This is a genomic window from Cloacibacillus sp. (genome assembly GCF_020860125.1).
Classification (GTDB): Bacteria; Synergistota; Synergistia; order Synergistales; family Synergistaceae; genus Cloacibacillus.
Window position 1 is genome coordinate 1 of the sequence record NZ_JAJBUX010000052.1, and the last position, 46315, is coordinate 46315.

Genomic DNA, 46315 nt, shown 5'->3' on the forward strand with positions numbered 1-46315 from the left:
CCTGCGAAGCAAAAAGATTTGATTATTTCTACCTAGCCCTGCCAAGGTATGATCTTATCCATCATATTTAAGAATTCCTCGCGCTTTGATATACGCTTCCTGCTCTGATATTCGAAATCGCCAAAAGTCGTCTGCCTTGTCATGAGCCCACGTCTCTTACATTCATTATTTGGTGACTTGTCAATATTTTAGCCTTTCTATTGGTGTTCCACACCTTTTAATCAGCGGTTCCCTAGGATATAATTAACAAATACGGTAACCTTTTAAGGTTTAAGGAGATAGGTAATGAGCGCGGCAACGATTTCAAATATAAAATGTATGGCTAAAGTCTTCGAACTTTTTTTCCGATACAGACTGGAGCTTTCGCTTTCAGAAACTGTTGTGCAGTGCGAAGCGTCTGAGGCTCAAATCAAACCTATACTGGAAAAACTTACAAAACGAGAGTGGCTGTTATTTTCAAAAACAAAAAAAACATACCGCTATGGCATGAAATTGCTACCATTTACAAGAGAAGAAATACTAAAAGCAGAACTCGTACGACAGTTCACCCCGATTATGAAACAGCTTTCCATTGCTTGCAATCAGAGCACAATGCTTAATTTTCTTGAGGGTATAAAGTCTGTATGTATACAAAAGATAGACTCTAAAAATTCGATACACATTGCAACTAGGATAGGCGGAGAATCTCCGTTGCATGCCGGAAGCAGCTCAAGGGTCCTTCTTGCCTATGCGCCAGAAGCTGTACGTGTCAGCGTCATGTCGTCTCCTTTAAAAAGATATACTCCATTCACCATCACATCTCCGGAAGAACTTAGCAAATCTTTATTCGAGATACGCAGAACCAGGTGCTGCTCCAGCATTGAAGAAATAAATCCGGGGGCCGGTTCTGTATCATGCGCAATTTTGGATGAAGGTAACAACTTACTTGCCGCACTCTCGATCATCGGCACACGTTTTGCCTGTGAGACGGAGGGGGCTCTCTGGAAGGCGCTTCTTCTTGAGGCCGTCAAAAAAGTCAAACTAGCATAAACAAAACAGAACATTGTAACCTCAACCTGTTTGCAATATAATTGCAAACAGATTGCTGATGGGGGGATTATTTTGGATATCGAAAAAATCTTGAGCAGCGCCGGACTGCGTACCACGCGTCAGCGCAGAGTGATACTTGAGCTGCTTTTCAGACATGGCTCTCCCATGTCGCACAGCGAGATACTTTCAATGATCGACGACCACCTGGACCGCGTCACGCTCTACCGCACGCTCGATACGTTGAAAAACTCCGGCATCGTCCATCAGGTGCAAGGCATCGACGGCGTGTGGCGCTTCTGCGCCCACGAGCAGGACCTTGACGGCTGTCCCGGAGACCATCCGCACTTTCTCTGCCTCTCCTGCGGCAAGATGTTCTGCCTTCCGGACCAGAAGATGCCGCGCGTAACCGTCCCCGAGGGGATGCAGGTGGAGGGAAAACAGCTTGTCGTATACGGCACCTGTCCGGACTGCACCGTTCAAAAATCGGAAGAAAAGGAAGAAAATAAATGAAGATAACCACAATCCCGCTGGAGGAGGCCATCGGGCTGCCGCTGGCCCACGACCTGACACAGATCGACGCTAAAAACCACAAGAAGTCCGCCCGCTTCAAAAAGGGACAGGTGATAACCGAGGCCGACCTTGAAACTCTGCGCGGCATGGGACGCGAAAATCTCTCAATAATGGAGATGTCGCCAGGCGACGTACACGAGGACGACGCCGCGCGCCAGCTCGGCGAGGCCCTCTGCGGCGACAACCTGCGCCTGACGGAGCCCTCCGAGGGGCGCTGTAACCTCGTTGCGGAGAGCTCGGGCATTCTCTGGTATCTCGCGGAGACGGTGAACCGTGTCAATCAGGACCCGGACTGGGTCCTCTCGGCGCTCGCGCCGCACCGTCCGGTGCTTGCCGGGCAGGTAGTCGCCGGCTTCCGCATCCGTCCGCTCGTCATGGAAGACTACCGCGTGGAACGCGCCGTCGCGGCGGTGCGCGGCAGCAAGCCGTTTATGATCCTGCCCTTCATGCCGCTGAAGCTCGGACTGATAACGACAGGCAAAGAGATTGTCGACAAAAAAGTAGAGGACGCCTTCCGTCCTAAATTGCTGGAAAAATTATCGCGCCTCAACGGTTCTCTGATGGGCCAGCGATTCTGCACAGATTCTCTCGAGCAGATCAGCGAGGCGATCGCCGCCTTCCTAAACGAGGGAGCGGACGTCGTAATCTGTACCGGCGGTATGAGCGTCGACGCCGACGACAAGACGCCGGGCGCCATCCGCAGCCGCTGCCGCAAGATATCCTTCCAGGGAACGCCGGCGCTGCCGGGGGCGATGCTGATGCTCGGCTGGGCCGCCTCGCCGGAGGACGGCCGCGACGTGGCGGTCATCGGCGCTCCCGCCTGCGTCGCCTTTGACGAGAGGACCGCGCTCGACAAGCTGCTGCCGTTCGTCTTCGCAGGCATCGAGCCGGGAGACCTGGTGCGCCGGTGGGGCGTGGGAGGCCTCTGCGAACACTGCCAGACGTGTCATTATCCGGCTTGTTCTTTCGCCGCCGGCAGTTAAATACGCGCCGCTGAATATATGCGTCAGCCGCGTCACGGCTTGCCCCGACCGCGGCTTCGACGTATTGATATACGCCTGCGCCCCGCTCGTGGCAAGCCGTTTAGCGTCAGCCACATCTATTCAGCGGAACAGGCGCTAATTGTGATAAAAAATATGTTAAAGATAAGAGGAGATGAAGTATGAATATCGAACTTTTGAATAAGATCAACGAAGAGGTACAAGCGGGGAAGTTCGGCGTGCTCTGCACCGTAACGAGCGAGAGCGGCTCCACGCCGCGCAGCCGCGGAGCCTCGATGTGGGTGCGGCCGGACGGCAGCATCGCGGGAACGATCGGCGGCGGCCTCATTGAATATGAAGCGATACAGGAGGCGCTGCAGCTGATGAACAGCGGCGAAGCGTCGCGGATCTGGCATAAAAGCCTGACGGAGCGCGACGGCATGGCCTGCGGCGGCAGCGCGGACATCTACATGGAGACGATCGGCCGCTGCGACGAGCTCGTCATCTTCGGCGGCGGCCACGTTGGGCGCGCCGTCGCTGAGCTCGGTGCTTTCGTCGGCTTCCGCGTCACCGTCTGGGACGAACGCCCCGAATTCGCCAATGACAAACATATCCCCTGGGCGCGCAACATCGCATGCCCCATAGACAAGATATACGAAAACGGCATCACGCTCCACGAACGCAGCTACGTCGTCATCATGACCCGCGGCCACGCTCTTGACGCCGAGGCCGTCACGGTTACGGACAAAAAACCCGGGGCCTATTACGGCATGATCGGCTCGCGCAGCAAGATCGCCACGGTGCGCAAAATGCTGCTCGAACGCGGCGTCAGCGAGGAGCATCTCGACCGGATATACCAGCCGATCGGGCTGCCGATCAAGGCTGAGACGCCAAACGAGATCGCCGTATCGGTAATGGCGGAGATAATAGCCGTAAAATACGGCGCGGATATAAAAAGGCTGCGCGGATAGGCAAGAAACACACCGTCGGATTCGTTATTTACCCTTTAATATGAGACTTTTATACTTTATAAGTATGAAAGTCTCTTTTTACAATAGAAAGGATGGATAGCAACAAAATGCCTCGCTTCAAGATATATGCCATAAAGATCATCACCATTTTTTTACTGCTCTTCACGGCCCTGGCCCCCACGCGGGGAGACGCCGCGGAAAAGAGCGTGCTACTGAAAGAGGTCGTACTTTCCCGGCATGGCGTCCGCAGCCCCACACAGCCGGCGGCCAAGCTGGCGGAATGGAGCGCGAAACCCTGGCCCAGGTGGCCGGTAAGGGCCGGGCATCTCACGGCGCGCGGCTCGTCGCTGATATCCCGCCAATGGACGGCGGAACGCGCGCGGCTGGAGTCCCTCGGCGTCACGCCCGACAAGATTTTCATCTGCGCGGATGTCGACCAACGTACGAAAGCCACCGCGGACGCCATCTCCGAAGCGCTCGCCCCGCAGGGAGGGATCACGCCGGTGCTCTCTGCGAGGGCCTTTGTCTATCCCATCTTCCATCCGGTAGAGGCCGGCTTCGCGGATTTTGACACCGACGCCGTCCGCCGCGACATCATGAAAAACGCCGGCGGCAGTTTAACAGCGCTCCAGCAGGAGCTTGCGCCAAAGATCAGCATGCTGGCCGACATCACGGGGCCGCTTTCAGAAAGGGCCGCCGCTAAGACCGGACTGCTCTATGGTTCGACCTTTGCCGACCTCCCCTCCGAGATCGAATTTTACGACGGGGATCGCTCCGTCGGCATCACGGGCGCGCTGGGCGCCGCGTCGGGCATCGTGGAGATATTCCTGCTCGAATACTGCCAGTGGCCGGAGAAAAACGCCGGCTGGGGGGCGGCGGACACAATGATACTCAGAGACCTCCTGCCCGTACACAGCAGAATATTCAACACCGTTAACCGCGCCCCCTCCGTTGCGAGGAGACGCGCCAGCGAACTTACGATGCTGCTGGCATCCTCGCTGCTCTCGGAAGAATTATGCCTGGCTAAAGTTCCCGACGCCGTCAAGGAGCCCGCGGCGGCGGCAAAGGCGGCGATCTTTGTCGGACACGACACAAACATCGCCGGCGTCGGCGCGCTTATCGGCGCGGACTGGCAGCTGCCGGGATTCGCAAAAAACGAAGTGCCTCCGGGAGGTACGTTGGTCCTTTCACTCTGGCAGAGGGGAAAAGAAAGGTATGTCACCGCGGAGTTCACGGGGCTTTCGCTGGAGACTCTGCACGGCGACGCCGACCGGCCCGTTCCCGCAGACAGATATCAGATATCACTCTCGCACATGCAGCGGAAACCGGGCACACGCCCCGCGGGAGAATGTTCGCCGGAGGAGTTTGCCGACTGGGTCAACAACAGGGTTGCAAACGCCAGATAGCGGTAAAGACTAAATTTCCGGGCGGGACTGGTTACAAAAGTCCTCGTCCGAATACGCGCATAACGCATAAAAATTGCGGCGTCCGGCTCTTTAGAGCCGACGCCGCAGTTTTACCGGGTCACTTCGCCGCCGTCACGGAAAAGCCGCCTTCCGTCTCCTTCCACTCCGTCCTCCAACCCGCGTGCCGCGCGAAGCGGATGACGTTTTCACGCGAGGTCACGGTATCTACAAGTACCTCCACAAGACCGGCGCTCAGCTTGTCAAGCGCCCGTTTTGTCTCTATCACAGGCTGCGGACATGAGAGTCCGCGCGCGTCTACGATCGTCTTTTCCATTTCAAAAACCTCCTATGCCATTCTATTCCTGAAACCGAAGCCCACCAACAGACAGAAGACAAGGCCGATAACCGTCGCGGGCGCGCCGAAGGCGCCGATGCCCGCGCCGGAGCTTGCAAGCGAGAAGTTATGCGCGAAGGCCGCGCCGACGAGCATGCCTATGATAAAGCTGCCCGCGTCGGAATCCCCCTCGCCGGACATGATGAGCATCCGTCCCGGGCAGCCGCCAGCAAGGGTGAAGGCAAGTCCGGAGAGGACCATGCCGAGGAAGTTCCATAGCTGCATGGTATGCGCCACTGGCTGCCCCTCAAATCCGGGCTTGAATTGTCCGAGGATCATGTTGGTCACAAAGGCCGCGAGGATAAAGGCGGCGATCCCCTTAAATAGGTGCGAGTCCCGGACCATGATCAGGTCGCGCACCGCGCCGATCGTACAGAAGCGTGTGCGCTGCGCGAGCCAGCCGACTACAAGTCCTGCGCCGAGAGAGATGAGGATGGGGGCGTGCGCCGCGCCGGGGCCCTTGGCGGAGAAGAATATCGGGCCGCTGCCCTCGGGGCCAAATAAAGGTTTGAAGAAAAGCAGCGCGAGGATGGCCAGGGCGAGCAGCGGCATCACAAGCCCGGCCGCCTTCGGCGTAGGGCGCGCGGCTCCGAGGCTGAAGCCGCCGTAGAGGAACCAGACGCCGATACCGATACCGGCGATAAGCCCCGCGATACCGGCGATGGCGTTCCAGTCGCCGCCCGCGAGGCGCAGGTAGGCGCGCCAGGGACAGCCGAGAAAGACGAGCGCGCCGATCATGGCGAAAAAGCCGAGTGCGAAGCGCACCATCGGCGAAGAGCCGCCGCGCGGCCTGTATTCAGAAAAGGCGAGCGCCGAGGCGAAGGCTCCGAGGATGAAGCCCGCGATCTCGGGACGCAGATACTGCACGATTGCGGCGCGGTGCAGGCCGAGGGCCCCCGCGATGTCGCGCGTGAAGCAGGCGACGCAGAAGCCCATATTTCCAGGATTACCAAACTTTACCAGCAGCGCCGCAATGACGCCGAGAACAAGCCCAGCGATCGCCGGGCCATTTTTCGACATAAGGAAACGGTCCAAAATATTTACCTCCTGTTGTTAATCAAATACGTGGATAAAAAATATGACTAAACAGAGCGCCGGCAGGCGTACCGGCCGCCCATCACATATCGATACAGCGGGGATGAAGGGGGATATTATCCTTTTATATACGGATATGCGAGGGAACGGCGACAGACGGCGGACTCGGTACACGAGCCAAAATAAACAGATCACGTCATGACAGCCGTCCTCCCCTCAAAGGATATTTTTACCAATTACACCGGTTATTATAAGCACTAATCGCTTACTTTTGCAATTTGCCGCAAGACATTGTTGTGCAAGAGCCTAAACAGGGCGCCTCGCATCTCTATCGCCCTCCATCTCAGAAAAAAGAGGTCCTTAAAACCAAACCTTTAATCATTATGCTTACGCAGAGAAATATAGGCATAAAACACAATGCGCGAAAGATAAATTTTGATTATACTTGCAAACATGAGGTTATAAGAATAATGCGCAGGGGAAAAACTGATATTTGCCGCAGAAAGGAATGATTGAAATGTCTGCTAGCAGAGAACCCAAGATGATTACAAAAAGAATTCGGCGAAGCCCCGAACTGCTGATAAAAGAGCTTGATACGAAGATGAAAAAACTTGAGGAGCGCATCTATAAAAAAAACAAGGATGCCGTACACCATATCGGTGCGGCCATCTTAAAGCGCGCCAACTTCGATTTTTCCTCCTTCACCCACGAGGACCTGGAGGCCATCCAGAACATGACGCCCCACGGTGAAGAGATGGTAACGGAGATAATTAAAAAAGCCAACCAGAGCTAACACCCCTATAAACCCCAGAGACGAAGAGAGACGGCTAAAAACCGTCTCTTTTCGCCCCCTTGTCATACCGCGTAATTTCTGTGGGAACCCTATATAAGAAATTGGAACAGATCGGGCTTGTCGTTCAAATATTCGTAGACGATATTATGTTGTTTCATGCGTTCAACGAGCGGCGCGAAATCCTCTGCGCGGCGCAGCTCTATTCCTACCACCGCGGGACCGCGTTCTCGTGAGTTCTTTTTGGAATACTGGAAATGCGTGATGTCGTCGTCGGGTCCGAGCACATGCTCGAGAAATTCCCTCAGCGCGCCCGCACGCTGCGGAAAGCGCAGGATGAAATAATGCTTGAGCCCCTGGTGAAGCTGGGAGCGTTCCTTTATCTCCTCCATGCGGGTAATGTCGTTGTTGCTGCCGCTGATGACGCAGACGACGTTCTTGCCGCGGATATCGTCCTTTATATACTCAAGGGCGGAGACGGATACGGCGCCCGCCGGTTCGACGACGATGGCGCTCTCGTTGTAGAGGGAGAGGATCGTCGTGCAGATCTGTCCTTCCGGCACCTGGATCAGGCGGTCGACCACCTCGCGGCAGATGTCGAAGGTGATATCTCCCGCCTTCCGCACAGCGATGCCGTCCGCAAAGGTGTCAAGCTGCTGAAGCTCGACAGGCTTTCCCGCGTCAAAGGCGGCCTTCATCGAGGCCGTCCCCGTCGATTCCACGCCGACGACGCAGGTGTCGGGGCTCAGGCTCTTAAAGATGCTGCCCACGCCGGACATCAGACCGCCGCCGCCGATCGGCAGCAGGATATAGTGAAAACCTCCGAAGGCCTCGTTGAGTATGTCGAGGGCCAGCGTAGCCTGTCCCTCTATTATCTGCGGGTCGTTGAAGGGGTGGATAAAGGTCCCGTTCTGCGCCTCGCACCAGGCGACCGCCTCGCTGCATGAATCGTCGTAGGTGTCGCCCGTCAGTACGATGTCGATATTCTCCTTGCCGAACATCTTCACCTGGGTTATCTTCTGCTTCGGCGTCGGCTTCGGCATGAAGATGGTGCCTTTAATGCCGAGCTTGTTGCAGGCCAGCGCCACGCCCTGCGCGTGGTTGCCGGCCGAGGCGCAGACGACTCCGCGCGCGAGATCCTCCTGCGGAAGACTGGATATTTTGTTGTATGCGCCGCGTATCTTGTAAGAGCGAACGATCTGCATATCCTCGCGCTTGAGCCAAATATTCGCCCCGTAGCGTTCGGAAAGCTGGATGTTCAGCATAAGCGGCGTATTTACCACTACGCCGCTTATGCGCTGTTTTGCTTTCTGGATGTCATGAAGCTGAGGCCGGTAGTCTGACATCTTATGCGCCTAAAGTCTTACGTTGATGATTGCCGTAACGCCGACGCCCTTAACGCGGCGGAAGCGCTGGATCGGGTTGAGCGAGTCTATCGGGATCAGCGCCGTCGCGCGGATGCTGCTGAACTCTCCCTCGATCTGAGCCACCGCCTTCGTATTATCGATAGCGTCTTTCGTCGTCACTCCAACCTGGGCGGCGCCGATACGCGTGCCGTCGCCGATCGAAACTATAGGCACGACCTTCGTGTACCCCTCGTACTTGACGCCCTTATTGAAGGTGATGGTGTTGATAAAATCGTTCATCTGCGGCGAAATGGCCGTTACGAGCCAGCCTCCGGCAACGCCGAGGGCGCCCTTTTTGAGGATATCGCCGAGATCAAACGCCCGCGCCGCGGGCACCGAGACAACCATTACCGCACAGATAAGCGCCGCTGCCACGGCGTTGTTTATTTTCTTTTTCATAGCTCCTGCTTCAGACCTTTCTTTAATTATATTAATTAAAATGCTACCGAACTCGGCCGGTGCCTTTTGTCGAGAATCTCAATCATGACACGGTCGACAGTTCTCATTCCCTCGCGCGAAATGCGCCCGACATTTTCCACCGTCTCTTCGATCGTCTCGCCGAATACGCCCTGAGGAACGGCAAGCCGCTGTCCCATAAGCGCCCATTCCATCGCGTAATAGGCCTCGGTGGCCGCGGCTCCGACCTTCAGCGCGCAGCTCTCCTTCGCCCCGTCGCAGAGCATCCCCGCGATATTCGCCAGCAGAAGGCTCATCGCGGTGCATATCTGATCATAGCTGCCGCCCATCAGATAGGTCATGCCCGCGGCGGCTCCCGCTCCCGCGGCTACTGAACAGCCGCAGACGGGGGAGAGGCGTCCGAGATTGTGCTTGACGAAGCTCGTCGCGATATGACTGACGGCGACCGCCTTCGCGATCTCCTCCTCGCTCTTGCCCGTGCGCCTGCCGAGCACCGCGACGGGAAGGATCGCCGTTATCCCGTAGTTGCCGCTGCCGGCGCTGCTCATGACGGGGAGCAGAATGCCGGACATCCTCGCCTCCGCCGCCGCGGCGCAGGTGCTGCGGATCTCCATCGCCGCCGGCACCTTGTCGCAGCCGCAGTCCTGGTCGATCTCAAGCAGCGTAAGCCCGAACTTGCTGCCCTGGAGGCAGGCGCCGCAGCTGCTGCACTCCTGCGGAGACCTGAAACCGCCCTCCGCGACCTTATAGTTCATATTGATGCCGTCCCAGATGAACTTGACATCCTCGGCGTCGATCTCGTCGGCCATGGCGAGCGCCTCCTGCAGTGTCTGCGGGAAACCGTCGTCAAAGCCGCTGGCGGAAGAACCTTTACGCTCGGCCTCGTATGTAGTTTCGTTGTCGAGCACTGTTTTAACAACGTTAGAATGGCTGTTTTCGATGAGACAGACCGCCTTGTGGCCCGGCGTGAATACGGAGGCGAGCACATAAACGCCGCTCCTGTCGGGATCACAATAGATGGAGACGCGCTCGTCGCGCACCCAGGCCTCAGCCTTCGCCACATCCTCCAGCGTGCTGTTGCGAAGCACCTCCAGACCGAGCGAGGCATCCCCGCAGATCGCGCCCATCGCCGCGGCGATGGCGTTGCCGCGCGCGCCCTTAGTGCCGGGGATGCCGACCGCCATGCCGTTCTTATAGATGCTGGAGCTCACCGTCACACGCACGGCGGCGATATCATCCCGTCCCGGAAGTTCCGCGCAGGCGCGTGCCACCGCGAGCGCGACCGCTCCGGGCTCCGTACACCCCAGCGCCGGTTTTACCTCGCTGCGAAGAAATTCTTTTAACGTAACCAATCTTTTTCCCCCTTAACTATTTCCACGGATAAAGCCTATCGAGACCTTATCCCCCAGCATTATGCCACATTCCCTGGCAGAGCGTCTATCCTGACTTTGAACGATGATATTCATATGATTCGGCATATGAATATCGTCAAAGCCGACAACTCTGCCTATCAGATCGCCGGCTATATATAAACCGTCTCCTAAGATTATATGCCCTCCCTGCGAAACTTCAAAGAAGCAGATATAACCTATTTTGTTGACTTCACCGCCAAGCTCCGCATCGCTCTCGTCGGTGACGATCACCTCATGGATGTCATACTTCTTCAGCGACCGCGCGTAATGCGTTTCGATCTTGAGCTTCCTGTCGTCCCTCTTGCCGTCAAGAACGACGATCACCTCGCCCTCGGCGTCTCTTTTAGCATGAAAAATATCCCTGTTAAACTTTAGAATCATCATTCGCACATCCTTTTCCGATATCACAATAATCAAAAGATCATATAAATCGAGCCCTCCTCAACAAATAAAGGAGAGCCCGCAAGAGAGTCTTATTGACGTTGTAAAAACTAACTGCCGCTTTGTACCGCCGCTCTGCTTCTTTTCAGCTGGACGAAGATCAGCGCGAAGAGTATCGCCAGTCCCGCGATGTCCGAAATCGTCTCCGGCACGATGAGAAGAAGCGCCGTGACGATGAACAGCGTCCTCATCGGCCAGCCCATATCGCCCTTCCAGTAACCGATCACACCGATGCCCAGCCCCATTATCCCCATGACGCAGGTGAAGAAGACCCAGGCGATGGCCGGGATCGACCCAAGACCGAGAAGCGCGGGATTGTAGACGAAGATGAAGGGGATGAGGAAGAGGATTATGGCGAGCCGCACCGCTTCGATGCCGGTCTCCCACAGTCCCGTCTCCGCGATGCCGGCCGCCGTATAGGAAGCGATGGCGACCGGCGGTGTGATCATCGACATGTTCGCAAAGTAGAAGATGAACATATGGGCGACGATCGCCTCCACGCCGAGATTCTGCATCGCCGGCGCGAGCAGCACGGCGCTCATGATATAGGCGGCGCTGGTCGGCATGCCCATTCCCATGATAATTATCATCACCGTCGAAAGCAGAAGCGCCAGCAGCAGGCTATTGGCGGAGAAGGAGGCGATGACGGCGCTGAAACGCAGTCCCAGGCCGGTAAATACGACCTCGCCGATCACTATTCCCGCCAGCGCGCAGGGAAGGGCGACGATCACCGAAGCCTTAGTCCCGTCGACCCCCATATCGATTATCTCCTTCAGCGACAGCCGCGTATCCTTTTTGATCTGGCAGAGGAGTATGAGCACCACGGTGGAGGCGAGGGCGGAATACATCAGAGAACGCCCCATGGCGATGAGCACCACCAGCGCGACGATCGGCAGCATCAGATGCAGATAGCCCTTTATTACGGCGAGGTGTTCCTTCGCGTCTATCTCTTCCGGTTTGATCTCCTGTTTGCTGGCCTCGAGGTGAACCTCCCAGAGAAGCGAACCGACATACAGCAGCGCTGGCAGCGTGGCGCAGAGGATGATCTTAAAGTAGGATATCCCGATCATGTCCGCCATGATAAAGGCCGAGGCTCCCATTACCGGAGGGATCAGCTGTCCGCCAGTCCCGGCGGTGGCCAGGAGCGCCGCGCTGAATACCGGCTTGAATCCGCCCTTCTTCATCATCGGGTACGTGATGACGCCGACGGAGGCGACGTTGGCCGCGGCGCTTCCGCTGATCATGCCGAAGAGGCCGGAGGCGAGGATGGATGCCTTGCCGGGTCCGCCGATGGAATTACGGGTAGCGTATTTCGCGATCGAAACAAATAATTTCCCCGCCGGGGTCGCGGCGAGAAAGGCTCCGAAGATCATGAAATAGAAGATCGTATCGGCGGATGCCGCGATCGGGCTTGAGAAGATACCGCCGGTGGTCATCACCTGGTTCTCCACAAAGCTGATCAGGTCTACCCCCTGATGGGAGAGGATGCCGGGCAGGCTCCTGCCGAAGAAACTGTAGAGCATGAATATCACGGCGATGATCGTCATCGACCAGCCAAGATAACGCCTCCCGGCCTCCATCAGAAGAATGACGAGGGCGAAGGCGAAAAACTTGTCAAAATAAAAGAGATCGTCGACAAACGGAATTCGCTCGACTATCCGCACCGAGTTAAGCACGATGTGGGCCATAAACGCGAATGTGATCAAAAAACAGACGGCGTCGATGAAAGCTGACAGCAAGGGCTTTTCTTTGATGAAGGGCTTCAGAAGAAATACCAGCAGCAGCGCGAAACCGACGTGCAGCGGCTTTATGACCATTCCCTGGACCGGTACGAAGGCGATATATATCTGCCCCGCGAGCCAGCACAGGGACACCCAAAAGGCCAGATGTTTACGTGTTTTTTCCAACTAAGACCATCCTTTCAAAACGATCTTACCTTCGGATCTTATTTAAAGACATTTCCAAAGTTAAAAGACAGGGGGAAAAGTTTGGCTAAAAACTCAATTCCCCCTGAGAACTACGTTATTAAAATCTCTCGCTGAGAACCGGTCCTATTTTATATATCCTTTTTCCTTATAATACTTGGCCGCACCGGGGTGGAGGGGAACGCCGCCAAGGTTCTCCGGGCTGCCGCCCTTTGAAGGCTCGAATTCCGCGAAGGCTTTGTGCCCTTTAACAAGCGCGTCCTTGCCCTCTACGACCGCCTTCGTGATCTTGTAGGCCGTTTCGTCGTCCATCTTATCGGTGACGGTGAGCGTCGAACGGTAGCCGGGGAGAATAAGGTCCGCGGTCTGCCCCTTAAAGCTGTCCTTCGGGAGCAGCGACTGCGTATAGCCGTACTTCTCAAGCTTTTTCAGGGAATCTTTGGAGATGGTGATCAGATCTATCTTGCCGAGCACCGCGAGCTCCGTGAAGGTGGGGTGTCCCTTGGAGAGGGCCTGGATAAAGACGTCGCAGCGGCCGTCCTTTATCACGTTTGTGATGGCTTCGAAGTCCATGTGGTCGACGGCGCCGCCCCATTTCTTTATATCGTCGTAGTTCATCCCCACCGCCTCAAGCACATGGGCGGCGGAGGCTTCGCCGGTCGTCCCGCGCTGGACCGTCATGAGACGGATCTTCTGCTTGTTCTTGACGATATCCTCCAGCGATTTGATACCGCTGCCCCTGCGGACCGCGATGCCGACATAAAACTGGTCAAGGCCGCCAACCAGGGTACGGATATTCCTTATCGGCTTGTCAAAGAGGACCTGTCCGTTCCAGGCCCAGAGGTTGTTATTGCCCATCGTGAGGGCGATGTTCATCTGGCCCTTTCCCAGCAGCTTGAGGTTGCCGATACCGCCGGCGATGGGGGCGGCGTCTATCTCCATACCGGGATAGGCCTTCTTTACCGCGTCCGCGATACATGCCGCCTGAACATACCATGTGCTGCCAACCTTATTGGAGCCGATCTTAAGATCCTGCGGGGCCGCGAAGCCGACTGTGCAGGCGAAAAGCACCGTCATTACAGATACAAGAACTCCGAAAATTACCTGACTACTCTTTTTCATTGAAACAGCCTCCTTATCCGATTTGGTGTTGCGGGATTTTATCCTAGTATTTAATAGCAATAGGGGATATCTTTTTCGACGGCGTTGGGTATCCAGCGGGGAACCGGCGGCACCAGCTGGCTCTCGTCCGGGACTCTCAGTTCGATAAGCACGGGACCCTGATACTCTATCGCCTCTTTCAGCGTTTCCGTTATCTTCTCGGGATCGTCAAGCTTATACGCCTTTACCCCGAAGGCCCTTGCGACTCCCGCGTAATCCACCACGCCAAAATCCGTGGCGAAGAAGTCGGAGCGGTAAACGTGGGCGGTCTCTCCCTTTATCCAGCCAAAGACGTTGTTGTTGCAGACTATCATCTTGACGTTGACTCCGAGGCGTGCGTATGTCTCAAGCTCTCCGCAGTTGAAGTGAAAGCTGCCGTCTCCGCCCAGCGCGATGATCGTATGGTCCGGATGCGCCACCGCCGCGCCGATGGCCGCGGGAAGGGCGTATTCCAGCGCCCCGTTGGAATAATTTGAGAGGAAAAGACGCCCCTGCTCCTTCTGCTTTATATAGGCCGCGGAGAAGATGCTGCCGACGCTCGGCTCCACGACGATATGGCTTTTTTCAGGAAGCAGCGCCTCAAGCTCCTTCATAAAACGGACCGGATGTATCGGCGACTGCGTCGATTTTACAAATTCGCGGAGGGACTCATCGAGCGCCTTCATCGCCGGCGCGGCCTCGCAGCTGTTTTCCGCGTTGGACTTAATTCCCTCGGCCTTTATCTTCTCAACCATCATCCCCACCGTGGCCTTGGCGTCGCCGAGGAGAACGACGTCGGTGCGGTAATTATTCCCCGCGTCCACGCCGTCGATGTTCAAATATATCACCTTCAGATCGCCGCTCTGCTTCGGAAGCTTCCAGGCGTCGGTGCCGGCGGAATCGGTGTTCGAACCGATGAAAAAGACAAGATCCGCCGTCTCGAGAAATTTGTTGGAATAGCTCGTGCCGCCTCTGGCGCCGATGAGGCGTATCGAAAGAGGGTGCGTCTCGGAGATCGTCCCCTTGCCCGTCATCGTACAGCCGACGGGGATATTGAGCTCCTCCGCAAGTGCCCGGACCTCGTCGCCCGCGTCCGAGATCAGCGCCCCCTGTCCGCAGACGATGACCGGACGCTTCGCGGCGGCCAGCAACTTCACCGCCCTGTCGATCTGCGAAAAATCGGCTACGGGGCGATAGGCCGGCCATTTGGCCATGCAGGGATCGGCATAGAGGTCGTCAACTTCGGCCTCTTCCGTATATACATCCATCGGCACCCTGATATGCACAGCTCCGGGACGTCCGGAGAGGGCGACACGGAAGGCCCTGCGGATGAGGAAGGGGATATCTTTAGCCTTCGTTATCAGAATGCTCTCCTTCGTGATCGCGCTGTAAAGGCGGTTCTGGTCGAAGCCGGAAAGCATATTCCTCTTATCGTTGTTGTACGGCACATCCGAAGTAAAGCAGATCGTCGGAACTGCCCCCGTAAAAGATTCAAGAACGCCGGGTACGGGGTGTGAACCTCCGGGGCTCGGAGCCTCGCTGATACCGACCCTGCCGCTGACCTTGGCGTAAGCCTCGGCCATATATGCGGCCGCGCGCTCGTCATGGGTCAGGATATGTTCTATATCCGAACATTTAAGCCATTCCCTGTAAAAACCCAGAGTCGTCTCTCCGGGCAAGCCAAATACATGCTTTACCTCATGCAGCCGCAGCATCTCCAATATAATCTGCGCACCTGACATTTTCATACGCATACCCCCACTCAGCATTTGTTTTATTTTGAAAAAATAATTATCGCCGCCCGTCACGGATGAGCAGCTATACTATAAACATAATTATCTGCTCTGTCAACTCAATATAATTACCTTAGAATTTATTTTTAAGCTAATTATGAATAATAATGCCGCCAATTATAGCGCCGTATTACGCAAACAATAAAAGGGCCCGCACCTCAGCGCAGGCCCATAATTATTTATTTTTTGTACCGTGACGATGGAGGAGACCGTCACTCCAGATAAAGTTTTTTAGCGTTGTCAACGACGTCGGTGAGATGTTTTCCCATCAGCAGTGACGCCCTCTCGGGATCGCGGTCCTTTATCGCCTGCAGGACCTTCTCATGTGATACGTTGACGGGCTGGTTATACATTTTGAATGTCCCGATAAAAAAGTCCTGCCACTGGACCGAGAGTCCGATCAAGTCATAAAGGTTGCTGAGTATCGAGCTGCGGGCCATCTTCATGATCGTCTTGTGGAAGGCCGCGGAGTGGTCCGCGTAATTCTCATTTTTCTCCATCCCGCTATACTGGGCCTTAACGATATTTTCCAGTTCGGCGATATCCTCCGGCGTCGCCTTGAGCGCCGCCAGATAGGCCGCCTCACGTTCAAGGGCGCGTCTCGCCGTCAGGATGTCGACGACGTTATAGTTTTGCGTAAGACCCTTTTCCATCAACTTTTTCAGCGTCTCTCCGTACCTTTTGGCCGCCTCAAGATCCGCGAGCCTTTCAATGCCCGTTTCCGTTATGACATGTCCCTGAAACCCCCGGCGTTCAAGCAGCCCCCTTTGGCGGAAAGAGCGGAGCGCCCTGCCGATGCCGGCTTCGCTTATCGAAATACCCTGACGCTCCAACACCTCGCCGATCGCACCAGCTCCCAGCGGCACCCCGGCTTCACGCATCATATGCAGGATAGGGAATTCCAAAGGATTGACATTCTCTTCTACTGTCTTCATAACTTTCCTCCAAACATATTTAAGCAGGCCGCCGCCCCAGGTCGGAGCCGTGAAATAATTATAAGTCACATATAACGACGATTTTATCGCTGCCGGTAATTTTCCGTATAAACCCGTATCATAATGATAACACTGCCCATATGGTTATTCAAACCCGAACTATTTCCTGACAAAAATAAACTTCTATATTAAATTATAATTACGTGATTGACAAATACCCTAGCCTAATGTAGTTTTATTAACGCTTTGGCCAATAACGGCTACTTTATAAAACTTTCAGGAGGCATCTTTATATGGAATCATACGCAACAGATCTGCTGACGGCGCTTGCCGTCGTCATGAACGGAGTGCCGCAGGGACTGCTCTCGCTATCGCTCGGCTTCGCGGCCTTTCCTACCGCGATAGCTTTCCTCATCGGAGCCGCAGGTTCTTTCGCCTTCAATTCCGTGGCGACGATATCCTTCCAGGCGGAGACGATAGCCGTCGCCGGTAAGCTCGGCAGCACGCCGCGTGAAAGGATGAGCCTCGTATTCTGGGGCGCGCTCTTCCTCCTCATCCCCTCGTCGCTCGGCCTCAACGAAAAGATCGTCGAGGTGATCGGCCCCGTCATCGTCAACGCGATGATGGCCGGCGTTGGCGTAATGCTCGCGCTCGTCTCGATCGATATGCTTGAGGCCGAAAAATATTCCGGCATCTCCTCAATGGTGGTCGCCCTCGCCACCTGGTTCATCACCTTCGACCTCGCGAAGACGGTCATCATCTCCGTCATCGCGGCGACGATAGTCTTCAATATCATGAAAAAATATGGAAAAGTCGAGGCGCAGGACCTCTGCGTGGACGAGAGCCGCGAAAGGCTCACGCTGGGAAATATCGAATGGAAGATCTGGAAGTATCCGAAGATCCTCGTCAGCGGCCTTGCCCTCGCCTGCCTCAACATCGGAGCCAACATCAGCTTCGGGAAGATAACAGGCAGTATCGCTAACACCAGCGCGAACATCGATCACCTCGCGATATACTCCTCGCTCGCCGACATGGGCTCCACCTTCTTCGGCGGCGGTCCCGTGGAGGCAATCATCTCCGGAACGGCGACAGCGCCGCACCCTGTGGGAGCCTCCATCCTCATGATGCTGATAATGGCGGCGATACTATTTTTTAAACTGCTGCCCGTCCTTGGCCGCTACGTCCACAGCTCCGCCATCTCCGGCCTCCTCTTCGTTCTCGGCGTCTTCGTCACCTTCATCTCAAACATCCAGGCCGCCATCTCGCTCGCGCCCGCGGCGCAGGGCCCCTTCGGTTTCTCCCCCTGGGGCATGGCCATCGGGGCAACCGTCATCGTCTCCGCCCGCTGGAACCCCTTCTACGGGCTGCTCGCCGGCGTGGCGATCAAGCTGATATTCGGACTATAAGGAGATATGATTATGAATGAAACCTACACTCTGCATGTCGCGGGACTGGCACGGGAGCTGAAAAAGGTTCGCGTGGCCCCCAACCTCCGTATCGCCTCCTTTGTAATGCTCGGAGACACCCAGCTCATCGAAAAATGCGCCGACGCGCTCTATGATGAGATCAAAAAGCTGGGAGCGATAGAGATGCTCGTCTGCCCGGAGGCGAAGGGCATCCCCCTTACGCACGCCCTCGCGGTGCGTATGGGCGTCGACTATGTCGTCGCGCGCAAATCGGTCAAGGGCTATATGGAGCACCCCATCATCGCCGAGGTCAAATCGATCACAACGACGGAAAAGCAGATCATCGTCATTGACGAATTCGACGCCGCGAAACTCAGCGGCAAGAGAGTCTGCGTCGTAGACGACGTCGTATCCACGGGCGGCTCGCTGCGTTCGCTCGAAGAGGTGCTCGCGAAAACAGGCTGCACGGTCGTCAGCAAAGTCGCCGTCCTGCTTGAAGAGGGCGGCTACTCGAAGGACGACCTCATTTACCTGGAGAGGCTGCCGGTCTTTAAAGATCAGTAACGTCCCTTATAGGTTCGTAAAACCCATGTAAAAACGGAAAAGCGGCCCTTTTTTGAGGACCGCTTTTCTCTTTTTCTGCTATTATATTAAAATGAAAAATCATCCGGGGGTACCTTCATGAATAACATACAGCACCTGAGATATGCGGTCGAGGTTGAGAAGACGGGCTCCATTTCACGGGCGGCGGAAAACTTATTTATGGGACAGCCACATTTGAGCAAGGCTATCCGCGAACTTGAGGAGGATATGAATATCACGATATTCAACCGCACCTCCAAGGGCGTCGTGCCGACGCCGCAGGGGGCGCAGTTCCTCAAGTACGCGCGCAACATCCTGATGCAGATAGACGAGCTGGAATCGCTCTACAAACCCTCCGGAGCGCAGGCGTTCAGCCTCTCGCAGCCGCGCGCGAGCTACGCCGCCTACGCATTCACAAAGTTCACCCAGACCCTCGACGGCGGCGAGGCCATCGACCTCAAATACCGGGAGACCAACTCGATGCAGACAATAAAAGACGTCAGCGACGGACATTTCGGCCTCGGCATCGTGCGTTATCAGGACGTTCATGAAAAATACTTCCTCTCGGCGCTCGACAAGCGCGGCCTCAAATACAAGACCATCTGGAACTTCGAGTATCTCGCGCTGATGTCGCGGGAACACCAGCTCGCGGTGGCCCCGGAGATAAGCTACAGTGACCTGCGCCAGTTCACGGAGATCGTACACGACGACAACTCCGTTCCCGCGATGCCCGTCTCCGAGGCGCGGATGCTCGCGCAGAAGCATGAAAAAAAGAAAAAGATCGCCGTCTATGAACGCGGCATACAGTTTGAGCTGCTCCAACGGCTGCCCTGCACCTATATCTGGGTCTCGCCGATGCCGCGCGAGGTGCTCGACTGCTTCAGCCTCGTACAGCGCCCCTGCTGCGACGCCGACAACTCCTTCCGCGATATTCTTATATTCCGAAAAAATTACCGTTTTAGCCGTGAAGATAAGACTTTTATTAAAAAATTAAAAGAAACCGTCGCGGAAGTTTCCGACAACCTCAAATAAGCAGCGTATACCGATATCGTAATATCGATATACTCAAATTAGTACCTGCAATTTGTGAAAGATATAAATTAACATTTACTCCGCAGGGTAGAAAATCACGGGGCATTATGCCCCTATTCGCACTAAGGGGAGTGAATGAAGATGAAATATCCAAAACTGTTCGCACCAGGAAAAATTGGAAATCTCACCGTTAAGAACCGTATCGTCATGGCGGCGCTGGCAATGGGCGCCGCCGAAAAAGATCAGACTATTGGGGCGGCCTTCCTCGCCTATCTGATGGAGCGCGCCAAAGGCGGCGTGGGAATGATCGTGCTTGAAAATACCCGTGTGGACGACAAACACGGCGTCGCCGCCGAATGCCAGGCAAGCGTCGCGCGCGACGAACATATAGCCCCGCTCGCGGCCGCCGCCGAGGCGCTGCATAAAGAGGGCGTGGTCTTCTTCACCCAGCTCCACCACCCCGGACGCGAGACCTTCTCAAACCTCAACGGCGGCGAGCCGGTATGGTCCTCCTCCTCGTGCCCCTGCGGCGTCTGCCAGCAGGAGACGCACGAGATGACGACGGAAGAGGTCGAAGAGGTGATCGCGAAATTCGTCGCGGGCGCCGTTCGCTCGCAGAAGGCGGGCTGCGACGGCGTGGAACTTCACGGCGCGCACGGATACCTCATCAGCCAGTTCCTCAGCCCCTATACGAACCAGCGCACCGACCGCTTCGGCGGCAGCTTTGAGAAGCGCTTCAACTTCGTCAAGGAGATAACCGAGGGCATCCAGAAAGCCTGCGGCAAGGATTTCCCCATCGGCATCCGCCTGACCGTCGACGAGCTGCTCGCGCCGAACGGCGTCAAAGAATACCTCACGCTTGAGGACGGCGTCAAGGTCTGCCAGGCCTGCGAAAAACTGGGCATGGTCTACATCAACGTCTCAAACGGCATATACGAATCGTTCAATTCGCTCTCCGAACCAATGACCTATCCGCAGGGCTGCCGCAGCGAGAGGATACGCGCCGTCAAAGAAAAGGTCGGCATTCCCGTGATCGCCGTCAACATGGTCAAAGAACCCTGGTTCGCGGAAAAGATGCTCGAAGAGGGGCTCGTCGACTTCGTCGGCCTCGGACGCGCCGTCGTCGCCGACCCCCAGTGGGCGAAGAAAGCGTACGAAGGGCGCGAAGACGAGATCAACCGCTGCATCTCCTGCACCTTCTGCTTCGAGACCCTCGTCGCGGACACCATCGCCGGCAAAGGCCCCGTCAAATGCGCGGTAAACCCGCGGGCGGCGCGTGAAACGCTCTACCCCGCATTCAAAAAGGAGGGCGCGGGACGCACGGTCGCGATCGTCGGCTCCGGCCCCGCGGGACTCGAGGCGGCGCGCGTGCTCGCCGAACGAGGCTTCGCCCCCGTAATCTTTGAAAAAGGGGAAAAACCGGGCGGACAGATAAACATCGCCGACAAGCCGCCCCATAAAGAAAAGATCGACTGGATCATTGAATATGAACTGAAACAGCTCGCCATGAAGGGCGTCACGGTAAAGACCAATACGGAGGCGACGCCGGAAAATATCAGGGCGCTGGCCCCCTACGCGGTGATAATCGCGACGGGCGCGGAATCCATCCGTCCGCGGTCGATAAAGGGCGTGAACAACGCCAACGTGCTCACCGTCGACGAGGCGCTGCTCAGCAAGCCAGAGATCAGCGGCAAAAAGGTGCTGCTCATCGGCTCCGGCGCGACAGGGCTCGAGACGGCGGAGTTCCTCTGCGCCAAAGGCAACGAGGTGACAGTGGCGGAGATGCTCGACGCGATCGGCAAAGGCGTCTACGTGCAGCACTACCTTGACGCGATGGACAAGCTTTCAAAGTACGACGTCAAATACCTGCCGAGCCACAAGCTGACGGAGATCACGGCGGACGGCGCGGTGCTCGAAGATCTTAAAGAAAACAAAAACGTCACCGTGCCCGCGGATTACGTTGTGCTCTCCCTCGGCGTCAAATCCATCAACACCCTTGAGGCCGAGTGCAAAAAGTTCTGCGACAAGACCTTCGCCGTCGGCGACGCCCGCCAGCCCGGACGCGTAGAATCGGCGGTACGCGAAGGCTTCGAGGCCGCCTGGAACCTTAAATAAGCATTTCCTGTATGCACATCGATAAAACCCCTCGAAAGAGAGTCCCCGGCCAAGCGCGCCCGCGCGGCCGGGGACTCTTATTAACTCAGACTTAGACCTCTATCGCTGAGACATACACCCGCGCCTTCCTCTCGCCGCGCACCGTAAGCGTTCCGTCCTGGACCATCCGGTTCAAAATTCGTTTTGTCGTGGATTCCGCAAGGCAAAGAATCTCCCTCGCCTCTTTGTTGGAGATGCTTCCGTTCTCTCTCACATAAGCGAATATAAGTTCCTGTCGATCTTTTTTTATCGGCTTTTTATCGGCTTTTTTTATCGGCTTTTTATCGGCTTTTTTTATCGGCTTTTTATCGGCCTGGCGATAGAGGTTCACACGAAAGGTATCACCAATCTCCAGAAACTCCGGTTTTGGAAGCCCAAATTCTTCCGCGCGCTTCAGAATTCGGCGAATACCAGTTCCCCATTCTTCAATCAGCTCCATTCGGCTGAACACTTCTGCGATTGTTCGATTTCTGATTTTTGAACGTCCGCTTATGGCCTCTTCTAAAGTCAATCCACCATAAAGCATCCCAGGAGATGTTACCTCCAAACGATCATCGTAAATGGCAACCTGGACATAAGAATTATCCATATAATTTCGATGGCATACGGCATTTATAATCATCTCTCGTATCGCCCCGACTGGAAGTTCGTACCTGTCTTTTCTTACCAATCCCTCAATCTCGGCACTATGGTTGATATGTCGAAGCACAAACTGGTATGCCGCTTCAATCTGCTTGTATAAAGGACCGGAATATTCCTTTTTATCGATAAACACATCTCTGTCCGTTCCTTTAAACAGAGCGCACCGTATCTTGGCAAATCGGAAATAGTCGCTGGTCAGCAGCACAAAGGCATTGCTGGCAAGCAACTCTCCGCCAGTTTTTTTAAGCACCTTCCAACTCTGCAATTGTTCAACGGTAACTTCGGGAATGTTTCGCGCCTCTTCTTCGGTGGACACCGCGTCCAACATGTGGGATCGTATATTATCACACAGCATTTTCACAGCATCGACCGCAACGGGAAACCCAACACATGTCAGCTCATCCCATGACAGGTTCGTTCCCTCCATCTCCAGCTCCTTAATTTTTACGGCATCGGCAAGCCTGGACGTCCCCCCTATTCTGACATAAGTCCCATTTTCTTTTCCCATGGCCTTTAAATAATAGGGGCGGTCTGCTCCAGGATATATTTCCACTATAACGATACTCTTGCCATCCACCGTCTGGAAAGTAATATCCGGTATGATCTGAGGCGTACAGCAATCTGAAACAGCGTTAGCAATACTATCCATAATTTGAAAAACAGATTCCTTATCGACACCGACTACAAAGCCTGTTTCATCATCTATCCCGATGACAAGTTTTCCACCGCTCGTATTGGCAAAGGCTATGATCGTTTTAATATATCGCTCACTTTTGTGAGAAAGCGCGGACTTAAATTCGATGTTCTTTGATTCTCCGTGTAATATATCTTCAAAAGTCATTTTGCTCGCCTCTCACTCATCCATATTTTTTCTGCCAGATGCTTCAGATATTTATTTATTATAAAAGCAGAAATAAAAAAAAGACAACATGGGCATAGATGTATGCGTACTCCGAAGATGAGACAATTTGTTTGACGGCCTCTTTATCATCTGGATTTTAATCGCCCCAGCTATACCGATATTGTTATATCGATATTCAAAATATGTATCTACAAGATTTATGGGAGCGGTACTAGAATATCATTGTACACAGAGTTCCGGTCCACACACCGGATTATTAGATAGATGACCCTTCATTTTCCAACCTCTACACAAAACCCCTCAAAGCCTTCCTGACGCGGGAGGGCTTAACCCTTTCTCTATCCACGCGCGGCGCGGCGGATCTGTATCATTCTTTCGCTTAATATATTCTTATTATATTATATTTTATTTTTAATATAGCTGATAGTTGGTTAACTTATAAACAGTTATTTATTCAATTTTCGCCATAAGTATTGACACAATTGAGCTGGTAGCTAGAATGAATATAAGTGCTTGTTCCAGTATTTTTACGTTTTCACAAAACACACCTTCATTAGAAATTGCCTTATAAAAAGGGAGTTATTGTTGTTATTTTGCCATAAGAAAGTAGCGCTGCGGAAATTGCACAGCATGATGCAAAATCCCGCGCACCGTTGAAAATGGACGGTATCGTCCACAAGAGGGAGGTTGAAAATCTCATTTGCATAAGGTTTTTATATTTACGTTTGTGATCACTGTTTCTCTGTCAGCTATAGGCGCTCAGGCGGAAAGTTACAAAAGGACCTTACGCGAATATGTCGAAGGCAGTGTTCTCATGCTTGTAATTATAACGGAGGAGGAAACAAATTTAGAAAAAAAGATAGAACCTTATTTGACAGGATCATCTCTGAAAAGGCAAAACGTTTGGCGGAGACAGCCGACGCGGGAGTTGTCTCGTATATCGTATTCCCCGCTGAAGGCGGAGGAAAACTTTATATTCACATACATTCGGACACCTTGACTACGGTGCAGATCATTAAAAGGCTTAGCGCAGAACCGGACATCATAAACGTGAGACTAAACTATATAAACAGACTGGATACTATATAAACATACGGAAAGGATGAACAGGATGAATAAACAGATGAAGAGACTAGTGTTGTCTCTATTTTTGTTAGTAATACTTTGTGTATCGGCATTTGGGCAGGAACGGGCCAAATATGACTTTAAATTAAACTTGGACAATGTTTCATCCGGCGACAACACGGCTGTCAACCAGACTTTTTCTAAGAGGGAATATATTGAAGGCAGCGTATTGGTCGTAGCAAAAAAACCGCAGCAAGACCGCCTTACGTTATCAAAAATGTCTCACACGTAGGCGCTCGATAAAATCAACACCGTCAGCGCCGGCGTTGCCAGGTCTGCAAACGCCGTTCTCGCAGCCACCTACGATGCCGTGTCAATTAATTCTGATAAGGTAGTAATGATGATCTCTTCCCAAGAGAAGACGACGGAAGAGCTGATCAAAGAGCTGAAAAAAGACAGTAACGTATTGAGCGCCGTCCCTAATTATATACACTATATTTCTACGGCAAAGAAAGTGGAAAAGGGGGAGGCAAGCGGGCAAAGCATGCCTGCCGCAGCCAGCCCCAACGACCCCAAGTATAACGAATTATGGGGCCTAAGAGCAATAAACGCTCCCTCCGCGTGGGATAAAACGACGGGTAAGGAAGATGTCTACGTTGTAGTACTAGACACAGGCATCGACCATGAACACGAAGACTTAGCGGGTAATCTGGGAACTTTCAATGGCAATTACGCAGGCTGTGGGGTTCTTCAAATATACGATTTTTATGAAAAAGATATGGAGACGGGTAAGGAGAAATTGATACGTACTGAAATTATGAAAATAAGCGGACAATTCGACCCTGATGACATGAATTTAGATTCATGGGGGGATCTCCAGAGCCATGGGACCCATGTGGCAGGAACTATCGGCGCTGTGGGAAATAACAGTCTGGGCGTCATCGGCGTGAACTGGAAAGTCAGGTTACTGGGCATCGGCACGACCAAAGTGATCCTTAATGAGGACGATAAAGTAGTCGATATCGAGCCGGGGGAACTCTCTGATGGCCAAGTAATCAAAGGTTTGAACATAATCCTTCAGCAGAAAAAGGCAGGATTGAATATCCGTGCCGTCAATATGTCTTTTGGAGATTGGTACACGCCACAATATCAATTAGAAGAGAGCCCTTATTATGTGGCATTAAAGGCTGTGTCTGATGCCGGCGTGATTCTCGTCGCCGCTGTCGGCAATGAATTTCAAAATTTGGACGCACCCGGAGGCCCCGGCAGCGATCCCCGTCACCCCAAAGAAGATTATAGAGGGAAGATATGTTATCCCGCATGCTATAAACTGGCTAATTTAATCGCCGTCGGAGCAGTCAGCACCGATAAATCATGGTGTGATTTTTCCAATTACAGTCCAAATTACGTTGATATCGCAGCGCCAGGCGCGGAGATTATAAGTACTCTCCCAAGGTATGTTTGGAGTGACGACGACGACAAGGTAATATCACAGGATCTTTATGGAGAGGAAAATGGTACCTCCATGGCCGCTCCGCACGTAACCGGTGCGGTGGCGCTGCTCTGCGCCGCCTATCCAGATAAGACGGCGGGAGAGATAAAGGAGCTTCTGCTCAACAACGCCGATAAGAACTTCGCCAAGGAAGGCAAATCCGCTTACGGAATGCTTGACCTCGGCGCGGCGATGAAGGCCGGGGCTCCTGCTCCGACTCCCACGCCTAAGCCGTCGGGCGGCAGCAGCGGATGCAACGGCGGAATCCCATTTGTGGCGCTGTTGTCAGTCATGGCTGTGGCATTTTTCAAAAAGAAAAGATAGCTCCAGCGATAATCCTCACTGGAAAAAGACGGGGCGCGCCTTCACGGTACACCCCGTCTTTTATGTTTCTTGAAATCCCCCGAGATTATCCCCGATTCTGTGTAAACCTCGAACAAGTCGTAGAGTATATCTAAGACAATTTTCCATATGGGCCTTTTCTGTGATTATTACAAAGGGATGTGTTACAAAAGAATTTTTCAGCTGCACCGCCAACTGCGCGGGGGAATAGACCGACAGGTCGTTGTTTTGCACAGAGGGAAACAACAGCTCCTTGCTGCCAGAAACCTTTTCCTCTCCCTGCACCTGCGGCTGCGTACGATACATCGGCACAAGCGACTCGGGGGATTCTATTTCTCCGAGAAGATAGGCGACAGAGGTGCCATAAGCCTTAGCAATCGCGACCAAGACCTGATTTGAGGGGATTTTCTTTCCTCTCTCTATCTAGCTGAGGTATGCCTGCGTTATGCCAAGGCGTTTTGCCATCTCGCCCTGCGAGCGTTTGCCGCGCGTCTGTATCATTCTTTCACTTAAAATATTCCTGCCGTATTTCATTTTTTTAATATAATCGCCGCCGAAAAAAGCTATTTTTTCTTAAAATTTCAAGCACCAACTCAAAAATCTGACGTTACCAGACGGAGTCAAAGTGCCGATTACCATAACTTTATAAAAAGAACTTTGGATTAGGTTATTCTAGCGGCTTTCTTAATACCGTTTTTCCTGTCTTTGCCTTAAGTAAATCACCGTCTCTCCATATTAGATCCCCGCGTAAGAAAGTCGCTTCAACATAAGCCTTTGTTTTGAAACCTTCATAGGGAGTAAATGTACTTGAGGAATGAAGGTTCTCAGCTTTAATTGTAACTTCTTTGTTTAAGTCTAAAATTGCAATATCTGCATCGGCTCCAATTCGAAGAGTCCCTTTTCTGGGCAACATTCCAAAAATTTTCGCCGCATTGTAAGAAAGAATTTGAGAAACTCTTTGTAAAGAAATACCTCTTTTTCTTGCTTCGGTAATAATTAAAGGAGCTATAGTTTCGATTCCAGGAAAACCGCCAGGGCTGTACCATACACTTTTCTTTTTGTCGAGGCCCAGAGAACAATGGTCTGTTCCAATGGTATTTATAGTTCCATCTTTAATGCATTCCCACAAATAATCCAATGTTTCCCGGTTCCGCATTGTTGGGGTAACCTTAGCAATTGCTCCGGGCATTTTATTTGCCTCTTCGTGAGTCAGCACAAGGTATTGGGGACAGGTTTCTACGAATACCTTCACGCCGCTGTTTTTACGCGCTTCTTTCACGACGTTTATGGCTTTTATGGAAGATACGTGCGGCACATAGACTGTTGCTCCCGTTTCAGCGGCGTAATAGAGCAGTCTGTGTATATTTTCCGCTTCCGCTATAGAGGGGCGGCTCTTGGCAAAATCTGAAAAGGATATATTTTCTTTATCTTTTTCCGTCATAGATCTCTGGAAAAATTCAATAAGGTCGTCATTTTCACAGTGTACAATCGCCAATGTGCCGGGCACTTCGGAAACTTTGTTTAAGGCGGCATATATAATGCCGTCTCTTACTCCGATAGCCCCCATTTTAATAGCCCCCTCCATACCTACGTAGCTCATGAAGAATTTGAATGAGGTATGACCGAGCTCCGCATAGGAGGCTATTTCATCTATCTGTTCATAAGAGCTTAAGTTAAGATGCAAGGCAATGTCAACTGAGGAATTATTGTCAATTATGTCTGTTATTTCATCCAGAACTTCATGGTAGCTGGTCTGAGGCGGCCTAAATTTCGGAAGTTTTGAAGCTTTTGCCATCTGGCATACAGTCGTAACTCCGCCTGCCGCGGCTGATATCGTTTCAGAGCGGCAATCGTCTTCAAAGGAATTAAAATTCCCCAGATGAACATGAGTATCTATAAACCCCGGAAACAAATATTTATCAACTGCGTCATACACCTTACAGCCTTCCTCGCAAAGGCCTCTTCCGATTGCGGTAACAATCCCGTTTTCAATTTTAATGTCAGCTTTAATTTCACCATATTCAGGATTGACGATGGTGCCGTTCTTGATGACCCATTTTTCAGATTCCATAATATCTCTCCTTTACGCACATTAAAGCTAACTGCAATTCCTTGTTAATTTATCAAATCTAAACTATTGTGGCATATACTCCTTCCGGTAAAAAATATAGTCTGCACTAAATTTTACCGAAAAAAGTACATGCCGCAGCTTTAAACATAAACGTCAGCTTTAACTGACAGATGCTTGTATGAGGGTAAATGTCTCAGCTAAGGTATTCGATTTAGGTTTAATTTACGAGCTAAAATAGAAACAACAGACCTTAATGTTCTTTAGAGTGGTCTTCTATTTCCACGTGTACCTGAACCTCTTCCTCTGCCTCTTCTTCTATATTGTTCTTAAACATTTCCTCAAGGTAGTCGGCAGGAAGGATGCACTCGCGGCAGCCGCCGGGGAAAACTACAATTTTAATATTAACTGTGTTGCCTTCAATTGAGCTAATCTCAATTTTGGAACCGTCTGATGCGAAACTCTCTTCGAGCGGCTCTAATGCGCTCTTTACTACTTCCTTATCTACCACAATTATTCCTCCTTTAGAGAAGTCAAAAGCAATTAGAAATTTAAATGATTCTCGATACAGCAAAAATAACATGGTCAACTTGCCTTTTGCAGGCCGCAGTTCAATGACAGGCACACGGCAAGTGACCATGTTATTATTCTGGTATACTACTTCTTTATCTCCACTGTTGTCGGGCATCCGATGTTCATGGAGAGAGCTGACTTTCCGGCAGCTCCGCCGATAACCGCGATATCGAAGTAGCTTGGATCTCTTACCATCGGAACTTCTGTGTCATCCGATGCTGTGGCAAGCCATCTGTAGCCGGGGTGTACGGTACCGTCTTTAATACGTGGGATAACCAGATGTTTGAACTGCCCCCAGGCACGGCGGCACTTTGCATAGAGGTACTGTCTAACGTCGAATTTAGTCCAGCCACTGTTGGTAATCAGCCTGGCATGGTCAGGCGCAAAGATGACAGTTACATGCATGACGTTGGGATCGATGAACCCCATCCAGCTGCACGCGCCGGGCCATCCCATAGTGTCTATTGTGCAGGCAATAGTCATAAGGAGGTCTTCAGGTCTGCCGCTTTCGAGGTCCTCAACGTCCATAAATGACTGACAGGGCATTGTCGTGACACAGTTCGTTCCGGGCTTGAATCCCTTTTCAACATTGTACGGCTCGTTGAAGGGGTTGTCATCCTTGTTTTCGCAGGCACAGAGCGCGTATTTGTTAGGCGAACCGAGTGTGTCAATGTCGCGGATACTGGGATAGCAATGCCCGATATTCATCATCGTAAGACGTACCGCTCTTCCGATTGCGGTATTGACAGCTGAATATTTGCCAGGGCCAAGGCAGGCGCCTTCAGCCGTCATTCCTATCTCTTTGGCGATAGGTCCGTTTACCATCACCATCGGTGTATCTGCGCCGGATGACTGTGTCAGACTGGTAATGTTGAATCCATCTTTGTGCATTGCTTCGATTGCGGCTGCAACAACAGGAAGATGCGAAGGCTCGCATCCCGCCATGACGCAGTTGACCGCAATCTTTTCAATGGTCGCGACTCCATTGCCGGGCTGATATTTAAGAAGCACTTCATCGCGTCCGCGTTTCGTGCCGGAGAGCATACGGTTAACTGCCGCCTCTGTCGGAGGAACTAAGGGGAGACCATCGCTCCAACCGTGGTTAATGAAATAACGATTGAGGTTTGTGCTGAAATCAAAGTAATTTTCTCCCTCAATTGTTATACGCTCAGGCTCTGCTTTTTCCTCGATGGGCCTTGCAGCTTCCGCCTCAGGCGTATCCAAGGCTTCGCCGTCCTGAGTAAGCCCCTTAACCACTGCGTCATAGAGAGCATCTGCAACCTGAGCAGCCTCTTCTTCAGGCAGTGAGTTGAGAGGATGCTCCATTACTGCTCTGCTGACTTTAAAGAGCCCTTTGAGGCGCAGTTCGGCATTGCTTATCAGCAAGAAGGGTTTAGCTATAAGCATTACAGTGGGGACGCCCATTTTTTCAAGGGCGCACAGGTCGCGCGTAAGCGTAACTGCGCTTGAGCCACAATCTGCCGTAGCGGCAACTACCGCTGCACAGCCGGCGTCTGTCACGGCAGCGAAAGCCTCTTCGCTGTGGAACAAATCCTGTTTAAAAAACACTGTCTCAGCATTATAGTCCTTTTTCAGGCGTTCAGCTATTGTGTTTAATGCAACGTTGCCTTTTGACTTGCCATTCCACCATAAGGCTATTTTCTTACCTTCCAGGCAAGTCAGTCTGGCCGCAGGCGTTATAGCAGCCTCTGTCTCGACCTTAGCAACAGGATTCATTACTGTCGCTGAGAATTTTTCCGTTGACATACATATACCTCCTCAAAATACATACACTTATTTCATGATCATGATAACTTTGCGTACCTATGAAGCTGCATATAGTTCAGAGAACAGCTTTTTATTTAACCATGTTCGGCAGGAAAAGCACGATCTGGGGAACATAGGTAAATACAAGGAGCGCGCCGACATATATCGCAATCGGGACCCAGACATACTTCATTACCTGCTTAATCGTACGACCGGCTATTGCCGCGGCAACGTAGAGGCAGATGCCGTATGGAGGCGTAAACGTTCCTATTGCAAGGTTAATAACAACGATTACGGCAAAATGCACAGGGTCGATTCCATAGCTGTTGACAGCTATCGGCATTATTACCGGAATCAGGATCAGAAGAGCCGAGACGGTCTCCATGAAACAACCGACAATCAACAGGAAGATATTGACTACAAGCAGGAAGACAATTTTTGAACTGGAGAAATTGGTCATAAAATTGCCCACGAGCTCCGGCATATTGTTGATCGAGATCAGCCATGAAAATACGCTTGCCATTCCGCAAATAACCATGATACCTGCTGTAATAGCTCCGGTATCTACAAGGATATTAGGAATATCCGACCATTTTAGTTCTCTGTAGATGAAGAGTCCTACTACAAGGCCGACGAAAACTGCCATGGCGGCTGATTCCGTTGCCGTAAAGGCTCCTGTAACGATGCCGCCGACGACTATGACCGGCATTAAGAACCCGGGCAGAGCATTAATGGTAGATTTAATTACATCTTTCCATGAGAATGGCTTATCCTCGCGGTAGGCTGAGCCGTGCGTCTTGGCAAAACGGTATGCATAAATCATCATGGCAATGCACATCAGAATGCCAGGTATGACTCCTCCCATAAAGAGATCCTTCACAGAGACCGTGATCGGTGAACAGGTCGCCAAAACCACCATGAAAAGGCTCGGAGGAATGATCGGTCCCAGAAGGCCGCCGGCTGCGAGCATAACGGCAGTGAAATCAACGTCATATCCGCGTTTGCGAATTTCCGGCAGTATTATTGAAGAAAGAGCCGCGGTGGATGCTGACCCCGAACCGGTTATTGCCGCAAATCCGGCTCCGGCCAGAACAGTCATCAGGAGAAGACTGCCAGTTACCCATCCGACAACCGCGCTTGTCCAGTCAATAATGCGCCGTGCAATTCCTCCCCTGTCCATAAGCTGTCCAGCAAGGACAAAAAATGGAATAGCCATCAGGGGGAAGCTGTCGAGGCCCGCCATCATGCGTATCGCAATCGTATTCATCGGAATATCCATGAGATACAAGAATGCGGCCGAAACAGTTCCGATTGCAAAAACGATCGGCGTACCGCTGAAAATAGCCACTACGAAAAGAATAAATATTAGAGCTAACATTATTCTTTTGCCTCCGAATCTGTCGTTGATTTTAGCTGTTTCGCGTTAAAAACAACATATTCAATCAGCCAATAGAACAGCCCGATGGGTATTATGAAATATACATAGCTCATCGGCATGTTCAGCGCCGCGGATATCTGTAAGCCGCCGACGGCGATCAGGTCAAAACTGCCGTATATGGCGACAACGAGGAATACAACGGCAAATATTCCGCAAAGCACAACGAGAATTTTTTTACTTGTGCCCTTAAGCACGCCTGTAAGGACGTCAACGCCGACATGCAGGTTGCGCTGCATCGCGACTCCGGCTCCAAAGAAAACCATCCATAACTGAGCGAACCTGGCGCTTTCTTCGGTCCATGAAATATCCATATCGTTCGGCAGGTAACGGCCTAAGATCTGAAGAAGTATCGCTATTACCATGTAAGATAATGTGATTACTATTCCAGTCTTGGCAATCAGCCTACAGACTTTAAGAATTTTCTCAAGTGTATTTATCATCTTAGATGATTATTTGCCCATATCTTGGATCTGCTTCAGAACCTCTTTAAGCTCGGGCTTCTTTATATACTTATCCGCAACTTTCTGGGCAACCTCTTTGAAGGGCGCCACATCAGGCTTCGTGATGTTGACTCCGGCCTTTTTCATAGCATCCAGGCTGGCGCTTTCGCTCTTTGCATAGGCCTCGCGCTCAACCTTCGCTGAGTAAGCGGCAGCTTCCAGAATAGCCTTCTGGACATCCTTCGGATAGGACTGGAACTTCTTCTCAGACATCATCATAGCTGTGACGCAGCGGTACCAGCTAACGAGAGCCCAGTTGGGAGCGGGACGGTAGAACTGCTGGTTGTAGCAGCTGGTGTTTGAAGCTTCGACTCCGTCAATGACTCCCTGCTCAAGCGCGCTGAACTGTTCGCTGAAGGCCATAGGAGTCGCTTTCGCACCGAATCCGTTAAAGGCGTCGATATGAATCTGGGACTGCATAGTTCTGATCTTCATCCCTTTCAGATCCTTCATGCTGTTGACGGGCTTTTTGGACGCGATGTGACGAACTCCGGCATCGTAGATAGCCAAAAGGCGAATGCCCTTCTTTGCACAGGCGTCTACAAAGAATTTTCCGGGCGCGCCGTCAGAAGCTTTGTAGAAATGCTCATCGCTGTTGAAGAGAAAGGGAAGGTCGTAGACGATGAACTCTGGGATAAAATTCGTTACCACCGTGGTAGCTGAGGTCGCAACGTCAACATTGCCGAGGAAGAGGCCTTCGGTCATTTCCTTTTCGCTTCCAAGCTGGCAGCTCGGGAAGACCTTAACCTCAAACTTGCCGTTTGTCGTTTCTTTCAGTTTTTTACCGAAAGCTTCGAGACCAAGCTGGTATGGTTCCTTGTTCGTTGCGCTGTGTCCGGCCTTTAAAACGGTGGCGCCCGCGGCGAAAGCGGAAGCCGTAAAGACAAATGACAGCACGAACGTCAAAAAGAGCACGAAAGATTTTTTCATAAGAATATCCCCCTTAGTCCAGTGTTTATTCAGTCAATTCATTATGACTATCATATTGTTAAAGCTAACGAGCAAGATACCCTCCGTCTACAGCCATAGCTGTGCCTGTGACATAAGAAGACTCATCTGAAGATAGGAAGAGGACAGCATTAGCCACTTCCTCAGGAGAGCCCATACGTCCAAGAGCAACACCGCTGACATTGCAGAGACGAGCGGCATCCGGATCCGGTGCGCGATCCCATGCCTGACGAACAAATTTCGTATCAATAGGACCGGGGCAGACGCAATTAACTCTGATATTGTCCGGCGCCAGCAAGAGAGCCAGAGATTTTGTCAGGGTAACTATGCCGCCCTTCGTTGCAGAATATACTGGGCTCATGGGAGAACCGACTTTTCCGGCAATTGAGGAATCGAAAACAATCGCGCCGCCGCCTGTCTTTCTCATTTCCTCGACAGCGTACTTCGCGCTGAAGAAACAACTTCTCAGGTTCACGGCAACTGTCTGATCCCATCCCTCTTCAGTAACTTCATCCAGACCTCCGGGGCCCGGCACGCCGGCATTGCTGAAGAGTATATCCAGCCTCCCGTAGCTTTCCACCGCTGTCTTTATCATCTTCTGCAAATCCGCGAGCTTAGACACATCTGTATGGACAAGAATGGCCTCCCCACCCGCTTCTTTAATCAGCTTTACCGTCTCTTCGCCTTTGCTGAGTGTCCTTACTGCCACTACAACCTTTGCGCCGTTCTTGGCATAAAGGCAGGCGGCTGCTTTTCCTATGCCCGCTCCTGCGCCTGAAACCACAGCGACTTTACCAGCTAATTTCAAGTTCATCTTTCCCCTTTGTCAATCTTTTACAGAAGTATCGAGCGATACTTCTTTAAGATTTGCTGAATTTACAATTGTCGAACGGCAGAGAATAACATGACCACACAACGACCTCATAGAAGACAGTAAACTTTGGTACCTATCGCCGTAGATCCAGCAAATAACCATGTTATTTCCAGAGTGCCTGTTAATCCTTAATTTCCTTCGTTATGGGCCAACCGAGGCCAAGGCTCACAGCTGACTTTCCGGCAGCTCCGCCGACTACCGCGATATCAAAATAGCCGAAGTCTCTTACCATCGGAACCATCGTGTCATCCGACGCATTGATTAGCCATCTGTATCCGGGAAGTACAATCTTGCTTTCGATGCGCGGGATAACCTGATGTTTGAACTGCCCCCACTTACGGCGGCACTTGGCGTAAAGATACTGCTTGACGTCAAACTTTGACCAACCTGCGTTGGCAATCATTCTGGCGTGGTCAGGAGCAAGAAGCAACGCCACCTTCATGCGCGGAGGCGTTACGTAGCCCAGCCATGAACGCGCACCGAGCCAGCCCATTGAGTCTATTGAGGAAGCGAAGGTACGAAGAAGAGTTTCCGGCGTGTCGCTCTCCATATCCTCTATTTCCATGAGCGACTGGCACGGAATTGCCGTAACGCAATTCGAGCCCGGCTTGAATCCCTTTTCGACGCTGAAAGGTTCCCATGGGTTTTCAGCTTCATTTTCAGCTGCGCAGAAGCTGTATTTGATTGGGGAGCCGATCGTATCCATATCGCGTATACGGGCATATGTAAAACCGATATTCATCATGCAGAGGCGCACTGCTCTTCCGATGGCCGTATTTGCCGCCGAATCTTTGCCAGGGCCAAAACAGCATGACTCGCTGTTCATCCCTATTTGTTTGGCAATAGGTCCGTTTACAAGAAGTATGGGGGCGTGAGCGCCGGTGGACTGAGCCAGGATGGTCAAAACAAACTCTTCTACATCCATAGCTTCAATTATAGCTATCAATATAGGCAGGTGTGCGGGCTCGCAGCCGGCCATAACGCAGTTGGCTGCAATTTTTTCTACTGTGGCCAGCCCCATGCCGGGCTGCATTTTAAGGATAACTTCATGACGGCCGCGTTTCGTGCCAGTCAGCATGCGGTTAACAGCTTCCTCGGTGGGCGGAACGATCGGGAATCCGTCTCCCCAGCCGTGGTTAATGAAATAACGGTTGAGGTTGTAGCCCCAATCAAAATAATCTTCTCCCTCAATGGTTATACGCTCCGGTTCGACTTGATGTTCCAGAGGAACTTCTTTTACCGGCTTGTCTGATGCAGCAGCCTCGCCAGCTTTTTTCTTCGGAGGGAAGAGAAGCTCGCCTTCATGAGTCAAACCGTAAACTACGGCGTCATAGAGCGCCTCGCCGGTCTGAGCAACTTCTTCCTCTGGCATCTCGGTGAAGGGATGAGGCATTACTGCTCTGCGTGCTCTCAGCAATCCTCTGGTTTTGAATTCCGATGCATTAATCGGCAAAAATCCTTTGGCTACAATTCCTACGGTTGGAAGACCTCTTTTTTCTAGGGAGCTTACGTCACGCGTAAGCCATGCTGTGCACGATCCTCAGTCTCCTGTGGTAGCGATGGCCGCTTGGCACTCCGCCGCAATTACTCTATCGTATACCTCATCACCATGAGGCCAGCCCTGAGTAAATAATTCTGTCTCAACGTTATACTCTTTTTTCAAGCGAGCCGCTATTGTTTTTAATGCTATGTCGCCTTTCGCCTTGCCATTCCACCATAACGCTATCTTCTTTCCTTCAAGGCTAGTCAAGCTAGCCGCTGGCGTTATAGTCTTTGATTCGACTTTAGCCACAGGATTCACTATTGTCATTGAGACATTCTGAGCTTTTTCCACTGACATTCCTTATACCTCCTTGAAGTATCAATAACACATTTAGTAACAAGATTCATTATTTCTGTTACTAAATTTTAAGCTTTCCCCTTCGACACCCACTACCTCCCTTCGAAGTCCTGCAGGAGTTCAGCTTTTTGTTCACTACCATGTATCCTTGAGATGGTGTCATTTTAAAACAGAATTAAGGAACTGTCAATTTATGTGGACTAATGTCCCATAGGACTAATGTCCCAATAATAGTATTTGCTTTTTATGTAGTTAGCGAGAAACTGTAAGGCTGATAATTAAAACATTAAAAGAAAAGCCCTAAATATCACTAGCTATAGCGAACAAGCCATGGCAATATAATATACGCCACAAGCTTGAAGACATCATAATCATTGGGCTATGTGCTACGGTATGCGGGGTCAGAGATGGATATTTTCCTCAATAGGACCACCGTTCCACTAACGATGCGCAGCTGTTCCGTCAGAGACATCCCCACCGTCTTAAAGACGGCAGGCGCACTATTGTGCCAGTGTTATTCCCAATTTTGATGGTTTTGACACTACAATCTGGTGATATCAAGGCTTTACAAAAAAATAATAAGGAAAAATATACGTAGAAAATCTGCAATTATCGGGAGAAAACTAAGATAATGAAACCATAGACTACGTAAGAACCCCAGGATAGATTGTTCCAGAACAGACTAGAAAATATGATAAATATGGACCATGGCGTGATTTGCCGCCGGATTATGGTGACTGAAAAAACATACATCGCCGTTTTTGCCGCTGGCGCGACCGAGGAGAATGGGAGCGATTACTGGAACTTCTGATAAACGAGCCGGATTTTGATATCGTTCTGTCTATTTTAGGGGTATTCTGACATTGAAGCGGATATCAGCTCAAAATCGACGGCGATTTTGAGCTAATAGATTCAAGAGGTATCGCCGCCGTTGTTTCAAAAAAATTTTGGCAACGGGGTTGTTCAAAGCCGTAGGTAAGGCTGTATCCGTTATTTATTTCATTATCCGGCACTCTTTTATAATCTAGTCCGTCCCCGCTAAAATATATACCATTGATTTTCTTTCTTCGCGCTCTGCAAGCAGACCTTCCATGACCATTTCATTGTTTTTCATTCTTCGCCGGCGATTTTTGCGATTATCTCGTCCGCGGCCTCCGGCCTTGCCAGCTCTTTGGCCGCCGCGCTCATCCTCTGCGCGGCCTCTCCGGCAAAGAGCGCGCCGACGCTCTCCGCCGCGCGCGAGGGGCGCGGCAGGGGCCAGGCGGCGCCATTTGACGTCAGGTAGGCCATATTTAGCTCCTCCTGTCCCGGCACGGGGTCGATGAGCAGCATCGGCAGCCCGGCGCAGAGCGCCTCGGAGGCGGAAAGCCCGCCGGGCTTCATCACCGCCGCGTCGGCGGCGGCGTAGTAATCCTCCATATTGGAGACGAAGCCCTCTATCCTCACGTTCTCCTTATAGCGGAAATATCCCTTCATCTGCGCGAGCAGCTTCGCGTTGCTGCCGCAGATCACGGCGGCGCGCGTGCCGCGCAGCGCCGCGAGCGACTTCGCCGCCTTGAACACGGAGCCCGCGCCGATGCCGCCGCCGCTGACGAGAATCACCCGTTCGTCCTGCGGCAGGCCTAGCTTTGCCCGCGCCTCTTCTTTTGAAAGAAGGTTTTTAAACTTCTGCGCGATAGGCACGCCGGTGTCGCTCACATTGTATATCCCCTCAGCGAGACGCTGCCGCACGGCGTTCGGGCTGCCCGCGAATGACCAGGCGAACTCCGCGCCGCGCTGGAAGCGGTGGCTCTCAAAATCGGTATCGGCGCAGTAGACGGAGATACGCCCTGCCTCCATCTTCGCCAGCTCGGAGGCACCGAAGTAGTGCGTAAATATCGCCGCCTCGGTGCCGTTCGCGGCGAAAAGATTTCTCAGCCTCGGCAGATAGAGGTGGCAGAGCCTTTCGTGCGTCCACTCAAAGGCCCGGGACTGCGGACCCGGACGGTCTGAGCCCCAGTAAAAGGCCCCCCACAGCCACGGCGCATGGCGCGCCATCGCGACATAGCCCTCCGAAACGACATATTTGAGCCACGCGGGGACAAAATCCAGAATATCGCAGCAGATGACGCGCCCCTGCGGGTTATATGCGAGAAAGGCCTCGCAGAGGGCGAAGGCCGCCGTGCGGTGGCCCGTCCCCTCGGAGGCGTATATCACCGCGAGAGAGTTTAATTTTTTCATACAAGTCCTTTAAATAGGTCGCCGAGCGTCACCTTCGGCGCGGCATTGCGCTCCTTCTCGACCCGGATCGCCGCCAGTATCGAGTCGCGCATCTGCTCCTGCGTGTAGTTGCGCGGGAAATAGAGCGCGGAGGCGTCACCGTGGCCGCCGCCGCGGATCTTCTTGCCGTCCTTCAGCAGCGCCAGCACCCGCCCCGCGAGGCCGTCGCGGCTGCGCATCGAGACCGCCCAGTCGCCGCCGAACCGCTTCGCGGCCACCGCCGCCACCTCGGGCGGATTGTCGTCGCGGTCGAGGATCAGGCCGCAGAAATCGGAGACGTCGCCGTACTCCAGCACCCCGTCGCAGACAAACGCCAATTCGCCGCCCGAGCGCCAGATATGCTCCTTCGCCAGCGCGAAGCGCACCTCCTGCCGTTCCGTGAACTCCTCCGCGCCGGCCAGCTCCACAGGGGAGAGCTCCGCGCGCGGGTTGTCCATCAGACGCGCCAACATGCCCCATTGACCGCACATCGTGACGAGAGCCTGCCACAGGCGACTCTCCGGCATCTCTCCGAGCCAGAGGTCGCGGTCGTTGGCGATCTTCATCACCGGTTCAAGCTCCGCAAGCACCGCCTGCGTGCGTTCATCCTTCGCGTTTTCGCGCAGCCACCGCCAATAGACGAGGGCCCCGCAGTAATTTGTGTCGATCACGGCCCACTTGCGGTTGCCGTAGCGCTCGAAGGTGCTCTTGTGGTGGTCGAAGAGGAAGGGGCGGCGACCGTCGTTCCAGAGCTTGTCAATCTCGTCCACCGTCTGCTCTCGCTGGCAGAAGAGATCCAGCACGAGCGGCTCCTGTCCCGCCGCAAGCGTCTCAAGGATCAGCATATCCACATCGCCATACCCGGTGAGCGAAATGCGCACGAGGCGGTCACAGTGGTGGACATGCCAGGCGAGCGCCGCCGCCGCGACGCCGTCGAGATCCGTATGGCTGATTATATGAAGAAGAGGTTTATCCATTGTAATTCCTCCGGTTTTTGTAAATAATATATATCACAAAGAGGTTGATGTAAATTAAAAATACTGTAATAAGTTTTGGACAAAACAGCGGGATAACCGCGGAAAGTTCCCGCAGGGGATATAATTCAGTCAAAGAGGTGGCAATAAATATGAAAAAAGCGGTCATAGATATCGGGACAAACTTGGTGAAGCTCATTATCGGGGAGCGTTCACAGAGAGACGCCATAAAAATTATCTTGGACGTCAACGTGATAACCAAGCTCGGCGAAGGAATGCGGGAGGACGGCAGGCTCTCGGAGGCGGTGATGGCGCGCACGGCGCAGGCCGTCGTGAAATTCGCGGATTTCGCCCGCTCACAGGGGGCGGAGGAGGTCGTCTGCGTCGGCACAATGGCGCTGCGCACGGCGGAAAACGCCGGAGACTTCATCAAAAAGGTGCGCGCGGCGGGCGGCCCGGAGGTGCGAGTCCTCTCCGGCGAAGAGGAGGCGGCGCTCTCCAGCCGCGCGGTGCTGAACAGCATAGACGGCGCCTCACGCGGCGAGGCTTTAATCTTCGACACCGGCGGCGGCAGCACGGAGTTCGTGCGCGCGGCGGGCGGCGAAATAGAGAGAGCGTTCAGCGTGCCGGTGGGCGCGGTGACGCTCACCGACGAAAATTTCAAAAGCTCGCCGTCCGACCCGCGGCTGGTCTGCTCCGTGATCGCGGCGCTCACCAAGAAATTCTCCGAGGCGGGCGTCAGGGCGGGCGCGGCCATGATGATCGGCGCGGGCGGCAACGTCACCGCGATCGCCTCCGTCGCCGCCGGTCTGGAACGCTACGATCCCAACGTGATACATGGAAGCGCCCTCACGCGGGAAGAGATAATGCGCCAGACGGCGCTCTACGCGAAGTGTACCGACGAAGAGCGCCGCGAAATAAAGGGACTCTCGCCGAAAAGAGCCGACATCATCCTCGGGGGGGCCTGCATCATCCTCGCCGCGATGGAGGCGGCGGGGGCCAAAGAGATCGTCGTAAGCGACCGCAGCCTGCGCCATGAGCTGCTGAGAAAAGAACTGAGTACGGATACGAAAATTTAAAACTTCCTTGCCACACATAGACGGCGGGCGTTTGTCCCGCCGCCAAATCAACGCTAGAAACAGCCGCCGCTGAAAACGGCGGCTGTCGCTTTCCGGACGCCTACCGCCGCTCAACACGGAGCTGTAATTCGGCAGATAAAGAAAATTTATAAAAAACCCCAACATATGTCCCTTTTTTGTTGGACTTTTGTTGGACTTAGCTCTCTATAATCTAAGAAAAAGAGATTTTATCGCGGAATATTGGACGTCGGGGAATTTTATCCCAACACCGTATGCATCTTTAGGCCATAAAAATAGAGCGGTTTTTTTATGAGAGGAGACAAAGTATGACAAATACAATATGCTCATATGGAACCTCTATGTCAATTTTTTGTATATATAATTTAAAAAACCATACTTTTAACGAGAGAGAGAGAGAGAGAGAGAGAGAGAGTTTCTAAACAATACTCTTTTCAATTTAACTCCGCCATTCTCCCACATGAATACGGCGCCGGTAAACGGAGATGCGCCCTCACCAAACGCACCTCCGTTTGTAGTGCCTCCATACCAGTACGCAATCTCATTTACTCTTTGTCAATGCCGGGGGTGGTCATAAAAACCGGCTGATAATTAACGGGCGCGTATCGGTCCAGTCTCTGACTTTAGCTTTTCACCTGAATATGGAAGGATGATCATAATGTTAAAACGGATAAAAATGTTTTTCGTAATGCTTGCGGCGCTGATGCTGATCGCCGCACCGGCAATGGCAACAGACGTTAGAAATTTCGACGAGTTAAAAACTGCAATTAACGCTGGTGGCTCCATAACGTTACAAGACAATATTACGGGGATTATAGAAGGTTTAACTTTAGACCAAAAAGACGTTGTTCTAGATTTGAACGGCAAAGAACTCTCAACCGCAGATAATTTCGATAAGATATTTATCAATGTAAAAGGAGGTTCTTTGAGGATCAATAATGATGGCGCTATCACCTCAAACAAAAACACGTTTTTTGTTAAAAACGGCGGCCGCCTCGAAATCACTGGGCCAAGCTCTTTAACAACAATAAACGATATGCTAATTGGCCTTAATAGCAACGATGGAGGAAATACCTTATCTATATCAGGTAATGCGAAGCTGAATGGTAAATCCGGCATCACCATGATATTGTCATACTCATCTGAATCGTATGTCAATAATATTTCAATATCCGCCGGTGAATTTCACGGGGGTATCGTTATTAAAGATTATGACAAAGCCCCGGAAAATTTTCAAATCACCGGAGGAGCATTTAAATCTAACCCGTCGAAATATCTGAAAGGCAACTACGAGGCGACAGAGGGGGACGATGGCCTATTCCACGTCCATACAAAAACGCCGACACCGACACCCGGCCCCATCGACCCCGCGCCAACCCCCGTCAATCCGGTCATCGGCGGCGTCTCCGACGATGTGAAGGCCGAGATCAAGCCGGAGCTGGCGGTAACTGAGGGCGACCCCGCCGCGGCCGCGAAAAAGATCGGCGGCGCGCTGGCGGCGGAACAGCTGACGAGAAATAAGGACGGTAATACGATCGTGGAGCCAGAGGTGGCGGTCAAGGCGGCCAACAAGCTGGGGACGCTCAGCAGCGTGACCTCGAAGGACGTCGTCGCCCTGCCTGTATTCACGACGCCCGCGATCGACGCCGACAAGGACAAGACGATAATGATCTCCTATCAGATACTCGGCTCCGACCTCAAGGCGAAAAAGCCCGCCGACGTCAAGGTGCTGAAAATTCTCGGCGCGGAGAAGGGCGAACTCTTTACCTACGCCTCCGCGATCACCAAAGATATGGATAAAAAGTTCACCGTAATGAAGGACGACGACAGCGGCACGATATTCACCGGCGAGATAGACGGATATACCATGTACCGTCTCGCGCTCTTCATCAAGGACGGCGGTAAATTCGACCTCGACGGCAAAAAAGACGGTGCGGTCGCCGACCCGACGGTGATCCTCGGAGCGGAAAAGAAGGCCTCCGGCGGCAGCTCCAGCGGCTGCAGCGCGGGACTCGGAGCGCTGGCCCTGCTCTCCCTCGCGGCGCTTCCCCTGGTATACAGAAGAAAAAAGTAGACGTATTCAGCCGTCCGGCACAACCATGCCGGACGGTGAAACTGCTCTATATGAGCGGCGCGAGCCGCTGACCGATTCCCCCTGAACGGGCCGCGTTCACGCCGCTTTTTATATAGAGATACCAATATAGTATTCTCCCATCCACCAGTCAGAGATCAGGGGGGGGAACCGGCGGACGGCATTCCGCCGGTTATTTTTTTGAGACGGCGGCATAAAGTCTTACAATTACGTAAAACCCGCCGTTAATGTCCCTTAAACTCTTGACAAATTATTCCGTGGGTAGTATTCTTTCGCACAAGTTAAATATAGAAACCGATGAGGCGGAGATAAAATCTCTATACGCACCTTACAGAGAGCGGGGATGGTGAGAAACCGCGGGAGAGGCAAAGGGATAAATGGACCGAGGAGGGCGCACGGAAAGGGCAATCCCCGAGTATGGTGCGACGCAGGCGCAGCGTAAAAGGCGCGGGAGCGTGACAGCGCTCTTTGAGCGGGCCGTGTATACGGCCAACGAAGGTGGCACCGCAGATAAGAAAATTGATCTGTCCTTCGGCATGAGAGAAATCCATGCCGAAGGACAGATTTTTTTTACAGACAAGAGACCAGATAAGACAAGAAAGGACAGATAAGAATGAACGGAACAGAGACAGGCAGAGAGAGAACAGTCGCAGTTGAGGAGAGGGCCGCGGGGCTCTCAGTGTCGCAGATAATGCTGGTGGCGGTGCTGCTGGCGGCGGGGGCGGTGATGAAGTTTTTCATCGGTTCTATATTTTCCGCGGGCATGAAGCCGAACTTCATCATCGCCATGTACTGCCTCGCGATCCTTCTGGTAAGGCCGCGCTTTAAGGAGGCGGCGGTCATCGGGCTGCTCGCGGGCGCGGTCTGCCAGTTTTTCCCCGGCACCCCATACCTCAACTTCCCCAGCGAAATGGCGGGGGCGCTCGTAATGGCGCTCTTCGCAAAAATGGGCGGCCGCTTCGGCGGTTTCCTGATGCCAGCGATTTCGACCTTTATCACGACGGTGGTCAGCGGCGGCGTCTTCATGGCGCTGCTCTACGCGCTCTTTTTCTCCGGCGGCGCGACGGCCCCAGCGCCCTTTGCGGTATTCGCGGGGATAATCTTCGGCACCGCCGCCGTAAACTGCGTCATCGTCCAGGTGCTTTATATACCGATCGCTGCCGCCCTCAAGATGCGCACGGCGGCCAGATAGGAGAGGCGGCGATGATCTCCGTCGAAAACCTCTCCTTTATCTATGAGGGCGCGGAGAGGCGGGCGCTGGACGGCGTCTCGCTGCGTATCCCGCGCGGGGCCTTCGCCGTGGTCACAGGAGCGAGCGGTTCGGGCAAAAGCACGCTGCTCCGCGCGATGGCGGGGATCGTACCGCACTATCTGCGCGGCAGATTCTTCGGCGCGGTGAAGGTCGGCGGCCTCGACACTCTTGAGAACTCCCCCCAGCAGATAGCGCGGCTCGCCGGTTTCGTCGGCGAGGACATCGAAAGCCAGATGGTCTGCGAGACGGTGGAGGAGGATCTGCTCTTCGGGCTGGAAAATTTCGCCGTGCCCCGTGCGGAGATAGAGGAGCGCATCGCCTCTGCGCTGGAGATGCTCTCCATTTCCCATCTGCGCGACAGAAAGATATCCTCGCTCTCCGGCGGACAGAGGCAGAAGACGGCGCTCGCCGCGATGCTGGCCCTCTCGCCGCAGGTGCTTATCCTTGACAATCCCTCTGCGGAGCTCGACCCCGCGGCCACGGAAAATCTCTATTCCGCCCTCGCCGCGCTCAACGCGCGCGGCATGACGGTGGTCGCGGCGGAGCAGAAGGTTGGTCTGCTTTGCCGCTTCACTACGCAGATGATCGTGATGGAGGAGGGCGGCGCGGCGCTCTGCGGAACGACGCGGCAGGTGATGAACGAAACGGAGGCGCTCGCCTCGGCCGGGGTCATGCTTCCGCGCCGCATAAAGCTCGGCGCGCGGCTTCGCGCGGAGGGGCTTTACGACGGAGATATGCCGCTCGATATTCCGCGGGCGGCGGCGATAGTGAGGGGGATATGTCAATGATAGAATTCAAAAACGTCTCCTACGGCTACGGCGAGGAACCGCTTCTCTCCGGCCTCTCCTTCCGGCTCGCGGCGGGGTCGTTCACCGCCGTCGCGGGAGAGAACGGCGCGGGCAAATCGACGCTCTGCCGTCTCGCCGCCGCGCTGCTGCGTCCCACGGCGGGCGAGGTCGTCAGCAACGGCCTCCACACCTCCAAAGAAAAGGGGGTGGCCTTCGCCGCCTTCACCGGCTTTCTATTCCAGAACCCAGACCGGCAGATATGCCGCGCCACCGTCGGAGAAGAGATAATGTTCGGCCTGCGCTGTATAAGCTCCGACGGCAAAGAGGCGCGGCTCGCGGCGGAGGCGGTCATCGAGGAATTCGGCTTCTCCCCCGAGCGGGAGATATTCTATATGAGCCGCGGCGAACGCCAGATGCTCGCGCTGGCCTCGGTGCTCGTGCGCCGCCCGAAGATACTGATCGCCGACGAACCGACCTCGGGGCTCGACCGCCGCCAGTATGAGTTTGTCGCGGAGCGGCTCAAAGAGGCGCGGCGACGCGGCGCTACGGTGCTGATGGTGACGCACGACATGGAGCTCGCCGAAGAGCTGGCCGACGACATGCTCATCGTCGGAGGCGGCGCGGTGAGGGCTCACGGCCCCGCCTCCGGGCTGTTCTCCGACCGGAGGCTCATGGAGGACTCCTCGCTGCGCCTGACGGAGATGCGCGAACTTGCCGCCCTGCTCGGCGGAGACTTTGCGAACGCCGGCTCCGTCGACGAAATGGCGGAGACCGTAAAAGACAAAAGAAAAAGGAAGGTGGCATAGATGAACGGACTTTTTGACTGCGCTGGCGGCGACGGCTTCATATACCGCCTCAACCCCTCGATAAAAATAATGCTCGCCTTCGCGGCGGGCATGGCTGCCTTCGCCGTAAGAAACATCTCCGGCGCTTTGTTTATCGCGGCGCTGACGGTGGCCGCCGCGGCCCTCTCCGGCCTCGGCAGGAAGGCGCTCTCGATGGCGCTGCTGCTCGTGAAAATATCGGCGCTGCTCTTTGTCATACAGCTGCTCTGCGTACAGAGCGGCAGCGCGCTTATTTCCGTGGGGCCGGTAAAGGTGACCGACGAAGGGCTGCGCTTCTCGCTGCTGATGGCGGCGAAGCTGATCGCCGCCTCCCTGCCGCTGATGCTCGCGCTATCGGCGACAAAACGCGGCGACCTCGCCAACTCCCTCGTGCAAAACTGCCGCCTGCCATACCGCTACGCCTTCGCGCTCACCGCGACGCTGAAATTCATCCCCACCCTCGCCGCGGAGATGGCGCAGGTAATGGAGGCGCAGCGCGCGCGCGGCGTGGACTTCGAGGTGCGCAACCCCCTCAAAAAGGCCGCCCTCATCGCGCCGCTCTGCCTGCCGCTCCTGCTCTCCTGCGTCCGCAAGATAGAAAACAGCGCCGTCGCCGCCCAGCTGCGCGGCTTCGAACTGCGCCGCCGCGACAGCGGATATAAAAGCTATGCCATAGGTATGAAAGAGGCCGCGGCCGCCGCGGTGAGCGTGGTGACCCTTTCGGTCGCCCTTCTCCTGTAAAATCGGCGTTTATCAAAATCGGCGCGAATAAGCACCGTATGCGTCATAAGCCGGTCCCTAAGTGTCCTCGCCGTATGAAC

41 protein-coding genes and 1 pseudogene are annotated in these 46315 nt (G+C 53.4%); 19 read left to right on the forward strand and 23 right to left on the reverse strand.

Annotated features, from left to right (window positions below; translation table 11 throughout):
* The first annotated feature begins 285 nt into the window (after positions 1 to 285).
* The 5 genes from LIO98_RS06610 to LIO98_RS06630 all read left to right on the forward strand — a co-directional run bounded on the left by LIO98_RS06610 (position 286) and on the right by LIO98_RS06630 (position 4956).
* Positions 286 to 1029, forward strand: a complete 744-nt coding sequence (locus LIO98_RS06610; protein ID WP_291954494.1) for an IclR family transcriptional regulator C-terminal domain-containing protein — start codon at positions 286 to 288, stop codon at positions 1027 to 1029.
* Between the two features lie 72 nt (positions 1030 to 1101).
* Positions 1102 to 1539, forward strand: coding sequence for a Fur family transcriptional regulator (locus tag LIO98_RS06615; protein ID WP_291954497.1), 438 nt, complete (start codon positions 1102 to 1104; stop codon positions 1537 to 1539).
* Positions 1536 to 2582: a molybdopterin-binding protein gene (locus LIO98_RS06620; RefSeq protein ID WP_291954498.1), complete on the forward strand. Its 1047-nt coding sequence runs from the start codon at positions 1536 to 1538 to the stop codon at positions 2580 to 2582. Before LIO98_RS06615 ends, LIO98_RS06620 begins: the two co-directional genes overlap by 4 nt.
* 179 nt (positions 2583 to 2761) lie before the next feature.
* Positions 2762 to 3550, forward strand: coding sequence for an XdhC/CoxI family protein (locus LIO98_RS06625; protein ID WP_291954500.1), 789 nt, complete (start codon positions 2762 to 2764; stop codon positions 3548 to 3550).
* A 92-nt stretch (positions 3551 to 3642) separates the two neighbouring features.
* Positions 3643 to 4956, forward strand: a complete 1314-nt coding sequence (locus tag LIO98_RS06630; RefSeq protein WP_291954502.1) for a histidine-type phosphatase — start codon at positions 3643 to 3645, stop codon at positions 4954 to 4956.
* 118 nt (positions 4957 to 5074) lie between these two features.
* Here the strand turns inward: LIO98_RS06630 and LIO98_RS06635 are convergent, their stop codons facing one another.
* On the reverse strand, positions 5075 to 5290 hold the full coding sequence (locus tag LIO98_RS06635) for a sulfurtransferase TusA family protein (RefSeq protein ID WP_291954504.1): 216 nt from the start codon (positions 5288 to 5290) through the stop codon (positions 5075 to 5077).
* Positions 5291 to 5302: 12 nt separating this feature from the next.
* The gene (gene yedE / locus LIO98_RS06640; protein ID WP_291954506.1) at positions 5303 to 6370 is read right to left on the reverse strand and encodes a YedE family putative selenium transporter; all 1068 of its coding nucleotides are present in this window, start codon (positions 6368 to 6370) and stop codon (positions 5303 to 5305) included.
* Positions 6371 to 6926: 556 nt separating this feature from the next.
* Here yedE and LIO98_RS06645 point away from each other — a divergent pair.
* Positions 6927 to 7178, forward strand: a complete 252-nt coding sequence (locus LIO98_RS06645) for a hypothetical protein (protein WP_291954508.1) — start codon at positions 6927 to 6929, stop codon at positions 7176 to 7178.
* Positions 7179 to 7267: 89 nt separating this feature from the next.
* On the opposite strand, the gene ilvA is transcribed toward LIO98_RS06645, so the two are convergent.
* The 8 genes from ilvA to LIO98_RS06685 all read right to left on the reverse strand — a co-directional run bounded on the left by ilvA (position 7268) and on the right by LIO98_RS06685 (position 16644).
* Positions 7268 to 8521 (reverse strand): threonine ammonia-lyase IlvA, encoded by a 1254-nt coding sequence (gene ilvA / locus LIO98_RS06650; protein ID WP_291954511.1) that lies wholly within the window; start codon positions 8519 to 8521, stop codon positions 7268 to 7270.
* A gap of 9 nt (positions 8522 to 8530) precedes the next feature.
* Positions 8531 to 8980 (reverse strand): hypothetical protein, encoded by a 450-nt coding sequence (locus LIO98_RS06655; protein WP_291954514.1) that lies wholly within the window; start codon positions 8978 to 8980, stop codon positions 8531 to 8533.
* A gap of 35 nt (positions 8981 to 9015) precedes the next feature.
* Positions 9016 to 10350: an L-serine ammonia-lyase, iron-sulfur-dependent, subunit alpha gene (locus LIO98_RS06660; protein WP_291954516.1), complete on the reverse strand. Its 1335-nt coding sequence runs from the start codon at positions 10348 to 10350 to the stop codon at positions 9016 to 9018.
* A gap of 12 nt (positions 10351 to 10362) precedes the next feature.
* Positions 10363 to 10791, reverse strand: a complete 429-nt coding sequence (locus LIO98_RS06665; protein ID WP_291954519.1) for a hypothetical protein — start codon at positions 10789 to 10791, stop codon at positions 10363 to 10365.
* A gap of 110 nt (positions 10792 to 10901) precedes the next feature.
* Positions 10902 to 12758: a TRAP transporter fused permease subunit gene (locus LIO98_RS06670; protein WP_291954522.1), complete on the reverse strand. Its 1857-nt coding sequence runs from the start codon at positions 12756 to 12758 to the stop codon at positions 10902 to 10904.
* A gap of 144 nt (positions 12759 to 12902) precedes the next feature.
* Positions 12903 to 13898 (reverse strand): TAXI family TRAP transporter solute-binding subunit, encoded by a 996-nt coding sequence (locus tag LIO98_RS06675; RefSeq protein WP_291954526.1) that lies wholly within the window; start codon positions 13896 to 13898, stop codon positions 12903 to 12905.
* Positions 13899 to 13948: 50 nt separating this feature from the next.
* Positions 13949 to 15664 carry a thiamine pyrophosphate-binding protein gene (locus LIO98_RS06680; RefSeq protein WP_291954528.1) on the reverse strand — a complete coding sequence of 572 codons (1716 nt, stop codon included), beginning with the start codon at positions 15662 to 15664 and terminating at the stop codon, positions 13949 to 13951.
* Between the two features lie 257 nt (positions 15665 to 15921).
* Positions 15922 to 16644 carry an FCD domain-containing protein gene (locus LIO98_RS06685; protein ID WP_291954531.1) on the reverse strand — a complete coding sequence of 241 codons (723 nt, stop codon included), beginning with the start codon at positions 16642 to 16644 and terminating at the stop codon, positions 15922 to 15924.
* Positions 16645 to 16937: 293 nt separating this feature from the next.
* On the opposite strand from LIO98_RS06685, the gene LIO98_RS06690 reads away from it, so the two are divergent.
* The 4 genes from LIO98_RS06690 to LIO98_RS06705 all read left to right on the forward strand — a co-directional run bounded on the left by LIO98_RS06690 (position 16938) and on the right by LIO98_RS06705 (position 21779).
* Positions 16938 to 18050 carry an NCS2 family permease gene (locus LIO98_RS06690; RefSeq protein ID WP_291954534.1) on the forward strand — a complete coding sequence of 371 codons (1113 nt, stop codon included), beginning with the start codon at positions 16938 to 16940 and terminating at the stop codon, positions 18048 to 18050.
* A 12-nt stretch (positions 18051 to 18062) separates the two neighbouring features.
* On the forward strand, positions 18063 to 18614 hold the full coding sequence (locus LIO98_RS06695; RefSeq protein ID WP_291954537.1) for a phosphoribosyltransferase family protein: 552 nt from the start codon (positions 18063 to 18065) through the stop codon (positions 18612 to 18614).
* A 117-nt stretch (positions 18615 to 18731) separates the two neighbouring features.
* Positions 18732 to 19664: a LysR family transcriptional regulator gene (locus tag LIO98_RS06700; protein ID WP_291954541.1), complete on the forward strand. Its 933-nt coding sequence runs from the start codon at positions 18732 to 18734 to the stop codon at positions 19662 to 19664.
* Positions 19665 to 19805: 141 nt separating this feature from the next.
* Positions 19806 to 21779 (forward strand): NAD(P)/FAD-dependent oxidoreductase, encoded by a 1974-nt coding sequence (locus LIO98_RS06705; protein ID WP_291954544.1) that lies wholly within the window; start codon positions 19806 to 19808, stop codon positions 21777 to 21779.
* A 91-nt stretch (positions 21780 to 21870) separates the two neighbouring features.
* Here LIO98_RS06705 and LIO98_RS06710 read toward each other — a convergent pair whose 3' ends face one another.
* A complete protein-coding gene (locus LIO98_RS06710) occupies positions 21871 to 23301 on the reverse strand; it encodes an ATP-binding protein (protein ID WP_291954548.1) in 1431 nt (476 codons plus the stop codon).
* 1144 nt (positions 23302 to 24445) lie between these two features.
* Between LIO98_RS06710 and LIO98_RS06715 the strand changes: the two genes are divergently transcribed.
* Both LIO98_RS06715 and LIO98_RS06720 read left to right on the forward strand, forming a co-directional pair.
* Positions 24446 to 24679 carry a hypothetical protein gene (locus LIO98_RS06715; protein WP_291954550.1) on the forward strand — a complete coding sequence of 78 codons (234 nt, stop codon included), beginning with the start codon at positions 24446 to 24448 and terminating at the stop codon, positions 24677 to 24679.
* A gap of 105 nt (positions 24680 to 24784) precedes the next feature.
* Positions 24785 to 26203: a S8 family serine peptidase gene (locus LIO98_RS06720; RefSeq protein ID WP_291954553.1), complete on the forward strand. Its 1419-nt coding sequence runs from the start codon at positions 24785 to 24787 to the stop codon at positions 26201 to 26203.
* A 60-nt stretch (positions 26204 to 26263) separates the two neighbouring features.
* Here LIO98_RS06720 and LIO98_RS06725 read toward each other — a convergent pair whose 3' ends face one another.
* From LIO98_RS06725 to LIO98_RS06765, 9 genes are all read right to left on the reverse strand, one after another.
* Complete coding sequence (locus LIO98_RS06725; RefSeq protein ID WP_291954555.1) at positions 26264 to 26608, reverse strand: hypothetical protein; 345 nt, start codon at positions 26606 to 26608, stop codon at positions 26264 to 26266.
* Positions 26609 to 26888: 280 nt separating this feature from the next.
* Positions 26889 to 28292, reverse strand: coding sequence for an amidohydrolase family protein (locus tag LIO98_RS06730; protein ID WP_291954557.1), 1404 nt, complete (start codon positions 28290 to 28292; stop codon positions 26889 to 26891).
* A 250-nt stretch (positions 28293 to 28542) separates the two neighbouring features.
* Positions 28543 to 28800, reverse strand: a complete 258-nt coding sequence (locus tag LIO98_RS06735; protein ID WP_008708854.1) for a NifU family protein — start codon at positions 28798 to 28800, stop codon at positions 28543 to 28545.
* A gap of 146 nt (positions 28801 to 28946) precedes the next feature.
* Positions 28947 to 30629 carry a hypothetical protein gene (locus tag LIO98_RS06740; RefSeq protein WP_291954563.1) on the reverse strand — a complete coding sequence of 561 codons (1683 nt, stop codon included), beginning with the start codon at positions 30627 to 30629 and terminating at the stop codon, positions 28947 to 28949.
* 91 nt (positions 30630 to 30720) lie between these two features.
* Positions 30721 to 32007, reverse strand: a complete 1287-nt coding sequence (locus LIO98_RS06745; RefSeq protein ID WP_066741887.1) for a TRAP transporter large permease — start codon at positions 32005 to 32007, stop codon at positions 30721 to 30723.
* On the reverse strand, positions 32007 to 32507 hold the full coding sequence (locus tag LIO98_RS06750) for a TRAP transporter small permease (protein WP_066741884.1): 501 nt from the start codon (positions 32505 to 32507) through the stop codon (positions 32007 to 32009). The genes LIO98_RS06745 and LIO98_RS06750 overlap by 1 nt, the downstream gene beginning before the upstream one ends.
* 9 nt (positions 32508 to 32516) lie before the next feature.
* Positions 32517 to 33497, reverse strand: coding sequence for a TRAP transporter substrate-binding protein (locus tag LIO98_RS06755; RefSeq protein ID WP_168950359.1), 981 nt, complete (start codon positions 33495 to 33497; stop codon positions 32517 to 32519).
* A gap of 64 nt (positions 33498 to 33561) precedes the next feature.
* Entirely contained in the window at positions 33562 to 34329 is a 768-nt protein-coding gene (locus LIO98_RS06760) for a glucose 1-dehydrogenase (protein WP_277002135.1), read from the reverse strand.
* A gap of 181 nt (positions 34330 to 34510) precedes the next feature.
* A complete protein-coding gene (locus LIO98_RS06765) occupies positions 34511 to 36229 on the reverse strand; it encodes a UGSC family (seleno)protein (RefSeq protein ID WP_291954580.1) in 1719 nt (572 codons plus the stop codon).
* 705 nt (positions 36230 to 36934) lie between these two features.
* Between LIO98_RS06765 and LIO98_RS06770 the strand changes: the two are divergent.
* Positions 36935 to 37060, forward strand: a pseudogene (locus LIO98_RS06770) (transposase); the annotation flags it as partial.
* 279 nt (positions 37061 to 37339) lie between these two features.
* On the opposite strand, the gene LIO98_RS06775 reads toward LIO98_RS06770, so the two are convergent.
* Both LIO98_RS06775 and LIO98_RS06780 read right to left on the reverse strand, forming a co-directional pair.
* Entirely contained in the window at positions 37340 to 38449 is a 1110-nt protein-coding gene (locus LIO98_RS06775) for a glycosyltransferase (RefSeq protein WP_291954582.1), read from the reverse strand.
* Complete coding sequence (locus LIO98_RS06780; protein WP_291954584.1) at positions 38446 to 39444, reverse strand: phosphohydrolase; 999 nt, start codon at positions 39442 to 39444, stop codon at positions 38446 to 38448. Before LIO98_RS06780 ends, LIO98_RS06775 begins: the two co-directional genes overlap by 4 nt.
* Positions 39445 to 39593: 149 nt before the next feature.
* Here LIO98_RS06780 and LIO98_RS06785 point away from each other — a divergent pair, with 149 nt between their 5' ends.
* Positions 39594 to 40520, forward strand: coding sequence for a Ppx/GppA phosphatase family protein (locus LIO98_RS06785; protein WP_291954586.1), 927 nt, complete (start codon positions 39594 to 39596; stop codon positions 40518 to 40520).
* Between the two features lie 609 nt (positions 40521 to 41129).
* On the opposite strand, the gene LIO98_RS06790 is transcribed toward LIO98_RS06785, so the two are convergent.
* On the reverse strand, positions 41130 to 41696 hold the full coding sequence (locus LIO98_RS06790; RefSeq protein WP_291954588.1) for a hypothetical protein: 567 nt from the start codon (positions 41694 to 41696) through the stop codon (positions 41130 to 41132).
* Here LIO98_RS06790 and LIO98_RS06795 point away from each other — a divergent pair.
* The 5 genes from LIO98_RS06795 to LIO98_RS06815 all read left to right on the forward strand — a co-directional run bounded on the left by LIO98_RS06795 (position 41668) and on the right by LIO98_RS06815 (position 46235).
* On the forward strand, positions 41668 to 42612 hold the full coding sequence (locus tag LIO98_RS06795) for a Synerg-CTERM sorting domain-containing protein (RefSeq protein ID WP_291954591.1): 945 nt from the start codon (positions 41668 to 41670) through the stop codon (positions 42610 to 42612). The two genes, LIO98_RS06790 and LIO98_RS06795, sit on opposite strands and share 29 nt — an antisense overlap.
* 631 nt (positions 42613 to 43243) lie before the next feature.
* A complete protein-coding gene (locus LIO98_RS06800) occupies positions 43244 to 43822 on the forward strand; it encodes a tryptophan transporter (RefSeq protein WP_291954593.1) in 579 nt (192 codons plus the stop codon).
* A gap of 11 nt (positions 43823 to 43833) precedes the next feature.
* Positions 43834 to 44670, forward strand: coding sequence for an ABC transporter ATP-binding protein (locus tag LIO98_RS06805; protein ID WP_291954595.1), 837 nt, complete (start codon positions 43834 to 43836; stop codon positions 44668 to 44670).
* Positions 44667 to 45476 carry an ABC transporter ATP-binding protein gene (locus tag LIO98_RS06810; RefSeq protein WP_291954599.1) on the forward strand — a complete coding sequence of 270 codons (810 nt, stop codon included), beginning with the start codon at positions 44667 to 44669 and terminating at the stop codon, positions 45474 to 45476. The genes LIO98_RS06805 and LIO98_RS06810 overlap by 4 nt, the downstream gene beginning before the upstream one ends.
* Positions 45477 to 46235 (forward strand): energy-coupling factor transporter transmembrane component T, encoded by a 759-nt coding sequence (locus LIO98_RS06815; RefSeq protein WP_291954600.1) that lies wholly within the window; start codon positions 45477 to 45479, stop codon positions 46233 to 46235.
* Positions 46236 to 46315: the final 80 nt, after the last annotated feature.

Coding starts and splice junctions, on each gene's coding strand:
- LIO98_RS06610 (WP_291954494.1), top strand. CDS start 286: ATGAGCGCGGCAACGATTTCAAATATAAAATGTATGGCTAAAGTCTTC.
- LIO98_RS06620 (WP_291954498.1), top strand. CDS start 1,536: ATGAAGATAACCACAATCCCGCTGGAGGAGGCCATCGGGCTGCCGCTG.
- LIO98_RS06625 (WP_291954500.1), top strand. CDS start 2,762: ATGAATATCGAACTTTTGAATAAGATCAACGAAGAGGTACAAGCGGGG.
- LIO98_RS06630 (WP_291954502.1), top strand. CDS start 3,643: ATGGATAGCAACAAAATGCCTCGCTTCAAGATATATGCCATAAAGATC.
- LIO98_RS06635 (WP_291954504.1), bottom strand. CDS start 5,290: ATGGAAAAGACGATCGTAGACGCGCGCGGACTCTCATGTCCGCAGCCT.
- yedE (WP_291954506.1), bottom strand. CDS start 6,370: ATGTCGAAAAATGGCCCGGCGATCGCTGGGCTTGTTCTCGGCGTCATT.
- LIO98_RS06645 (WP_291954508.1), top strand. CDS start 6,927: ATGATTACAAAAAGAATTCGGCGAAGCCCCGAACTGCTGATAAAAGAG.
- ilvA (WP_291954511.1), bottom strand. CDS start 8,521: ATGTCAGACTACCGGCCTCAGCTTCATGACATCCAGAAAGCAAAACAG.
- LIO98_RS06655 (WP_291954514.1), bottom strand. CDS start 8,980: ATGAAAAAGAAAATAAACAACGCCGTGGCAGCGGCGCTTATCTGTGCG.
- LIO98_RS06665 (WP_291954519.1), bottom strand. CDS start 10,791: ATGATTCTAAAGTTTAACAGGGATATTTTTCATGCTAAAAGAGACGCC.
- LIO98_RS06675 (WP_291954526.1), bottom strand. CDS start 13,898: ATGAAAAAGAGTAGTCAGGTAATTTTCGGAGTTCTTGTATCTGTAATG.
- LIO98_RS06680 (WP_291954528.1), bottom strand. CDS start 15,664: ATGAAAATGTCAGGTGCGCAGATTATATTGGAGATGCTGCGGCTGCAT.
- LIO98_RS06685 (WP_291954531.1), bottom strand. CDS start 16,644: ATGAAGACAGTAGAAGAGAATGTCAATCCTTTGGAATTCCCTATCCTG.
- LIO98_RS06690 (WP_291954534.1), top strand. CDS start 16,938: ATGGAATCATACGCAACAGATCTGCTGACGGCGCTTGCCGTCGTCATG.
- LIO98_RS06695 (WP_291954537.1), top strand. CDS start 18,063: ATGAATGAAACCTACACTCTGCATGTCGCGGGACTGGCACGGGAGCTG.
- LIO98_RS06700 (WP_291954541.1), top strand. CDS start 18,732: ATGAATAACATACAGCACCTGAGATATGCGGTCGAGGTTGAGAAGACG.
- LIO98_RS06705 (WP_291954544.1), top strand. CDS start 19,806: ATGAAATATCCAAAACTGTTCGCACCAGGAAAAATTGGAAATCTCACC.
- LIO98_RS06710 (WP_291954548.1), bottom strand. CDS start 23,301: ATGACTTTTGAAGATATATTACACGGAGAATCAAAGAACATCGAATTT.
- LIO98_RS06715 (WP_291954550.1), top strand. CDS start 24,446: ATGAAGAGACTAGTGTTGTCTCTATTTTTGTTAGTAATACTTTGTGTA.
- LIO98_RS06720 (WP_291954553.1), top strand. CDS start 24,785: ATGATGATCTCTTCCCAAGAGAAGACGACGGAAGAGCTGATCAAAGAG.
- LIO98_RS06730 (WP_291954557.1), bottom strand. CDS start 28,292: ATGGAATCTGAAAAATGGGTCATCAAGAACGGCACCATCGTCAATCCT.
- LIO98_RS06740 (WP_291954563.1), bottom strand. CDS start 30,629: ATGTCAACGGAAAAATTCTCAGCGACAGTAATGAATCCTGTTGCTAAG.
- LIO98_RS06745 (WP_066741887.1), bottom strand. CDS start 32,007: ATGTTAGCTCTAATATTTATTCTTTTCGTAGTGGCTATTTTCAGCGGT.
- LIO98_RS06750 (WP_066741884.1), bottom strand. CDS start 32,507: ATGATAAATACACTTGAGAAAATTCTTAAAGTCTGTAGGCTGATTGCC.
- LIO98_RS06755 (WP_168950359.1), bottom strand. CDS start 33,497: ATGAAAAAATCTTTCGTGCTCTTTTTGACGTTCGTGCTGTCATTTGTC.
- LIO98_RS06760 (WP_277002135.1), bottom strand. CDS start 34,329: ATGAACTTGAAATTAGCTGGTAAAGTCGCTGTGGTTTCAGGCGCAGGA.
- LIO98_RS06775 (WP_291954582.1), bottom strand. CDS start 38,449: ATGAAAAAATTAAACTCTCTCGCGGTGATATACGCCTCCGAGGGGACG.
- LIO98_RS06780 (WP_291954584.1), bottom strand. CDS start 39,444: ATGGATAAACCTCTTCTTCATATAATCAGCCATACGGATCTCGACGGC.
- LIO98_RS06785 (WP_291954586.1), top strand. CDS start 39,594: ATGAAAAAAGCGGTCATAGATATCGGGACAAACTTGGTGAAGCTCATT.
- LIO98_RS06800 (WP_291954593.1), top strand. CDS start 43,244: ATGAACGGAACAGAGACAGGCAGAGAGAGAACAGTCGCAGTTGAGGAG.
- LIO98_RS06805 (WP_291954595.1), top strand. CDS start 43,834: ATGATCTCCGTCGAAAACCTCTCCTTTATCTATGAGGGCGCGGAGAGG.
- LIO98_RS06810 (WP_291954599.1), top strand. CDS start 44,667: ATGATAGAATTCAAAAACGTCTCCTACGGCTACGGCGAGGAACCGCTT.
- LIO98_RS06815 (WP_291954600.1), top strand. CDS start 45,477: ATGAACGGACTTTTTGACTGCGCTGGCGGCGACGGCTTCATATACCGC.